The sequence below is a fragment of the Actinomycetospora sp. CA-053990 genome, assembly GCF_050948445.1.
In the GTDB taxonomy this organism is placed as follows: domain Bacteria; phylum Actinomycetota; class Actinomycetes; order Mycobacteriales; family Pseudonocardiaceae; genus Actinomycetospora; species Actinomycetospora callitridis.
Genome location: NZ_CP192043.1, coordinates 2,183,567 through 2,238,596 on the forward strand (window position 1 = coordinate 2,183,567; position 55,030 = coordinate 2,238,596).

Genomic DNA, 55,030 nt, shown 5'->3' on the forward strand with positions numbered 1-55,030 from the left:
CCCGGTGCCGCTGCAGGTCGGCAACGACGCGACGTTCGCCGGGGTGGCCGAGGCCCGTACCGGCGCGGCCGCCGGGGCGGGTACGGCGCTCTACCTCACCGTCGAGGTCGGGCTCGGCGGGGCGCTGCTGCTCGACGGCCGCCCGCACCTGGGGGCGCACGGCGCGGCGGGGGAGTACGGCCACCTCCCCTTCGGCGACCCGGCGCGCCCCTGCCCGTGCGGGGCGACGGGGTGCTGGGGCCCGGAGGTCGACGGCCGGGCGCTCGCCCGCCACCTGGGCGCGCCGGCGCCGGCGGACCCCGCTCCTACGCCGAGGCGGTGCTCACGCGGGCCGCGCGCGGCGAGGAGGACGCCGTGGACGCCGTCGGTGCCGTGGCCACCTGCCTCGCCCGGGGTGTGGCCGGCCTCGTGCACGTCCACGATCCCGACGTCGTCGTGCTCGGCGGGCTGGCGCGCGGCCTGCGCGCGTCCCCGGCGTTCGACGAGGCCTACGAGCGAGCGCTCATGGCCTTCCGGCGCGCCGACCCGGTGCCCGTGCTCGACGCGGTGCACGGCGACGACGGGGCCCTGCGCGGGGCCGCGGCGCTGGCGCTCGACCATGCCACGAGCCCCGAGGGGCTCGCCGAGATCTGCGGGGACTAACCCGCCAGCAGGCTCAGGCGGACCTTCCGCGTGGGGTTGTCGGTGTTGGTGTCGACGAGGCACACCGACTGCCAGGTGCCCAGGGCCAGCGCGCCGCCGAGCACCGGCACGGACATCGAGGGCGCGACCAGGGCGGGCAGCACGTGGTCGCGGCCGTGGCCGGGCGAGCCGTGGCGGTGCGACCAGCGGTCGTCGGCGGGCAGCAGCTCCCGGAGCTGGGTCAGGAGGTCGCCGTCGCTGCCCGCGCCGGTCTCGATGATCGCCACCCCGGCCGTCGCGTGGGGGACGAACACGTGCAGCAGACCGTCGGGCGAGCCCGCTCCCTCGACGAACCTGCGGCACTCGCCGGTGATGTCGCGGACGGTCTCCCGCTCGCCGGTCCGGACCTCGATCTCCTCGCTGTACACCCGGGCGAGGGTAGGGGCCTCCGGTCGCGGGTGCGGAGGGGCCAGAATGCCCGCCGTGCACCCCGATTCCGGACAAGGACGAGTGGCCGTCGCGGTCGTGACCGGCGCGGGCCGCGGGATCGGGGCGGGGATCGCCGCGGCGCTCTCGGCGCGCGGTCACCACCTCGTCGTCACCGACGTGGACGCGGCCGCGGCGCAGGCGACCGCCGAGGCCCTCGACGGCCCGGCGACGGCGATGCCCCTCGACGTCCGCGACGCCTCGGCCCACCGCGCGGTGGCCCTCGCGGCGGCGGGGCTGGGCGACGTCACGGTCTGGGTGAACAACGCCGGCGTGCTCTCGACCGCCCCGGCCTGGGAGGCGACCGACGACGAGGTCACCTCGACCTTCGAGGTCAACACCCTCGGCACGGTGCACGGCTCGCGCGCGGCGGTGGACGTCATGCGCCGCGGCGACATCCTCAACATCGTCTCGCTCTCCGGGCTCGGCCCGACGCCGGGCTTCGCCACCTACGGCGCGAGCAAGGCGGCGGCGCTGAGCTACACGCAGGCCCTCGACATCGAGCTGGCCTCGGTGCGCCGACCGGTCCGGGTGCGGGCGCTGTGCCCCGACGTCGTGGACACCTCGCTGGTGAGCAGGGTCGCGCACCGGCCGAGCTCGGCGCTGCTGTTCACCGGCACCCGCCTGCTGTCGGTCGACGAGGTCGTCGACGCGGCGATGGGGATGCTCGGGGGCCGCCGGGCGTTGCGTACCGTTCCCGCCTGGCGCGCTGCCCTGCAGCGTTCCTCGGCGGCGTTGCCGGGGATGGCGCGCGTCGCTGTCCCGTTCGTGGCTCGGCTGGGAGAGCGGCGCCGTCTGTCGCGTTGACGGCCGTTCGTCTCAGTGAGCGACGCGCCGACCTAGGGGTCGTGATCGGAACGTGACCCTCTCGGCTACGTTGAGCGCGGTCCATGTCCCCCGAACGTGGAGGATCGGATGCTGGTGCTGGCCCCCGATCCGCGCCTCGGTATCGCTCCGGAGCGGGTCTCGCGTGTGCGCGCCCTGCTCGAGGAGGGCTCACCGGGCGCGCGGGTGCCCGGTCTCGTCGTGGCGCTGCCCGGCGGGGCCGACGGCGTGCTCGACGCCGTGGTGCTGCGTCCCGACGGGGTGCTGGGCCTCGCCCCGCTGACCGCGGGCGAGCGCGAGAACGTCCGCGAGGCCGTCGCCGCCGGCGGCGGACGCGGACCGCGCGGCGCCGACCCCACCGCCTCGGCCCCCTCGATCGACGCCGGCTCGGGGCCCTCGGCCCGTCAGGCCGCCGACGAGCTCGACCGCCTCCTGGGCCTGTCCGACCCGCCGTGCGCCGCGCCGCGCCGCGTCCTGGGCACGCTCGGCGAGGACGACGTGGACGCCGGCGCCGGCGCCGCCCGCGCCGCGCTCAAGGCGCCGGTCGGCTCGTTCCGGGTGATCGACGTCGAGGACCTGCGCCGGCTGCTCCTCGCGTTCCGGCTGGGCGACCACGTGCCCGACACCGCGCGCCTCGCCGAGGCGGGCTTCCTCGCCCCGAGACGCCGGCCCTGCAGGCGGGCGCCTCGCCCGAGACCACGCCCGTGCCCGTCCCCTCCGACGCGCCCTCGCCGGTGCCCGCGGCGCGGACGCCGCTGCCGGCCACCGGGCGGCTCCGGTCGTCGCCGGCGACGTCCGTCGGCCCCTACGACTCGTCGGAATCCGCGTCGTCGGGCCCCGCGTCCTCCGGCCCCCGCCCGGGCGGGGCGATCGGCGGGCTGCTCGCCGGGCCACGTCGCGCAGGCCGCGCGGCCCGCGGGCGCTACGGCGGCGCGCTGCCCGACTGGGTCTGGGGCTGGCGCGGCCTCACCCTCGCCGCCGTCGCCGCCTTCCTCGTCGCGCTCGGCCTCGCGTTCCTCGTGGGCCGCGCGGCCACCGGGGGCGCCGAGCCCGACCCCGCGGCCACGCGCACCGTGGACGGCATCACCTTCACCCGCGAGGTCGCGACCACCGACACGTCCTGCGAGGGCCACGCCTACGGCCAGGCGGCGGCGTTCCTGCGCGAGCGCGGGTGCCTGCACCTCGACCGTTCCCTGTGGTCGGCGAACGCCGAGGGCCGCGACGTCGTCGTCGCGGTGGCGACCGTCCAGATGCCCGACACGACCACGGCGGGCGCGTTCCGCTCGCTGGTCGACAGCAACGGGACGGGCAACATCAGCGACCTCCTGCGCGAGCAGCGCGGCTACCCCGGCGCGCCCGAGCAGCTCACCGGCCAGGGCTACGCGTCGGCCCAGCTGGGCGACCGCGTGGCGGTGGCCGAGGCCGACGGGATCGACCCCGACTTCACCGACGGCGACGCCCTCGACCGCATCTCCCGCGCGGGGCTCGCCCTGCGCTGAGCGGGTGCCGCCAGGCGGGGCTCAGGTCTCCGAACCGTCCCCGGGGAACGGGGCGACGAGGGGTGTCCGCCCGGCCAGGCCTCGCCACGTGACCGACACCGTCGCGGCCGCGGTCACCGCCCCGAGCGCGAGCCGGCGCAGCTCACCGCCCATCGCGGCCTCCGTGCGCTCGGCGACGGCCCGCCAGGCCGCCGCGACGTCGTCCTCGGCCACGGCCGCGAGCCCGGCCGCCGACGCGGCGTCGGTGACCGGCGACGGCGGGCGGTAGGCCGCGGCCGCGGGGGCGCGGCGATCCCGTCGCGGGCGAGCAGGGCGACCACCGCATCGCGGCGTTCCCGGTGGGCCAGGGAGGCGGCGGCCAGGCCCGTCGCCGTCGAGGCGGGCAGGAACGCCGACACCAGCCCGTACACCCAGATCGCGGCGTGCTCGGTGCCCAGCGCGGTGAGCAGCATCTCCCGGAGGTCGCCGTCGTCGAGTGGTTGCGTCATCCCAGCACCGTCACGTAGCCCGCGCAGCTCGCCGCGACGGAGGTCAGCAGGCCGCAGCGCGACGGCTCCACGGTCAGGGCGAGGGTGCCGGCGCCGTCGCGGGCGGTCCCGAGCGAGCGTCGCAGCGCGGTCACCGCGGCGGCCGCGCTCGCGGCCGGTCGGGCCGGCGCGGGGGTGGCTCCGGCGGCGGCGTCGACGGTCGCCGTCCGGTCGGGGCGCGCGCGGCGGATCTCGGCGGCGAGGGCGTCGGCGTGGGCCCGGCGGGCCCGGGACAGCGGGGTGAGCCGGCCGGCGAGCTCGGGGTACGCGGCGGCGGCCGCGGCGGCCGTGACGGCGTCGTCGCGGGCCGCGGCGAGCGGCTCCTCGAGGGGTCGGGGCCCTCCGGCCGGGCGCACCCGCCGGCGAGGGTCCCGGCCGCGGCGAGCCCGACGAGCGCACCCGCACCCCGGAGCACCGCACGGCGGGGTGTCCCGGTGGGGGCTCGGGCGGGGTGACGACGGGGACGACCACGGCGGGCCAGTCTGCCAGCCGCCCCGCGGCGCGGGTCCCGCCGCGCCGCCGCGGCCGGGGAGGCCCGGAGGGTGAGCGCTACGCTGGACCACTGCGCGCCCGCCTCCCGGGCGCCGTCCCGTTCCCGCCCGCCCACGCCGCGCACGAGTGTCACCGGCGCCCGCGGCGGGCCCCGCCCGTGAGGAGCCCCGTTGTCCCCTGGGACGTCCCCTGCGCAGGCCGCCGAGCGCCTGCGCCCGGCCGTCGTCGACGTGGTCGAGGCCGCCGGCTTCGTGCTCGACGACCTGGAGGTGCGCCCGGCCGGGCGACGCCAGGTCGTGCGCGTCGTGGTGGACACCGCGGAGGTGCCCGGTCCGCACGACCCCCCGGCGCCCGGCCCGGACCTCGACGCCGTCGCCGGCGTCAGCCGCGAGCTGTCCCGGGTGCTGGACGAGTCGGAGGGCAACGACACGATCGCGGCCCCGGACGGCGAGTACACGCTCGAGGTGACGACGCCCGGCACCGACCGACCGCTCACCCGCCCGCACCACTGGCGGCGGGCCTGGCTGCGCCGGGTGGCGGTGACCCGCACCGACGGCGGCACGCTCACCGCGCGCGTGGGTCCGGTCGACGGGACCGACGGCGGGGACGAGGGCGACGGAGCCGCTGCGACGGTGACCCTGGCGGAGGGCACGCCGCGCGGTCCGGTGCTGCACCGGCTCCCGCTGGCCGAGGTCCGGCAGGCCGTCGTGGAGGTCGAGTTCAAGCCGGCGCCGTCGTCCGAGGTGGACGCCCTGGTGGCGGCCGCGCTGGAGCAGGGTTCGGGACAGGGTGCGGAGACGCACGGACAGGGAGGACGGCCGTGAAGGTCGACATCGCCGCGCTGCGCGCCATCGAGCGGGACAAGGAGATCCCGTTCGAGACCGTGCTCTCCGCGATCGAGACCGCGCTGCTGACCGCCTACAAGCAGAACGGCGGCGAGCACCCGAAGGCCCGGGTCGAGGTGGACCGCAAGAGCGGCGAGGTCAGCGTGCTCGTCCCGGAGACCGGCGAGGACGGCGAGACGCTCGGCGAGTACGACGACACCCCCGAGGGCTTCGGCCGGATCGCCGCGGCGACCGCGCGCCAGGTCGTCGTCCAGCGGCTGCGCGACGCGGAGCACGAGCGGACGTTCGGCGAGTTCTCCGCCAAGGAGGGCGAGGTCGTCGCCGGCGTCGTCCAGCGGGACGCGCGGGCCAACGCCCGCGGCGTCGTCGTCGTCGAGATCGGCTCGATCGAGGGTGTGCTGCCCGCCGCTGAGCAGGTGCCCGGCGAGCGCTACGAGCACGGCGCGCGCCTGCGGTGCTACGTCGTCGGCGTCGTCCGCGGGGCCCGGGGCGTGCAGGTGACCCTCTCGCGCACCCACCCGAACCTCGTGCGCCGGCTCTTCGCCTTCGAGGTGCCCGAGATCGCCGCCGGCCACGTCGAGATCGTCTCGGTGGCCCGGGAGGCCGGGCACCGCTCCAAGATCGCCGTGCGGTCCACCGTGCCGGGTCTCGGCGCCAAGGGCGCGTGCATCGGCCCGATGGGCGCCCGGGTGCGCGGCGTGATGAGCGAGCTCAACGGCGAGAAGATCGACATCATCGACTGGGCGGAGGACCCGGCCGAGTACGTGGGCAACGCCCTCTCCCCGTCGAAGGTCGTGTCGGTGACGGTGGTCGACCTCAAGGCGCGCACCGCCCGGGTCGTCGTCCCGGACTTCCAGCTCTCCCTCGCCATCGGCAAGGAGGGGCAGAACGCCCGCCTGGCCGCGCGACTCACCGGATGGCGGATCGACATCCGGTCCGACGCGGAGCCGCCCCCGGAGGACACCATCCCGGAGGAGACGGCGGAGGAGACGCCCCGATCGGCGGACAGCCCCGACGCTGCTCCGACCGGTGATCCGCGGGACGCCCTCGGTGTCCCCGGTGGCGGGGTCGAGTCCTCCTCGAGTGGCGCGGTAGAGTGACCGGTGGCCCGAACCCGCGAGCCCAGCCGTGGGGTGGCGCCGGATCGTGATCGTCGGGGTGATGATCTCGGTCCGGTGCGTACCTGTCTCGGATGTCGTCAGCGGGTCTCGGCGTCGGAACTCCTACGAGTGGTGGCCGCGGACGGGATCGTCGATCCCGACCCGCGGCGTCGGAAGCCCGGTCGAGGTGCGTGGGTGCACCCCGAGACGAGCTGCCTGCACCGCGCGGAGCGCCGGTCGGCGTTCCCCAGGGCGCTGCGCGTCCCGGGGCCGCTCGACACGGGGGCCCTGCACGCACTGCTCGACCCGGACCCCGGCGCCACTCCCACCGGGTTGCACGACCACCGCGACGACCGTCGCGTGCGGATGAGGAAGCAGGTCGACCCCCATGAGCCAGCCGTGAAGCCCTTCCGATGAAGGCACAGGCGTAGACACGAGGTCGCGGGCCCCCGCTGACCTCGAGGATGAGGAGATCAGTGGCAGGCAAGGCCCGGGTGCACGAGCTCGCTAAGGAGCTCGGCGTCACCAGCAAGCAGGTACTCACACAGCTCGAGTCTCTCGGCGAGTTCGTCAAGTCGGCGTCCTCGACGGTCGAGGCCCCGGTCGCGCGCAAGCTGCGCGACTCCATGTCCGGTGGTGGCAACGGCGGCGGTAGCCGTCGGCCCCGACCGGGCGCCGCGCCCGGCCCCCGCCCCGGCGGCGGACCGCGTCCCGGCCCCTCCGGCGACTCCTCGGGGTCGGCCGGCGGCGCACCGCGCCCCGGTGCCGGTTCCGGTGCCACGCCCGGCCCGCGCCCCGGCGCCGGGTCCTCGGGCGGCGGCAACGGCGGCGGCCCGCGTCCCGGGCCCCCGCTCCGCGCCCCGGCGCGACCCCCGGCCCCCGGCCCGACGCCGCTCCGGCAGCCGCCGAGACGCCGGCGCCCGCCGCTCCCGAGGCTCCGGCCGCGGCGGCGAGCACGGGTACGGCCGGTACGTCCGGCACCTCGGAGCAGAGCGCGCCCCGTCCCACGGGCGGCGACCGCCCGCGTCCGGGCGGCATCCCGCGTCCCGGTGGGGACCGTCAGGGTGGCGGCGGCGACCAGCGTCAGGGCGGCAACCGCCCCGGCCCGCAGCAGCAGCGCCCCGCCGCGGCGGCGGCCGACGACACGTCGACCGTGCCGCCCCGCCCGGCGGCGCCGAAGCCCGGCCCGAAGTCGCCGCGCGTCGGCAACAACCCCTTCGGCGTGGGCTCCGGTGCCCCGCCGCGCCCGCAGCGTCAGCAGCAGCCCGGGCAGGCCCCGGGTCAGGCACCCGGCCAGGCGCCGGGTCAGGGTCCGCGTCCGCCGCGTGACGGCGACGCCCTCGCGCCGCGCCCGCCGCGTGACGGCGAGCGTCCGGCCGCGGCCGACCGGCCGCCCCGTCCCGGTGGCGGCAGCGCGACGCCCGGCAACATGCCCCCGCGTCCGAACCCCGGCATGATGCCGGCCCGTCCGGCCGGTCCTCCCGGTCGTGGCGGCCCCGGTGGCGCCCGCCCGGGTGGTCCCGGCGCCGGTCGCGGTGGCCCTCCCGGCCGCGGCGGTCCCGGTGGCGGCGGCGGAGGCTTCCGTCCCGGTGGCGGTGGCGGCGGTGCCCCGGCCGGTGGCGGTTTCCGCCCCGGTGGCGGCGGTGGCCGTCCCGGTGGTCCCGGTGGCCGTGGTCGCGGCGGCGGTGCCGCGGGTGCCTTCGGGCGCGCCGGTGGCCCGGTCCGTCGCGGACGCAAGTCGAAGCGTCAGAAGCGTCAGGAATTCGACAACATGCAGGCCCCCTCGGTCGGCGGTGTCCGCCTGCCGAAGGGCAAGGGCGAGACGGTCCGGCTCCCGCGCGGTGCCTCGCTGACCGACTTCGCGGAGAAGATCGACGCGAACCCGGCGTCGCTCGTGCAGGTGCTGTTCCACCTCGGTGAGATGGTCACGGCCACCCAGTCGGTGTCCGACGACGTCCTCGAGCTGCTCGGCGGCGAGATGAACTACGACGTCCAGGTCGTCTCCCCCGAGGAGGAGGACCGCGAGCTGCTCGAGTCGTTCTCGCTGACCTACGGGTCGGACGACGGCGGCGACGAGGACCTCGAGGCCCGGCCGCCGGTCGTCACGGTCATGGGTCACGTCGACCACGGCAAGACGCGCCTCCTCGACACCATCCGCAAGACGAAGGTGGCCGAGGGCGAGGCAGGTGGCATCACCCAGCACATCGGCGCGTACCAGGTCGACACCGAGCTCGAGGGTGTCGAGCGGAAGATCACCTTCATCGACACCCCGGGTCACGAGGCGTTCACCGCCATGCGTGCCCGAGGCGCGAAGTCCACGGACATCGCGGTGATCGTGGTCGCGGCCGACGACGGCGTCATGCCCCAGACGATCGAGGCGATCAACCACGCGCAGGCGGCCGACGTGCCGATCGTGGTGGCGGTCAACAAGATCGACAAGGAGGGCGCGAACCCGGCCAAGATCCGGCAGCAGCTCACCGAGTACAACCTCGTCGCCGAGGAGTTCGGTGGCGACACGATGTTCGTCGACATCTCCGCGCGGCAGAACATCAACATCGACGGCCTCCTCGAGGCCGTGCTGCTCACCGCGGACGCCTCGCTGGACCTCCGGGCCAACCCGGACATGGAGGCCCAGGGCGTCGCGATCGAGGCGCACCTCGACCGCGGCCGCGGCCCGGTGGCCACGGTGCTGGTCCAGCGCGGCACGCTGCACGTCGGCGACTCGGTCGTCGCCGGCGACGCCTCGGGCCGCGTGCGACGGATGCTCGACGAGTTCGGCGCGGACGTGAAGGAGGCGCTGCCCTCCCGCCCGGTGCAGGTCATCGGCTTCACGTCGGTGCCGGGCGCGGGCGACACGTTCCTCGTCGTCGACGAGGACCGCGTGGCACGCCAGATCGCCGACCGCCGTCGCGCCCGCGAGCGCAACGCCCAGCTGGCGAGCCGTCGCAAGCGCGTCAGCCTCGAGGACCTCGATGCGGCGCTGAAGGAGACCAACGAGCTCAACCTGATCATCAAGGGTGACAACTCGGGAACCGTCGAGGCTCTCGAGGACGCGCTCATGAAGATCGACGTGGGCGAGGAGGTCCAGCTGCGGGTGCTGCACCGCGGCGTCGGTGCGATCACCGAGGGCGACATCAACCTCGCGATCGCCTCCGACGTCATCGTCCTGGGCTTCAACGTCCGGGCCGAGGGCAAGGCCACGGAGCTGGCGACCCGCGAGGGCGTCGACATCCGCTACTACTCGGTGATCTACCAGGCCATCGACGAGATCGAGCAGGCCCTCAAGGGCATGCTCAAGCCGATCTACGAGGAGGTCGAGCTCGGCACCGCGGAGATCCGCGATGTCTTCCGCTCCTCGAAGGTGGGCACGATCGCCGGTTGCCTCGTGACCGACGGGATCATCCGCCGCAACGCCAAGGCCCGCCTGGTGCGCGACGGTGCCGTGATCGCCGAGAACCTCACCATCAGCTCGCTGAAGAGGTTCAAGGACGACGCGACCGAGGTCCGCGACGGCTACGAGTGTGGTCTCACGCTCGGGTCGTTCAACGACATCAAGGTCGACGACAAGATCATGACCTACGAGATGCGGGAGAAGCCCCGCGAGTAGGTGCGCTGAGCGCTCGTGAGTGGTTGTCCGTGCCCCGAGGGCACGGACAACCACTCACCAAGGCCGGAGGCCAGAGGTGTACGTGGGTGCCCTCGAGCTCGACCTGCTCCTCGGGGAGGTCGGCTCGATCAAGCAGAAGCGCTCGGTGGTCCGGCCCGTCGTGGCCGAGCTCAAGCGCCGGTACGCCGTCTCGGTCGCCGAGGCCGGCCATCTCGACCTGCACCGCCGCGCCCTCATCGGGGTCGCGGCGGTGGCGGCCGACCCCGGGCACGTCACCGACGTGCTCGACCACTGCGAGCGCCTGGTGGCCGCCCACCCCGAGTTCCAGGTGCTCTCCGCGCGGACCCGCTGGCTGGGCCCGCACGACGACTGACCCTCTCCACGAGAAGGAGCCCCCGCCATGGCCGACGCGCCACGGGCCCGCAGGCTCGCCAAGCGGATCTCCCAGATCGTCGCCTCCACGCTGGAGCACGAGGTCAAGGACCCGCGCCTGGCGATGGTGACGATCACCGACACCCGCATCACCCCGGACCTCCGCGACGCCACGGTGTACTACACCGTCTACGGCGGCGAGCAGGAGCGCACCGGGTCGGCCGCCGCCCTGGCCAGCGCCAAGGGCGTCGTGCGCAGCGCCGTCGGGCGCCAGACCGGGGTGCGGTTCACGCCGACCCTGGAGTTCGTCCCCGACGTCATCCCCGAGGGCGCCGCCCGCCTCGACGAGGTGCTCGAGGGCGTCCGCCAGGCCGACGCCGAGGTCGCCACGCTCGCCGTCGGCGCCTCCTACGCCGGCGAGGCCGACCCGTACCGCAAGCCGCGCGAGGACGGCGACGACGAGGACGACCTCGACGACGTCCCGGTGGGCGACGAGGAGCCGTCCCGCCCGACGGGCTGAGCGGGGACGCGAAGGGACAGGCCGGCGATGGCGGTCGTCGAGGACGCGCGCGGGGGCGGCGCGAGCCGGCCCGTCCGCCTCGAGGAGGCGGTGGGAGTGCTCACCGCCGCCCGCCAGGTGGTGCTGCTCGCGCACGTCAACCCGGACGCCGACGCGCTCGGCAGCGCGCTGGCCCTCGGGCTCGCGCTGCACCGCCGTGGGGCCGAGGTCCAGGTGTCCTTCGGCGCGCCCGAGCGACCCGCCGAGTCGCTGCGCGACCTCGACGTGGACGGGCTCGTGGTCACCGCCGACGAGGTCGTGGCGGCCCCCGAGCTGCTCGTCGTCCTCGACACCGGCAGCGTCGACCGTCTCGGCCCGCTCGCCGGCCGCGCCACCACGGCGGGCACGACCCTGGTGATCGACCACCACGTGTCCAACGAGGGCTTCGGCACCCACTACTATGTCGACCCGCGGGCCGAGGCCACCGCGGTCATGGTGCTGCACCTGCTCGACGCCATGGGCGCGCCCGTCGACCTGCCGACCGCCCGCTGCCTCTACGCGGGCCTGGTCACCGACACCCGCAACTTCCGTGCCGCCTCGCCGGACACCCACGCGATGGCGGCCCGCCTGCTCGTCGCGGGCGTCGATGCCGAGGCCGTGACGCGCCCGCTGCTCGACACCCACCCGTTCTCCTGGCTCGCGATGCTGTCGGCGGTCCTGGCCACCGCCCGCCTCGAGGCCGGGGAGGCCCGCGGGCTCGGGCTCGTGCACGCCCTGGTCGAGCGCGAGCACGTCCACAGCGGCCGGCAGGAGGAGGTCGAGAGCGTCATCGACGTCCTGCGCACCACCGCCGAGGCCGAGGTCGCCGTCGTGCTCAAGCAGGTCGGTGAGCGGCGGTGGACCGCCAGCATGCGCTCCAAGGGCGGCATCGACGTCGCCGCCGCGGCCTCCGCGCTGGGGGGCGGCGGGCACCGCGTGGCGTCGGGCTTCACCCTCGACGGCGACGCCCCCGCGATCCTCGAGCGTGTCCGGCGCGCGCTCGCCGACGCCCCCCTGCTGGGATGACCACAGCTCCTCCCGACACCGATCCCGGGGCCCGGCGGGTCCTCGCGCTGGCGTCGTCGGCGCTGGTGGTCCTGGTCGCCGAGCCGCTCTACCTGCTGGTCGACACCGCCGTCGTCGGCCACCTTGACGGGGCGAGCGCAGCGACGGGATACCAGGCAGGCGTCCCGCTGGCCGGTCTCGCCGTCGGCGGGGTCGTGCTGGCCCAGGTGGCGAGTCTGGGCACGTTCCTCGCCTACGGCACCACCGCGCGCGCCGCGCGCCACCACGGCGCCGGGAACCGGGCCGCCGCCGTCGCCGAAGGGGTGGCGGCGACCTGGATCGCGGTGCTCGTCGGGCTGCTCGTGGTGGCGGTCGTCTGGCTCGCGGCGCCCTGGGTGGCCGACCTGCTCGGCGGCGGGGGAGCGGTGAGCGACGCCGCCACCGGCTGGCTGCGGATCGCGGTGTGGGGCGCGCCGGGCATCCTCGTCGCGCTCGCCGGCCACGGATGGATGCGCGGGGTGCAGTACACGCGCCGGCCGATCGTCGTGGTGCTCGCCGGCAACGGGCTCTCGGCGGTGCTGTGCCCGCTGCTGGTGTACGGGATCGGCCCGTTCCCGGCCCTGGGGCTCGAGGGCTCGGCGTGGGCGAACGTCGGGGCGCAGGCGACGGTGGGCCTGCTGTTCGTCGGCGCGCTGGTCCTCGAACGCGTCTCGCTGCGCCCGCGCGTCGCCGATATGCGCGCGCAGTTCGGGCTCGGCCGCGACCTACTGCTGCGCAGCGCCGCGTTCCAGGCGTGCTTCCTGTCGGCGACGGCCGTGGCGGCGCGCTTCGGGGCCCCGTCGGTGGCGGCCCACCAGATCGTGCTGCAGCTCTGGACGTTCATGGTCACCGTCCTCGACGCGCTGGCCATCGCGGCGCAGTCGCTCGTGGGGGCGGCGCTGGGGGCGGCGTCGGTGGGGGTCGCGCGGCGCGTGAGCGGGCGCGTCACCCGCTACGGCCTCGTGCTGGGCGTCGTCGCCGGCCTGGTGTTCGCGGCGACGGCGGGGGTGCTGCCGGGCGTGTTCACCCCCGACCCCGCGGTGCGGGACGTCGTGCCGCAGGCCTGGTGGTTCTTCGTCGCGCTGCAGCCGATCGCCGCCTACGTCTTCGCGCTCGACGGAGTGCTGCTCGGCGCCGGCGACGCGGCCTACCTGCGCCGGATCACCGTCGGCTCCGCGCTCGGCGCCTTCCTGCCGACCATCTGGCTCTCGCTGGTCCTCGACTGGGGGCTCGCCGGCATCTGGGCGGGCCTGTCGCTGTTCATCATCGCCCGCGCGGTGGCCGTCGGGCTGCGGGTCCGGGGCGAGGCGTGGGCGGTGACGGGGACGTGAGGCCCGGGTCATCGGTGCTCGGGCTCATCGGTGCTCGAGTCGGGGACGCACGGCCGCGCCCAGGACGAGGAGGGCCGTCGCGGCGAGGAACGCGCCCGCGAGGGTGAGGTGGTCGGCCAGCAGGCCGAGCAGCGGGGCGCCGAGGGCCTGGCCGAGGGCGAGGAGCAGGAAGGCGGCGCCCACCCCGAGCACCGGGCGGTCCGGGAACACGCGCGTGCCCCACAGCAGCAGCATGCCGCTCAGGGCGATGTAGACGCCGCCGAAGACCGCGGCGCCGGCGACGACCGCCACGGTCGTGGAGGCCGCCAGTCCGAGCGCGAGGGTCGCCGCCGCGACCAGCAGCATCGCCGCGCTCCAGGCCCGCGCGAGCCCGAGGCGGGCGACCACGTCGCCGGCGAGGGCGCCGAGCAGACCGGCCGCGCCGAGCACGATCCAGGAGCCGGTGGAGACGAGCTCGCTCGCGCCGGCGCTGCTCACGACGTCGCGGCCGAAGGTCCAGACCGCCGAGCTGCCGGCACCGAACACTACGGCTGCCGCGAGCATCCGGGCGGTGCCGAGCCGCCGTCGCCACGCCCGCGGGCGTGCGGGCGGGGTCGCACCGCCGGCGGGTCGTGACGCGATCGCCCGCGGCACCGTGACCGCGACCGCGACGGTGGCGCCGAGGGCGGCGAGGCCGAACGCCGCCCAGGCCCATCGCCAGGTGTCGGCCAGCAGCAGCGCGACCGGTCCGGACACGAGGACCCCGAGCCCCGTCCCGGCGTTCACCACCGTCTGCACCCGGTCCGCCCGCCCGGACGGGACCCGGTCGGCGATCGCCTGGGCCAGCGGCGGCGACGCCAGACCGGTGCTCGACCCGGCGATCACCACGCCGACGGTGAGCACGGCGGTGGTCGGGGCGAGCGCGATGAGCCCGGTGCCGGTGGCGGCGCACAGACCCGCGGCGACCGCCACCGCCCGCGCGCCCCACCGGGCGGCCGCGGCGGTCGAGACGACGATCGCGACGCAGTAGCCCACGTAGCTGCTCGAGGCGATGGCGCCGACGGTCGCGGCGTCGAGCGCGAACTCCGTCCGGAACACCGGCACGAACAGGCCGTACGCGAACCGCGCCAGCCCGTAGCAGACCGCGATCAGGAGCAGGCCGCTCAGCGCCAGCGGCACCGTCCCGGCCCGTCCTGCTGACGGTGGCCTCGTCGTCGCCTCCACGCACGTCATGTCCGCACCCCTTCTAGTAACCCGACCGGTATAGCTACCGTGTGCCCACCGGACTGGAGTGTCAACCCACCGGTCGGTATAGTCGGCCTGGTGCGGGACGAGAAGGCGCTGACACCGGCGGGCACCCGGGTGCTGGACGTGGCGAGCGAGCTCTTCTACCGCGACGGCATCAACACCGTCGGCGTCGCGCTGATCGCCGACACGGCCGGCGTCACCAAGAAGACCCTCTACGACTGCTTCGGTTCCAAGGCGAACCTGATCGTCAGCTACCTGCGGCGCCGCCACGATCGGTGGTGGTCACATCTCGAGCAGCGCCTCGCGCAGGCCTCCGGGCCCGGACCTCTGGTCCTCTTCGACGCCTACCTCGACCACCCGGATCTCGACGTCAGCCGCGGCTGCGCGTTCCTCAACGCCGCCGCCGAACTGCCCGCCGACCATCCCGGGATGACCGTGGTGCGGGAGCACAAGGACGCCGTCCTCGCGCGCCTCGCCGAGCTGGTGGCCGACGCCGTGCCGGACGCCGACCCCACCGTGACCGAGGAGCTGTTCCTCGTCCTCGAGGGCGCCACCGCGCATCTCCGTCTCGGCGGACGTGACCGCACCGTCGCGGCGCGCGCCGTCACGGTCGAGAGGCTCGCGGCCGCGGCTTCTTGATCGACTTCGTTGTCGGGGGTCGGGTCTAGCGTCGCTGGTGTGAGCATCGACCTCGATCCGGTGCCCGGTGGTGTCGCCGGGTGGGAGGGTCGTGCGCCGGGATCGGTGCTGGTGGATGCGGTGGAGGGGGCCGATCCGACCTGCTTGGAGGGCGCGGAGTCGATCGCGTATCTGCGTGGGTGTGCGCGGGCGCGGAACCGGGCGGCGGCGCGGTTCCTGACCGCGGTGCACGAGGCCGGGCGCGCGGAGGACGGCACAACGACCCGTCGGGGGGTGGTGGACGAGTTCTCCGGCGATGAGGTGTCGACGGCGTTGGGGTGGTCGTTGTCGATGGCGGGGCGGTGTCTGGAGTTCGCCGACGATCTGCACCGGCGCCTGGTGGAGGTGCACGCGGCGATGGCGTCGGGGAGCTCGACGAGGGAAAGGCGCGCGTGTTCTCGGAGTGGACCCGTGATCTGGCTGACGACCACGCCCATCAGGTGTGTCGGGTGTTGTTGCCGGAGGCGCCGGGGTTGCCGGTGGGGGCGTTGATCGCGCGGTTGCAGGAGGTGGCGGGGGCGCTGGATCCGGAGTGGGCGGCGCGCCGGGAGCGGGCGGCGGAGAAACGGCTGCGGGTGGTGGCCTCGCGGAACCCGTCGGGCACGGCGAACGTGTCGGGGTGTGATCTGCCGATGACCAGTGGTGTGGCGATCATGGCGCGGGTGGATGCGCTGGCGGTGGCGGTGCGCCGTGGTGGTGTGACGCGGCGGATGGCGTGGCTGCGGGGGCGGGTGTTCGCGCGGCTGCTCGACGGCTTCGCCGCGGGCTTGACCGACGCCCAGTTGGTGCCGCTGCTGATCGCCGAGCTCGGCGCCGAACCCGCCGACGACACCCCCGCCGAAGGGACCGGTAGTCCCGATAGCGATGGCGGCCCCGACGACGGCGACGGCGGCCCCGATGGCGGTGGTGGCCCTGACGACGGCGGGCCCGATGACGGTGGCCCTGACGACGGCGGCCCCGATGGCGGTGGGCCTGAAGACGGTCGCCCCGACGACGAAGCTCCCGGCCCGCATGGCGCGCCCGAGCCCGACGACCCCAGCCCTGACGGCGACGGCAGCGGCGACGCCAGCGGTCGCGACGACGGCGGCGCCGGGAAGCGTGAGCCCCTCGGCGATGCGCCCGACAGCGGGGCTGAGGGTGACGACGGCGCCGATGCCGATGCCGAGCTGATCGCGGGCCGAGACCCGCGGGCGGGTGTGGTGCGGGAAGGGATCGTGGAGGTCCGGCTGCGGCTCTCGACCGCGCTCGGTCTCGACGACATGCCGGCCCAAGTCCCGGGATGGGGCACGGTCCTCGCCGGCACCGCCCGCTACCTGCTCGAACGCCACCGCCACAGCGAGTGGCGGATAGTGATCACCAACGACGACGGCCGCCTGCGGCAGGTCCTGCTCCCACGCCGCCGCCCACGAACGGTCGATCGACCAGCCGGCCCCCACCGGCCCGAAGACCGGCGGGGGACAAGCCGCCACGCCATTGTCGAGCTCCAAGCTCCGGCAACGCTGCTGGCCGCCCTCACCCCCGACGACCACGGCGCGTGGGCCCCGATGCTGCACGAACTGCAACGCCGACTCGCCGCCGACCACCCACCCGACCAGCCGCCCGGTAGCCCGCCCGACCACGCCGCGACCCCGGCGCAGGCGCGGCGGCGGCGCCCCGGCGCCGAGGTCGACCGGTGGGTCCGGGTCCGGGATCGCCACTGCGTGGCCCCGGGCTGCCGACGCCCCGCCTACGCCAGCGACCTCGACCACACCCTCGACCACGCCCTCGGCGGCCCGAGCCTGTCCTGGAACTGCGGGGTGTGGTGCCGCCACCACCACCGCACCAAACACGAAGGCGGCTGGCGGGTCACCCAACCCTCCCCGGGCCGCTTCCACATCACCACCCGCGCCGGCGCCCACCACATCGTCGAACCACCCCGCATCACCGAACCGCTCCCCGCACCCCACCCCGGCGACGAGCCCCGGCCGCTGCCCGCCCACGAAGCCCTCGACCCCGCCGACGACGAGAACGAGGACGACGACCACCCCGACGACCTCGAGCCGTCGCTCCCGCAACACGCGACCGGGTCGACGACAGACACCGCACACCGCCGCGGCCAGGCCCTCATCGACCCGCCCCCACCCTTCTGAGGCGGGCCGCACGACAACGGCCCCGACGAGCGAGCACCCACGGATCAGGACGTGGAAGCGATCAGGCTCTCGAGCTCCCCGATGGCCTGGGCGTTGTCCCGGTAGTGCACCGCGTGCATCCCGACCGCGCGGGCGCCGTCCACCGCGCCCTCCACGTCGTCGAGGAACGCGGCCTCGCCGGGGCCGACCCCCAGCCGCTCGCAGACGGTCTCGTAGGCCCGGGGGTCGGGCTTCGCCACCCCGATCTCGTGGGAGTAGACGAGGACGTCGACCAGGTCGCCGAACCCGTACGCGGCGTGCTCGCGTTCACGCGCCCCCACGAAGCTGTTGCTCAGGATGCCGGTCCGGTGACCGGGGCGTAGGCGCCGTGCCCAGGCGATGAGCTCGGTGTTGGCGGTCCCGAGGTACTGCTCCCACACGATCGCCATCATCTCGTCGGCCTTCTCGGTGCCGACCTCCAGTCGGTCGCGCACCGCTTCGAGCACCTCGACCTCGGTCACCTCACCGAGGCTGCCGGCGGCGAAGACGTCGCCGAGGCGCTGGAAGACCGTCCCGGTCGGCAGACCGAGGTCGCTCTCCCACCGCGCGTCGAAATCCATCGCGGAGGTGATCTCGAGGACCCCGCCGATGTCGAACACGACCGCTCGGATGGCCATGCGCCCGCACGCTAGGACACCGCTCGGCGGGCGCGGCCCGCACCCGGTCGCCGCACGTCACGGCCGCAGCAGCTGCCGCACCCGCGCGGTCTCGCGGGTGAGGTGGTCGCGCTCGGGCACGCTCGTGGCGGTCCCGGAGGCCTCGGCGTAGAGCCCCGCGGCGCGCTCGAGGTCGCCGGCCCGCTCGTGGAGGTGCGCGGCCACCGCCGCGCGTCGGGGCAGGTCGGGATCGACGTCCGCCAGCGCCGCGAGGCCGGCCTGCGCGCCGTCGGCCTCGCCGACCGCCACCGCGCGGTTGAGCCGCACCACCGGGCTGTCGGTGAGCGCCAGCAGCTCGTCGTACCACTCCACGATCTGCACCCAGTCCGTCTCCGCGGTGCTCGGGGCGTCCGCGTGCAGCGCCGCGATCGCGGCCTGGGCCTGGTAGTCGCCGAGGCGGTCGCGGGCCAGCGCGGCCTGCAGGATCGCCACCCCCTCGGCGATCATGCCGGTGTCCCAGCGCGACCGGTCCTGCTCGGCGAGGGGGATCAGGCGTCCGCCCGCTCCGGTCCGCGTGGCGCGGCGCGCGTGGTGCAGCAGCATGAGCGCGAGCAGCCCCGCGACCTCCGGGTCGTCGGTGAGCGCGGCCAGCTGGCGGGCGATGCGGATCGCCTCGCCCGCCAGGTCGGTGTGCTCGGTGCTGTCGGCGCCGTACCCCTCGTTGAACACGAGGTAGAGCACCCGCAGGACGGTGCCGAGGTCGCCGGGCTGGTCGAGCGGCAGCCCCTCGATCCGCTTCTTCGCCCGGCTGATCCGCTGCGCCATGGTCGCCTCGGGGACCAGGTAGGCGGTCGCGATCTGCCGCGTCGTCAGCCCGCCGACCGCGCGCAGCGTCAGCGCGACGGCCGACGCCGGAGGCAGCGTCGGGTGGGCGCACAGGAAGTACAGGCGCAGCGTGTCGTCGGCGCCGGCCACCGGACCGGCGGGCGGCTCCAGGTCGACCGCGAGCTCCCGGCCCTGGCGCGACGACTCCGACCGGACCGCGTCGAGGAACTTGCGCCACCCCGCGGCGACGAGCCACGCCTTGGGGTCGCGCGGCGGGTCGTCGGGCCAGGTCTCGAGCGCCCGGATCAGGGCCTCCTGCACGGCGTCCTCGGCCGACGCGAAGTCCGCTCCGCGCCGGACGAGGACGCCGATCACCGCGGGGACGAGCTCCCGGAGCCCGTCCGTGATCACTCGCTGTTCCCCGGCACGTCGGTGAGGAAGGGCCGGACCTCGAGCCACTCGTGGATCGGCTCGCCCCCGGCCCCGGGCGCGGCGGACAGCTCGCCGGCGAGCTCGAGCGCGCGGTCCCAGGACTCCACGTCGATGATCATCCATCCGGCGATGAGGTCCTTGGTCTCCGCGAACGGGCCGTCGGTGACCGGCGGGCGCCCGGCGCCGTCGTGACGGACGAACGCGCCCTCGGCCGAGAGGGCCTGGCTGTCGACGAACTCGCCCGTCTCGACCAGGCGCTTCGCGAAGTCGCTCATGTACGTCATGTGGGCGTCGACCTCCTCCGGCGTCCACTGGTCCATGGGCGGGGAGTCCACGGCCGGGGTCGGACCGCCGCGGTAGTGCTTCAGCATCAGGTACTTCACGGTCGCTCTCCTTCGTCATCGCGGCCCCGCTGGCCGCTCGTACCCCTGGGACGGAGCCGCCGCCCGGTTCTCGACACAGGATCGCCGAATTCTCGCCGGGCACTGTCGGGGGTCGGTGGTGCCATGTCCCCATGAGGTGGGACGCGCAGGTGAGCGGGTGGCTGGACGACGTGCTCGCGGCGATCCGCGACACCGGGCTGGCCGATCTCGTCGAGGCCACCGTGGCCGACGTGTGGGAGCGCAACGTCGACCGGTACGACCCCGTCGTCGCGGGCGACACCGCCACCTCGCTCGGGATCACGGCGTCGGAGAACATCCGCACGCTGCTCCTGCGGGTCGACCGCGAGCGGTGGGCCGCGCGCGGGGTGGTGGTCACCTCGGTGCAACAGGCCCTCGTCCTGCGGATCGGCGTGCGCCGCATGCTGCTGATGAAGGTCGCCGACCGTCGCCTGCACCCCGAGGAGGACGACGACGAGCACGACTGGCGGTCGGGCCTCCGCTGGGACGCCGCCAGCGACGTCCGCAGGCTGGCCGCGGAGGACAACGCGCGGCGGTACGAGCCGTGCGTGGAGGACCAGAGGGGCCAGACGTGGTGGCCCGGCCTGGTCCCGGGCGCCGCCGACGACCCCGACGGCCTGCGCCACCTCGTGCTGGTCTGGGCGGGCGACCCCGTGGGCGGGACGACGGCAGGCTGGCTCGGCGTGCCCTACGCGGGTCCGCCCGGCACGCTGCCGTGGCTCGCGATCACGCCGGTCTGGCACCACGGGCCGGGGGACGTCCCGCGTCCGCGCGAGCCGATCGTCGCGGTCCCGCGGGCGGGGGCCGGCCGTGCCTGAATCAGCTCGCGGCGAGCGGGGTGCGCAGGTCGGCGGCGGGGAAGGGCGGGAGCTCGTCGGCGCGCAGGGACGCCCGGCCCGCGCCGCGCCAGGCACGGGCGACGAGGTCTGCGTCCTCCTCGGTGACGAGGTTGCCCATGACGCGCAGGGCGACGGTCATCAGCATCCGCGAGCGCATGCCCACCGGGCCCGCGAGCGGGAGCAGGCGCGGCACGGTCAGCAGCCCGGCGAGGCGCCGGGCGATGGAGAACGCCGAGCCGTACTGGCGGCGCAGCGTCGCCGGCCAGGCGAGGGAGAGGTCGTCGTCGTCGCCGAGCAGGCCCGCGATGGTCCGCCCGCTCTCCAGGCCGTAGTCGATGCCCTCGCCGTTGAGCGGGTTCACCAGCCCGGCGGCGTCGCCCACCAGCGCCCAGTTGGGGCCGGAGACACCGGAGACGGCGCCCCCCATCGGCAGCAGGGCCGAGGCGACGTCGCGCACCTCGCCCTCGAGCTGCCAGTCCTCGCGGCGCTGCTCGGCGTAGTGCGCGATCAGCGAGCGCAGTCGCACGTTGGCGGGGCGGGCCTCGGTGGCGAGAGTCCCGACACCGATGTTCACGTGCCCGTCGTGCAGCGGGAACACCCAGCCGTAGCCGGAGAGCACCTCGTCGTCGGTGCCGCGCAGCTCCAGGTGCGACGAGATCCACTCGTCGTCGTGGCGGCCGGAGCGGACGTAGGCGCGGGCGGCGACGCCGTAGGCGGTGTCGCGGTGCCACACCCGCCCGAGCACCCGCCCGAGCGTCGACCGCGCGCCGTCGGCGACGACGAGGCGGCGGCACGCGATGGTCCGCGGGCCGTCGTCGGTGTCGAACACCACGCCGGACACCCGGTCGCCGTCGCGCTCGACGTCCACCGCGCGGGCGCCCTCCACCGGCTGGGCGCCCCGCTCCAGGGCCACGGTCCGGATGCGGGCGTCGAGCTCGGTGCGCGCCACCGCGCCGCCGTGCGCCGGCAGCGAGCCGCCCGGCCACGGCAGGGTCAGCAGCTGCCCGAACCCGGCGGCGCGCAGGCCGCGGTTCTGTCCCCGCCCGCGCACCCAGTCGCCCAGGCCCAGGTGCTCCAGCTCGGCGATGGCCCGCGGGGTCAGGCCGTCGCCGCACGCCTTGTCGCGCGGGAAGACCGCGGCGTCGGCGAGGACGACGTCGTGGCCGGCGTCGGCCGCCCAGGCCGCGGCGGCCGAGCCGGCGGGGCCGGCGCCCACGACGAGGACGTCGGTACGCGTCGGGGTGCTCACGGCTCCAGGATGCCTGCTGATCCCGCGGTCGGCCGGATCGGTGAGGACGGGCATAGTGGCCCGCCGTGTCGGGACGTGGTGGGGGACGTGGCGGGGGAGCACCCCGGGAGCGCCGTGAGCCCCCGCCGCCGGGGCTGCTCGTGGTGGACAAGCCGGCGGGCTGGACGTCCCACGACGTCGTGGGGCGGGCGCGGCGGCTGGTGGGCACGCGCAAGGTCGGTCACGCGGGCACCCTCGACCCCATGGCCACCGGCGTCCTGGTGCTGGGCGTCGAGAGGGCCACCAAGCTCCTCGGGCACCTGGCGCTGGACACCAAGACCTACCTCGCGACCATCCGGCTCGGCCTGGCCACCGACACCGACGACGCCGAGGGCGAGCCGATCGGCGACCCGATCGACGCCACCGGGGTCGGCGACGACGCGGTGGCCGAGGGCGTGGCGGCGCTGACGGGCGAGATCCAGCAGGTGCCGAGCAGCGTGTCGGCGATCAAGGTCGACGGCCGCCGGGCCTACGAGCGCGCCCGCGCCGGCGAGGAGGTCCGGCTCGACGCCCGGCCGGTGACGGTCGGACGCTTCGACGTGCTCGGGGCGCGCACCGAGGGCCCGTTCCGCGACCTCGACGTCCTCGTCGACTGCTCGTCGGGCACCTACGTCCGCGCCCTGGCCCGCGATCTCGGCGCCGGGCTCGGCGTCGGCGGGCACCTCACGGCGCTGCGACGCACGCGCGTCGGCCCTTTCACCCTCGCCCACGCCCGCACCCTCGAGACCCTGGCCGGCGAGGAGGAGCAGCAGGGGCGCGCGGCCCTCTCGCTGGACCTCGACGCCGCCGTCACCACGGCCTTCCCGCGCCGCGACGCCGACGCCGAGGAGGCCGCGGGCCTGGCGCACGGTCGCCCGCTCGCGGCCGCGGGCCGGCCCGGGACGGTGGGCGTCTTCGGGCCCGACGGGCACGTCGTCGGGCTCGTCGCCGACGACCGCGGCGCCGCCCGCCCCGTCCTGGTGCTCGCGCCGGCCGGGACGTGATCACCGACGCGCGCCCGACACGGCGCCGGTGCGGGCCCCGCCCGTAGGCTCGCCGCCGTGCAACGCTGGCGGGGACTCGACGGTGTGCCGTCGGGCTGGGGTCGATGCGTGGTGACGATCGGCGTCTTCGACGGCGTGCACCGCGGCCACCAGCAGTTGATCGCCCGCGCGGTCGCCCACGGCCGCGAGCTGGGCCTGCCGACCGTGCTGATCACGTTCGACCCGCACCCCGCCTCGGTGCTGCGCCCCGGCACCCACCCGGCCCGGCTGACGTCGCTGGCCCGGCGCGCGGAGCTGGTCGCCGAGCTCGGGATCGACGCGTTCTGGGTGCTGCCGTTCACGCCGGACCTCGCCCGCGTGGCGCCGGACGAGTTCGTGCACGAGCTGCTCGTCGACCGGCTGCACGCGGCGATGGTGGTGGTCGGCCGCAACTTCACCTACGGCTACCGCGCCGCCGGGGACGTCACCGAGCTCGAGCGCCTGGGCCAGCGGTTCGGCTTCGCCGCCGAGGGCGTCGACCTCGTCGCCGATCCCTCGGTCGCGCTGACCGGGTCGCCGGTGACCTTCTCGTCGACCTACGTGCGCGCCTGCATCAGCGCCGGCGACGTCCGGGCCGCCGCCGAGGCGCTCGGCCGGCCGCACCGCCTCGAGGGCGTCGTCGTGCGCGGCGACCAGCGGGGCCGCGAGCTGGGCTACCCGACCGCGAACGTCGACTGCGGCGAGCACGCCGCGATCCCCGCGGACGGGGTGTACGCGTGCTGGTTCCACCACCGCGGGCGGAAGCGCGCGGCGGCGACGTCGGTGGGCACCAACCCGACGTTCTCGGGACGCGAGCGCACCGTCGAGGCGTTCGTGCTCGACACCGACGAGGACCTCTACGGCGCGCGCGTCGCCGTCGACTTCGTCGAGCGCATCCGGGGGATGGACCGCTTCGACTCGATCGACGAGCTCATCGCCACGATGGACAGCGACGTGGTGCGCACCCGCGAGGTCCTGGGCGTCTGAGCCGGTTTCCCCGAACGGCACCCACCGCCGGAGCCCGGCTGTCACGATCGCCGCGCGGGGGAGAGCCGGAGGGTGGCGGGTTGGGCGGGCAGGTGAGCGGGGCCGACGCCGTGCGGCGCAACCGGGAGCTCCAGCGTCGCCTCTACGGCGAGCCGCTCGGCGACCGCCTGCGTCGTCTCCTGGGCGCCCTCGACGTCTCCCAGGCGGTGCTGGCCGTGGCGCTCGGGGTGAGCTCCCCGATGCTCTCCCAGCTCATGAGCGGCCGGCGGGTCAAGATCGGGTCGCCCGTGGTGCTGGGCCGGCTCCTCCTGCTGGAGCAGCGGATCGCCGCCGGCGACGCGGGGAGCGGGCCGGAGGCGGTCGCCCGCCTGCTCACCGAGGTCCGGGAAGCGGAGCTCCGCAACGACTACGACCTGCTGCGCACCGTCGCCGGGCCGGAGGAGCTCGCCGCGGCCGCGGCGGCGCTCGATCCCGGCTTCCCGTCGCTGGCCGGGCTGCTCCGCCGGGCCGCCGCCGGGGGATGAGCCGGGGGATGAGTCGGGGGACGAGCCGGGTGATGAACCGGGCCCGGACGACGGGTGCGGCAGGCCCGCAGCAGCCGGTGTCCGGGGTCGTCGGTACACTCGTCCTTGATTCGCCTGGCTGCGGTCCGTGGTGGCCGGGCGGCGGGTGGACCGGGCGTGCCCGTCCCCCGAGAGCGTGCGACATCCCCCGACGAGCTCGTCGTGGCGGGTGCCGCCGATCGTCACGGCACCGATGGCACAGAAGGAGCACCACCCCCGTGGCACTGACCACCGAGCAGAAGAAGTCGACGCTCGCCGAGTACGGCGTGCACGAGACCGACACCGGGTCGCCCGAAGCGCAGGTCGCGCTGCTGACGCAGCGCATCGTGCGGCTCACCGAGCACCTCAAGATGCACAAGCACGACCATCACTCGCGTCGCGGGCTGCTGCTGCTGGTCGGCCGCCGCCGGCGCCTGCTCAAGTACGTCGCCTCCGTCGACGTCGCCCGCTACCGCTCGCTGATCGAGCGGCTGGGGCTGCGTCGCTGACGAGGCTGCCCTGAATCCCGCGCCCGCTCCGCGCCGACCGGCCACGATGCCGGTCGGCGCGGAGGCGTGCGCACCACACATCGGCCCGACCACCACCGCCCGCGAATCCGGGACGCCCGCGCGTCGGCCGGTCCTCGGTAGTGGCCCCCGGAATCGTCCGCAGTCCTCAGGACCGGGACGGAGCCCGGGGGCTTCGATCGATGACCGCTCGCTCGTCGGCCGCGTCACGGAGAGAGCCGGGGGCGGGACGTGGTGGGGCCACGAGGAGGAACCCTCATGACCCAGTCCACAACATCCCCGACTGCTACATCCACCGACGGTGTCCACGAGGTCACCGCGGTGCTGGACAACGGTGCCTACGGCACCCGCACCGTCCGCTTCGAGACGGGCCGCCTGGCCCGCCAGGCGGCCGGCGCCGTCGTCGCCTATCTCGACGACGACACGATGCTGCTCTCCGCGACGACCGCCTCCAAGCGGCCGAAGGACAACTTCGACTTCTTCCCGCTGACGGTCGACGTCGAGGAGCGCATGTACGCCGCGGGCCGGATCCCCGGCTCGTTCTTCCGCCGCGAGGGCCGCCCGTCCACGGACGCGATCCTCACCTGCCGGCTCATCGACCGCCCCTTGCGCCCGACCTTCGTCGGCAACCTGCGCAACGAGGTCCAGGTCGTCATCACGGTCCAGAGCCTGGACCCGAAGGACCCCTACGACGTCCTGGCGATCAACGCCGCGTCGGCGTCCACCCAGATCTCGGGCCTGCCCTTCGACGGGCCGATCGGGGCGACGCGCGTCGCGCTGATCAACGGTCAGTGGGTCGCCTTCCCGACGTGGGAGCAGCTCAAGAGCGCCGTGTTCGACATGGTCATCGCCGGGTCGATCACGGCCGACGGCGGCGACGTCGCCATCGCGATGGTCGAGGCCGAGGCCACCGACCACGCCATCGGCCTCATCGGCGAGGGCGCCCCGGCGCCCACCGAGGAGATCGTCGCCCAGGGCATGGAGGCGGCCAAGCCGTTCATCCGCACCCTGTGCGAGGCGCAGAAGGAGCTCTACCGCGCCACCGGGACGACGACGAAGGACTACCCGACCTTCCCGGCGTACCAGGACGACGTCCTCTCCGCGGTCACGTCCGCGGTCGGCGACGAGCTGGACAAGACGATGTCCATCGCCGGCAAGCACGAGCGCGACGACGCCCAGGACGCCATCAAGGACCGCCTGGTCAGCGAGCTCGGGCCGAAGTTCGAGGGCCGCGAGAAGGAGATCGGCGAGGCGTTCCGCTCGCTGAACAAGTCGACGGTCCGCAAGCGGATCCTCACCGACGGCTTCCGCATCGACGGCCGCGGCACCACGGACATCCGTCCGCTGGCCGCCGAGGTCGAGGTGATCCCGCGGGCCCACGGCTCGGCGCTGTTCGAGCGCGGCGAGACCCAGATCCTGGGCGTCACCACGCTGAACATGCTCCGGCTCGAGCAGAACATCGACTCGCTCGGCCCGGAGACCACCAAGCGGTACATGCACCACTACAACTTCCCGCCGTTCTCCACCGGCGAGACCGGCCGCGTGGGCTCGCCCAAGCGCCGCGAGATCGGCCACGGCGCGCTCGCCGAGCGGGCGCTCGTGCCGGTGCTGCCCACCCGCGAGGAGTTCCCCTACGCGATCCGGCAGGTCTCCGAGGCCCTGGGCTCCAACGGGTCCACCTCGATGGGCTCGGTCTGCGCCTCGACGATGTCGCTGCTCAACGCCGGTGTGCCGCTGAAGGCCCCGGTCGCGGGCATCGCCATGGGCCTCGTCTCGGGCGAGGTCGACGGCGAGCAGAAGTTCGTCGCGCTGACCGACATCCTCGGTGCCGAGGACGCGTTCGGTGACATGGACTTCAAGGTCGCCGGCACGAAGGACTTCGTGACCGCGCTCCAGCTCGACACCAAGCTCGACGGCATCCCCTCCGAGGTGCTGGGCAAGGCGCTCACGCAGGCCCGCGGCGCCCGCCTCGCGATCCTCGACGTCATGGCCGAGGCCATCGACGCGCCCGACGAGATGAGCGAGTTCGCCCCGCGCATCACCACGGTGAAGGTGCCCGTCGACAAGATCGGCGAGGTCATCGGCCCGAAGGGCAAGATGATCAACTCGATCACCGAGGAGACCGGCGCCGACATCTCCATCGAGGACGACGGCACGATCTACGTCGGTGCGGCGGACGGGCCCAGCGCCCAGGCCGCGATCGACCGGATCAACGCCATCGCCAACCCGCAGTTGCCGAAGATCGGCGAGCGCTTCCTCGGCACGGTGGTCAAGACCGCCGCGTTCGGCGCGTTCGTCTCGCTGCTGCCCGGCCGCGACGGCCTGGTGCACATCTCGAAGCTCGGCGGCGGCAAGCGGATCGGCAAGGTCGAGGACGTCGCCAACGTCGGCGACAAGATGCGGGTCGAGATCACCGACATCGACAACCGCGGCAAGATCAGCCTGATCCCGGTCAAGGAGGACGACGCGGCCGCCGCCGCGAACGGCGACGGCGGGTCCGACGCCGCGGGCTCCGACGCCCCGGCCGAGGCCGAGTCGGCCCCGGCCGCCGCGACCTCCGGCGCCGTCACCGGCGCCATCGGGGGTTCGTCGCCGGAGTGACGGCTCTCGGTACCTCCCAGACGGGAACCGGTGCGACCGAACACCCGGCCCCCGGAGTAGCACGCACCGTGCTGCCCGGGGGCCTGCGGGTGGTCACCGAGCACGTGACCGGGGCCCGCTCGGCGTCGGTCGGGCTCTGGGTCGACGTGGGCTCGCGCGACGAGCCCGCCGTCGGCACCGGCGCGCACGGCGCCGCGCACTTCCTCGAGCACCTGCTGTTCAAGGGGACGCGGCGCCGCTCGGCGCGGGCGATCGCGGAGGAGATCGACGCCGTCGGCGGCGACCTCAACGCCTTCACCGGCAAGGAGAGCACCTGCTTCTACGCGCACGTCCTCGACCGCGACATGCCGCTCGCGGTCGACGTGCTCGGCGACGTGGTGCTCGACGCCGTCATGGCGGCGCCGGACGTCGAGCTCGAGCGGGACGTCGTCCTGTCCGAGATCGCCGGCCGCGACGAGGACCCCGAGGACCTGCTGGCCGACGACTTCGACGCGCTGCTCTTCGGCGCGCACCCGCTCGGCCTGCCGGTGATCGGCACCGAGGAGACGGTCACGGGCATGACGCGCGACCGCCTCGCGGACTTCCACGCGCGCCACTACGTCCCGGCGCGCTCCGTGCTCGCGGTCGCCGGCAACGTGGCGCACGCCGACGTGCTCGCCGCCGTCGAGGCGGCCTACGGGTCGCGCCTCGACGGCCCGGTGAAGCCCTGGCACCGGACCGCCGGCGAGACGCCCGCGACCTCGGGTGAACGCCTCGCCGTGCGCGACGAGGACACCGAGCAGGCCCACCTCATGCTCGGCGTGCCCTCGCTGCGCCGCGCCGACCCCCGCTGGCCTGCCCTGCAGGTGCTGTCCACCGTGCTCGGCGGCGGCATGAGCTCGCGGCTGTTCCAGCAGGTCCGCGAGCAGCGGGGCCTCGCGTACTCCGTCTACTCGTCGACGACGGGCTACACCGACGCCGGCACGCTCGCGGTCTACGTGGGTTGCGCGCCCGAGCGCCTCGGCGCCGCGGCGTCCGTCGTCCGCGACGAGCTCGGCGACCTCGCGGCCCACGGCATCACCGACTCGGAGCTGACGCGGGCGCGCGGGCAGCTGCGCGGCGAGCTGGTGCTCGGGCTCGAGGAGACTTCGTCGCGCATGACGCGCCTCGGTCGCCGCGAGCTCGACCACGGCGGTCTCGACCGCGCCACCGACCTCGCGTCGACCCTCGAGCGGATCGACGGGGTCGGCGCCGCCGACGTCGCCGCGCTCGCGTCCGAGCTGCTCACCGGGCCCCGCGCGGCCGCCGTCGTCGGCCCCTACGGTGACGCCGACGAGCTGCCGGACGAAGTGCGGGAGATGGTGGAGTGACGATCCCGGAGACGGAGCGGAGCGGAAGCTCGACCATCGTGAAGGTCGGGGTGCTGGGTGCCGCGGGGCGCATGGGTTCCGAGGCCTGCGCCGCCGTCGACGGGGCCGACGACCTCGAGCTCGTCGCCCGCGTCGACGTGGGCGACCCGCGCGATGCGCTGGAGGCCGCCGACGTCGTCGTCGACTTCACGCACCCCTCGGCCGTCGCCGACAACCTGCGCTGGTGCGTCGATGCCGGCCTGCACGTCGTGGTCGGCACGAGCGGTGTGGGCGAAGAGCTCCTCGACGACGTCCGCGGACGCCTGCAGCCCGGCCAGGGCGTGCTCGTCGTCCCGAACTTCGGCATCGGCGCGGTGCTCATGATGCGCTTCGCCGCCCAGGCGGCCCGGTTCTACGACTCCGTCGAGGTCGTCGAGCTGCACCACCCGCGCAAGGCCGACGCCCCCTCGGGCACCGCCACCCGGACCGCGCAGATGATCGCCGCCGCGCGGGCGGAGGCCGGCGTCGGACCGGGTCCGGACGCCACCACGCACGACCCCGACGGCGCCCGCGGCGCGACGGTGGACGGCATCCCCGTGCACGCCGTGCGGATGGCGGGGCTCGTCGCGCACCAGGAGGTCCTGCTGGGGTCGGAGGGCGAGACCCTCACGATCCGCCATGACTCCCTGCACCGCAGCTCGTTCATGCCGGGCGTCCTGCTCGCCGTCCGCGGCGTCGCCGACCACCCCGGCCTCACCGTCGGCCTCGACGCCCTCCTGGACCTCGACTAGCCAGCTCGACTAGCGCTGCTCGAGCCAGGGCCGCAGGTACTCCTCGTCCTCGGACGTGAGCTCGGGGATCAGCGCGACCATGCGCCGGACCCGCTCCGCGGCGTCGCGGGTGAGGCGGAAGTCCTCGTCGCGCGACATCCGGTCCTCCGGGCCGAAGGTCCGGGCCGTCGCCACGATCTGCGGGACCGCCGCGCGGACGTCGTCGGCGTCGTCGGCCGCCAGGGCCGGGTCGAGCCCGGCGCCCTCGAGCAGGGCGCCGACGTCGGAGAGCTGGTCGGCGAGCCAGCCCCACGGGTCGGCTCTGAGCTCGGTGGACCACACGCGGTCGGACGGCTCGTCGCCCTCGAAGAACGGGTGGAGGTGCGCGGCCGAGAACTCGCCGGCGGGCCGGTCGAGGCGGTCGAAGAGGTCGGCGCGCCAGAAGGCCTGGTCCACCACCGTCGGCTGCGCGGCCGACTCGCTGCCGCGGTGCTCCTGCGGCGCGAGCAGGCGAAGCTCCACGCGCGCGCCGTGCTCCATGACCGCCTCGGGGGAGATCTCGAACCAGCGCCGCACCACCACGGCGAGGCGGGTGAAGCCGTACACCACCAGCACGGGCGCTCCTCGAGGTGAGAGGTGAGAGGTGAGAGGTGAGAGCTCAGGGCAGCAGGGGCAGGTCCAGGTCGTCGAGGGACGGCTCGGGCCGGAACTCCAGGTCCAGGGTGCCGCCGACGCGGATCTCGCGCAGCGGGCGCCCGCCGGCGTCGAGGGTGCGCACGGTGCCGTCGGGGTCCCAGCCGGCGCGCTCGTAGAAGCGGCGCGAGGCGACGTCCCGTTCGGGCACCCAGGCGATGGCCCGTGTCGCGCCCGCGGCGCGCAGGGCGGCGGCGGTCTCGACGAGCAGGCGCCCGGCGTGCCCGCGGCGTCCCCAGCGCGGTTCGACGAGCAGTGCGGCGACCAGGCCCACCGAGGACGCGTCCTCGGGCACGGCGCCGGCGGCGTCCGCCAGGTCCTCGGCCGACGCCGGCGCCGCCGCGCAGAAGCCGACCACCGCGTCGCCCTCGACGGCGATCCGCACCGCCCCCGCGGCGATCGGGTCCGCCCAGGCGCGCGCGACGGCGTCGGTGTCGAACCCGTCCACCGCCCCCGGCGGGAGCAGCTCGGCGTACGCCGAGGTCCACACCGTGCGCTGGACCTGCGCCACCGCGGCCGCGTCGGCGGCGGTGGCGGGGCGGACGGAGGCGAGCGCCATGCCCTCGACCCTAGAGACCCGCTGTCGTCCCGATCACCACGCGGTGCACCGTCGGCGCGTGACCGCCAGGATGCGGGCGGGCATCCGGACACGACGGACGGGCAGCGTGGCCTCGCCGCGACCCCAGGAGGACGCATGAGCACGACCGACGAGCTGCTGGCCGCGAACACGTCCTTCGCGGAGGGGTTCTCGACGCCCGGTCTGCCGGGCCCGCCCTCGCGCGGCGTGGCCGTGGTGGCCTGCATGGACGCCCGGCTGGACGTCTACCGGGTTCTCGGTCTCGGCGACGGCGAGGCCCACGTCATCCGCAACGCGGGCGGCGTGGTCACCGACGACGTCCTGCGCTCGCTCGCGGTCAGCCAGCGCAAGCTCTCCACCCGCGAGGTCGTGCTGATCCACCACACGAAGTGCGGGATGGCGACGTTCACCGACGACGACTTCGTCGCCGAGCTCGAGGCCGACACCGGGCAGAGGCCCACCTGGGTCCCCGGCACGTTCCCCGACACCGAGCAGGACGTCCGCGACTCCCTGGCCGCCGTGCGCGGCTGCCCGTTCCTCGTGCACACCGACGGCGTCCGCGGGTTCGTCTACGACGTCGACACCGGGTCGCTGACCGAGGTGTCATGACGCCGGACGTGACGGCTCTCGATGTCACGGCCGAGCTCGACGTCCCGCACCGCCCGGACCTCGCGCCGGTCGGCCGCCAGCTCGACGCGCTCGCCCCGGTCGCCGCGCGCTTCCTCGTCCCCGACAACGCCACGGCGCGGGCGGCGGTGGCGGGGCTGGTGGTCGCGGCGGAGGTGCGGCGCCACGGCCACGAGACCGTCGCGGTGCTGAACGCCCGCGACCGCAACACCCTCGGCCTGCGCCGGGACCTGCTCGGGCTGCTCGCCCTCGGGGTGCACGAGGTGCTGCTGCTCCGGGGCGACACGCCCGACGACCCCGCGGAGGACGGCCCGCTGACGGTCGGCGCGATGCTCCGCGAGGCCCGGACGCTGGCCGAGGAGCAGGACGCCGCGCTGACGATCGGCGTCGTCGCCGCCCCGGGCCGCGACCTGCCGGGCTGGAAGCGCGACGCCGACGTCGTGTGGCTCGCGCCGACGTTCTCGCTGCCGGCGGTCACCGAGTGGCGCGAGCGCCACGCCGACCTCGCCGTTCCCGTCCGCGCCGGCGTGCTCGTGCCCACGGGGCCGGACATGGCCCGGGGGGTCGCCGAGGGGATGGACCTCGAGCTGCCCGACGGGCTCGTCGGCGCGCTCGAGGAGGACGACACGGTCGGCGTGGACGCCGCCTGCGAGCACGCCCTGGCCCTGCGCGACGCGGGCGTCGACGGCATCCACCTCGTCGCCGTGAGCCGCTACCGCGAGGTGGCTCAGCGGCTCTCCGGCCTGGTCTGACACGCCGTCACCAGCAGGTCGGCCTCCGCGCGCAGGCCGGCGGCGAGCACGTCGACGTCCGGGACGAGGCCCGGGTCCACGCACACCCCGAAGGACAGCACGTCGACCATCGACGCCGCGGTGACCCGCAGTGCGTGGTGGAGCCCGATCTCGGCCAGCGGCCAGGTCGCGTGGACGCGACGACCCAGGACCGCCACGGGCGAGCGGGGCCCGGGGACGTCGGAGACGCTGACCGTGAACGCGCGGGCGGTCGCGCGCAGCCGGTCGACGACGCGGCGCAGCGGCGGGGAGACCTCGGCCAGGCGGTGCAGGAGGTCGTCGAGCCGGGCGGCGTCGGCGGCGTCCTTGCGGCAGGTCGTCAGCTCGTGCACGTCGCGCAGGCGCTCGAGAGGGTCGGTGACGTGCACCGGCAGCGGCAGGTCGAAGGCCGAGTCGCGGTTGCCGGCGGACGGGTCCACGCGGGGCAGGCTCACCGGGACGCGCACGCGCAGGTCGGTGACCGCGCCCGCGTGGTGGTCGAGCCAGCGCCGCAGCCCGCCCGCCAGCACGGCGAGGAAGGCGTCGTTGATCGTCGCCCCGGCCGACTTCGCGGCCGCGTGCAGGGCCGCCAGGTCGGTGTCGAGGAACGCGACGTCGCGTCGCGCCGAGATCGCGCCGTCGAACGGCGACCGCGCCGGCCCGACCGTGAACTCGCGGCGCAGGACGCCCGTGAGGTGGGCGCGCCGGCGGGCGTGGTCGGCGCGCACGGTGGCGGGCGGGGACACCGCCGTCCCGGTGGCCGGGTGGCCCGCGTCGTCGACGGGACCCTCGTCGTAGAGCACCGTGTGCGAGAGCCGCGTCATCGTCGCGCCGTCGGCGAGGGCGTGGTGGACGCGCCAGAGCAGTGCCGTGCCCCCGCCCGCCCGCGGCGCCACGTCGATCGCCCACAGCGGACGGGTCCGGTCGAGGTGCTGGGCGAAGCGGTCGGCCACCAGCGCGCGCAGGGCCTCGTCGTCGTAGGGCCCGTCGGGGGCGTCGACGACGTGACGCTCGAGGTCGAGCTCGCCGTCGGGCACCCACACGGGCGCGCCGCCGCGCTCGTCGAGGCGGTAGCGCAGCTCGGGGGCGGCGGGCAGGCGGGCGGCGATCTGCGCGCGCAGCGCGGCGGCGTCCACCACCGGCCCGTCGAGGATCGTGCCGTGCAGGACGTGCCCGACGACCGTCGTGCACTCGAGGTCGAGGATGGCGCGGTCCTCGTCGCTCAGCGGCACGCACTCCGGCTCCGCCGGGGCGCTCACAGGTACCCCAGTGCGCGGGCCTTCGCGGTGAGCTCGTCGCGGAAGTTCGGGTGGGCGATCGCGATGAGGCGCTGCGTGCGCTCGGCGATCGTCGCGCCGCGCAGTTCGGCGACGCCGTACTCGGTGACGACGTGGTCGACGATGTTCTTGAACGTGGTGACCGCGGCGCCCGGGTGCAGCTGCGGCACGATCCGCGACACCGTGTCGTCGTGGGTGGCCGAGTGCAGGCAGATGAACGCCGCGCCGTGCTCGGACATGATCGCGCCGCGCGCGAAGTCGGGCTGCCCGCCGGACGACGAGAAGTACTGACTGCCCAGCGACTCCGAGGCGCACTGCCCGAGGAAGTCGACCTCGAGGGCCGCGTTCACCGCGCGGAACAGCGGTTCGCGGGCGATGTTCCACGGGTCGTTGGTGTAGTCCACGGGGTGGAACTCGACCCCGGGGTTGTCGGCGACGAAGTCGTGGAGGGACGCGTCGCCCATCGCCGAGGTGGTGATGATCTTCCCGCGGTGCGTGGCCTTCCGGGTGCCGGTGACGACGCCCCGGTCCACGAGGTCGACGAAGCCGGTGCCGAACACCTCGCTGTGCACGCCCAGCTCGCGGTGGTCGCCGAGGGCGGCGAGCACCATGTCCGGGACCGCGCCGATGCCGGCCTGCAGCGTGGCGCCGTCCGGGATGCGGTCGGCGACGAGCCCGGCGATCGTGCGGTCGCGCGGGGTGGGCTCGGGAGGCGGGGCCATGACGAGGGGCCGATCGGCCTCGCACCAGCCGACGATGTCGCTGACGTGGAGCTGGTTGCCGCCGTACGTGCGCGGCATCTGCGCGTTGACCTCGACGAAGAACGGGAGCTCACCGATGAACGCCGCGGTGTGGGTGGCCACGGTGCCCAACGAGAAGTAGCCGTGCCGGTCGGGCGGCGACACGGACGCGACGACCAGGTCCGGGCGCACCGAGCGGCGCAGCAGGCGCGGCACGTCGCTGAAGTTGTTGGGCACCAGATCGCAGTGCCCGGCGTGGAACGCCTCGCGCGTCGCGGGGGACAGGAACCACGAGACGTGGCGCAGTCCCGGGATCCTGCCCTCGATCGACGGCCGTGTCCGGGGCGCGAGCATCTCGTGCAGGCGGACGTCGGTCAGCCGGTCGCCAGCTGCCTCGAGGGCGTCGATCACCGTCTGCGGCTCGCCGTTGTACCCGTTGACGACGATCTGCGACCCCGGTCCGACGTGCTCGAGGACGGCGTCGGCGGGGCGCCGCGCGGCGGCGATCATCTCGGTCACGGAGGCCACGGGCGAGATCCTGCGCCACGGCGACCACCCTGACCAGCATGATCGCCGTCCGCGCCCGGCCGCGTACGGGGCGTGCGCTACGCGGGTCTCGGCAGCGGCAGCGCCGGCGGCTCGTCGTCGACCAGCCGGACCTGCCGGGCCGGGTGCTCGACGAGCGCGAGCACCCGCGAGGACATGAAGCGGGCGGTGCGCACCGGCGTCCCGCCGCGGGTCACCTCGCTGACCTCCACCACGCCGCGACCGTGCGCGATCTCCACGCGCCGCCCGGCCCTCGTCGCCTCCACGTCCCACGTCCTCGTCGTGCCACCGGCATCGACGACGATCTCCACACGGTCCCCGACCATGGGTCCTCCTCAGAACTCTTTTCCCAGGTCAACGCCTGTGCGGGCCGGTTGATTCCGGGGTTGTCGGGGGGCTGGGGCAGGATCGCGGACGTGGAGCAGATGTCGGCCGCGCAGGCGCGGCGCGCGGCCGTCGCCGCCCAGGGCTTCGGCGGCGCCGCCCGCAAGGGCCGGCCGAGCCGCGCGACGCTCGCGGCGACCGCGCGCCACCTCGGGCTGCTGCAGCTCGACTCGGTCAACGTCGCCGTGCGCGCCCACTACGCGCCGCTGTTCGCCCGGCTCGGCCCGTACGACCGCGACGCCCTCGACGCGCTGGCCTGGCCGCAGACGGCCGCGCAGCGGCGGCGCCGCACGATGGTCGAGTACTGGGTCCACGAGGCGAGCCTGCTGCCGGTGGAGGACTGGCCGCTGTTCCGCTGGCGGATGCGCGACAACGAGAAGCGGCAGAGCCGCTGGCTCGGCAACGCGCTAGACCACCGGCCCGACATCCTCGACGCCGTCCACGAGGCGATCGAGGCCCACGGCCCGCTCGAGGCGAGCGAGGTCGCGCAGGTCCTCGGCGACGCCGGCGACCGCGTGGCCCGCGCCCACGGCGGCTGGTGGGAGCGCTCGGACGTCAAGGTGGCCTGCGAGCACCTCTTCGCCACCGGGGTGCTCACCACGGGCACGCGCCGCGGCTTCCGCCGGGCCTACGAGCTCTCCGAGCGCGTGCTCCCGCCGGAGATCCACGCCCTGCGGCCGGAGCGCGACGAGGCGATGCGCGCCCTGATCCGCCGCGCCGCCACGACGCTGGGCGTCGCCACGGAGCCCGACCTGCGCGACCACCACCGCCTGCCGCCCGCCGAGAGCCAGGCCGCGGTCGCGGAGCTGGTCGACGCCGGCGAGCTGGTGCCGGTCGACGTCGAGGGCTGGCCGGCGCCGGCGTACCGCCCGCCCGGGGCCCGGCTGCCGCGCCGCGTCACCGGCCGGGCCCTGCTGGCGCCGTTCGACCCGCTCATCTGGTTCCGGGCGCGCACGCTGCGCCTCTTCGACTTCCACTACCGCATCGGCATCTACACCCCGGCCGCGCAGCGCACCCACGGCTACTACGTCTTCCCGTTCCTGCTCGACGGGCGCCTCGTCGCGCGGGTCGACCTCAAGGCCGACCGCACCGGCGGCGTGCTGCACGTGCCGGGCGCGTTCGCGGAGGACGGGGTCGAGGTCGGCCGGGTGGCGTCCGAGCTCGCCGCGGAGGTCGCGACGATGGCCGGGTGGCTCGGGCTCGACGGGGTCGCCGTCGACGGGGGCGGCGATCTCGCGCCCGCCCTGGCTCAGGCGATCAGCGCGGGAGGGTGGACGTAGCGCACGCCGGGGGGCAGGTGCCCGGTGCGCGAGGTGCGCGCCAGCACGGCCAGCAGGTCCTCGCGGAACGCCTGCGCCGCGCGGGTGGGGGCCACGTCGGTGCGGTGCGCGAGCGAGATCGTCCGGTGGCTCCACGCACCGCCGTCGAGACGCGTCGCGTGCAGCGTCGGGTGCCCGGCCAGCACGAGGCTCGGCACGATCGCGACGCCGAGGCCGCGCTCCACCATGCGCAGCACGGCGTCCATCTCGCCGCCCTCCACCGCGATCCGGGGCGTGACGCCGGCGGCCGCGCACGCCGCGAGCGTCACCTCGCGCAGCTCGTAGCCCGGGCGGTTGACCACCAGCGGGTGCGCGGCCAGCTCGGCGATGCCGATGTGGTCGCCGAGGTCGGGCCACCCCGGTGCCGAGACGACGACCAGCTCCTCGCGCAGCACGGGGGTCAGCGCGAGGTCCGCGACGGTGACACCGCGGTCGATCACCAGCGCGACGTCGAGCTGGCCGCGCTGCAGGTCGGCCACGAGGTCCTGGGAGCCGCCCTCCGAGACCTGAAGGGCGATGCCGGGGTAGCGACCGTGGAAGACCTCGAGGACGTCGGCGACAACGCTGACGCACAGGCTCGGGGTGGCCCCGAGGCGCAGCCGCCCCTTGCGCAGCCCGGCGAGCTCGGCGATCTCCATCCGGGCCGTCTCGGAGTCCGCCACGATTCGCCGGGCGAGGGGCAGGAGGGCCTCGCCCGCCGCCGTGGGTGTGACGTTGTCGTGACCCCGCGTGACGAGGGTCTCGCCCAGGTCCTCCTCGAGACTCCGGATCTGTTTGCTCAGCGTGGGCTGCGCGACGCGGCACAGGGCCGCTGCCTGCGTGAATCGGCCGGTGTCCACCACAGCGAGGAAGTAGCTGAGCTGTTTGATGGTCATTGCCATAGCCCCAAGCTATGCGAAGTCACTCGTCCATGCATTGGCTCTCCGGCACAGCGCGACTTACCGTCATCGCGTGGTCATTTCACCGCAGCGCAACATCGTGTCGAGGACGTGGGGCACCTCGGTCGGGAAGAAGTCGGTCATGGCGGTGACCGGCGGCATCTTCCTGCTCTACGTGATCGCCCACATGATCGGGAACCTGAAGATCTTCTTCGGCATCGAGACCTTCGACGCCTACTCGCAGCACCTGCGCGAGATCGGCGAGGCGATCTTCGGTTACGAAGGCGTCCTCTGGCTCATCCGGCTGGTGCTGGTGACGAGCGTCGTCCTGCACATGTGGGCGGCGTTCGCGCTCTGGTACCGGGCGAAGAAGGCCCGGCCGATCGGCTACCAGCACCGGCAGAGCTGGCAGGGCAGCTACGCGGCCCGCACGATGCGCTGGGGCGGGGTGATCATCGCGTTGTTCGTGATCTGGCACATCCTCGACCTGACCACGGGGACGGTGAACCCCCGCGGGGGCGACGAGAGCGCCTACCTGAAGCTCGTCGCGAGCTTCGACCGGCCCGTCGTCGCGATCTTCTACATCCTCGCCGTCGTCGCGCTCGGCCTCCACATCCGGCACGGCCTCTGGTCGGCCATCCAGACGTTCGGCGCCAACAGCGCGCTGAAACAGAACGCGCTCAAGACCTTCAGCTTCGTCGTGGCGGCGGTGATCACGGTCGGCTTCGCGATCGTGCCGCTGTCCGTGATGACCGGTCTGGTGAGGTGACAATGTCCGAACTCCAGCAGGAACCCACGGCCACCCAGGGCGAGGGCCGCTACATCGTCGGCGACCCGATCGCCGACACCCGCGCCCCGGACAGCCCGATCGGCGACCGGTGGGCCGACCGCAAGTTCTCCGCGCGCCTCGTGAACCCGGCGAACCGCCGCAAGATGAGCGTCATCATCGTCGGCACCGGCCTGGCCGGCGGCGCCGCGGCGGCGACGCTGGGCGAGGCCGGCTACCACGTGAAGTCGTTCTGCTACCAGGACAGCCCGCGGCGCGCGCACTCCATCGCGGCCCAGGGCGGCATCAACGCCGCGAAGAACTACCGCTACGACGGCGACTCGGTGCACCGGCTGTTCTACGACACGGTCAAGGGCGGCGACTTCCGCTCGCGCGAGTCGAACGTGCACCGCCTGGCCGAGGTCAGCCTCAACATCATCGACCAGTGCGTCGCGCAGGGCGTGCCCTTCGCCCGCGAGTACTCGGGCCTGCTCGACACCCGGTCGTTCGGCGGCACGCAGGTGTCACGCACCTTCTACGCCCGCGGGCAGACGGGCCAGCAGCTGCTGCTCGGCGCGTACCAGGCCCTCGAGCGTCAGATCGGTGCGGGCACGGTCGAGATGCACCCGCGCACGGAGATGCTCGACCTGATCGTCGTCGACGGGAAGGCCCGCGGGATCGTCACCCGCAACCTGTTCAACGGGCAGATCGAGACGCACCTGGCCGACGCCGTGATCCTCGCGTCGGGCGGCTACGGCAATGTCTACTACCTCTCGACGAACGCCAAGGGCTCCAACGTCACGGCGGCGTGGCGGGCGCACAAGCGCGGCGCGCTGTTCGCCAACCCCTGCTACACGCAGATCCACCCGACCTGCATCCCGGTCTCCGGCGAGTACCAGTCGAAGCTGACGCTGATGTCGGAGTCGCTGCGCAACGACGGCCGCGTGTGGGTGCCCAAGGAGCGCGGCGACGACCGCCCGCCCAACGACATCCCCGAGGACGAGCGGGACTACTACCTCGAGCGCCAGTACCCGGCGTTCGGCAACCTGGTCCCGCGCGACATCGCCTCGCGCGCCGCGAAGAACATGTGCGACGCCGAGCACGGCGTCGGGCCCGGCGGGCTCGGCGTGTACCTCGACTTCAAGGACGCCATCGAGCGTCTCGGGCGCCCGGCCGTCGAGGCCAAGTACGGGAACCTGTTCGAGATGTACCAGCGCATCACCGGGGACGACCCGTACGAGGTCCCGATGCGCATCTACCCCGCGATCCACTACACGATGGGCGGGCTGTGGGTCGACTACGACCTGCGCTCGACGATCCCGGGGCTGTTCGTGGGCGGCGAGGCCAACTTCTCCGACCACGGCGCCAACCGTCTCGGCGCGTCCGCGCTGATGCAGGGCCTGTCGGACGGGTACTTCGTGCTGCCGACGACGGTGGCCGACTACCTCGCCGACGCCCCGTTCGAGGCCGTCCCCGACGACCACCCGGACGTCCAGGAGGCGGTCGAGGCGACCCGCGAGCGCATCGACAAGCTGCTCTCGGCCAACGGCCACCGCACCGTCGACTCGTTCCACCGCGAGCTGGGCCAGCTGGTCTGGGACCAGTGCGGCATGGCCCGGAGCAAGGAGGGCCTGGAGAAGGCCCTCGACCGGATCCCCTCGCTGCGCGAGGAGTTCTGGCGCGACGTCAAGATCGTCGGCACCGGCGACGGGTTCAACCAGTCGCTGGAGAAGGCCGGCCGCGTCGCCGACTTCATGGAGCTCGCCGAGCTCATGTGCATGGACGCGCTGCACCGCGAGGAGTCCTGCGGCGGCCACTTCCGCGTCGAGCACCAGACCGAGGACGGCGAGGCCCAGCGCGACGACGAGAACTTCTCGTACGTGGCGGCCTGGGAGTACGGCGGCGACAACCAGCGGCCGGTGCTGCACAAGGAGGATCTCGACTTCTCCTACGTGCACCCGAGCCAGCGCAGCTACAAGTAGCGGAGTACCGACGTGAAGCTCACCCTGCGTATCTGGCGTCAGGCCTCGCCCGACGCCAAGGGCAAGATGAAGAAGTACGTGCTGGACGACGTCGAGCCCGACATGTCGTTCCTCGAGATGCTCGACGTGCTCAACGAGAAGCTCGTGATCGACGACCAGGACCCGGTCTCGTTCGACCACGACTGCCGCGAGGGCATCTGCGGCTCGTGCGCCATGGTCATCAACGGCACGGCGCACGGCCCGCAGAAGAACACCACCACCTGCCAGCTGCACATGCGGCACTTCGCCGACGGCGACACGATCGACATCGAACCGTGGCGGGCCAAGGCGTTCCCGGTGATCAAGGACCTCGTCACCGACCGCAGCGCGTTCGACGAGATCATCAAGGCCGGCGGCTACATCTCGGTCAACACCGGCTCGGCGCCCGAGGCGCATGCGATCCCGGTGGACAAGGTGTCGGCCGACGACGCGTTCGACGCCGCCACCTGCATCGGCTGCGGTGCCTGCGTCGCGGCCTGCCCCAACGGCAGCTCCATGCTGTTCACCTCGGCCAAGGTCACCCACCTCGGCCTGCTCCCGCAGGGGCAGCCGGAGCGGGCGACCCGGGCGATCAACATGCTCGCCAAGCAGGACGAGCTGGACTTCGGCGGCTGCACCAACGTCGGCGCCTGCCACGAGGTGTGCCCCAAGGGCATCCCGCTGGCCTCGATCGCCCAGCTCAACCACGACGTCCTCGGCGCGACCCTGAGCGGGGCGCGCTCGGACTAGCGGGGTCATTCCGCGCGAAGGGCACCATCAGCCGCTCTATCCGGCTGATGGTGCCCTTCGCGCGTCTCCAGCGGCCGTCACGAGGCCGTGAGCGCCGGGCGGGGACGGGCCGTGGCGACGGTGACGTCGCCCGCGCCGGTCCTCGCCCGTACGCGCAGGGGCCCGCCGTCGGGCTGGTCGGGACGGTCGGCGCGCACCGGGAGCTCGCTGCGCACGCGGCCCGCGGCGGCGTTGAGCACGACCTTCGCGTCGACGCCGGCGTGCACGCCCACCCACAGCGAGCCCACGCCGGTGCCGATCTCGACGTCGCCGGCGACCGCGTCGGCCACCTCGATGTCGCCGGCCGCGGCGCGCACCGCGACGTCGGCGTGCACGTCGCCCAGACGCACCCGCCCGGCGCCGGTGGTGATCTCGACCGGCGCGTGCACGTGGTCGACGCGGATCTCGCCGGCGCCCCCGGTGAGGTGCAGCGGGGCGTCCAGGCGCCCGATGCGCACCTCGCCGGCGCCGCAGCGCAGGTCGGTGCGCCCGGCCACCTCGTCGAGGCGGACCTCGCCCGTGCCGTGCACCGAGACCTCGCCCGCGCGGCCCTCGACCGCGACGCGGGCGGCGCCGGCGCGCACCCGGAGCTCCGAGTCCTGCGGCGCCCGCACGGTGACCGCGAGCGGGACGCCGCGCAGGCCGAGGTCGCGCGGGCCACGGACGGTGACCCGGCGGGTCTCCGCGTCCCACTCCAGCGTCGCGCCCGCGACGGCCGCCTCCGCCCGTTCCTCCGGCGAGGACGGGCCGTCGCGGTCGACGCCCAGGAACCCGAGCACCGTGCCCAGCCCGCGCAGCCAGCCGGCGGGGGCGTCCGGGTCGGCCTCGAGCCGGACGCGCAGGGAGGCGCCGTCCTCGGCGGGCGGCGCCAGGCGCACCCGCACCCGGCCGGCGTCGAGCCCGACGTCCAGGGTCACCGGCTCCGGGCCGGTGCCGGTGACCTCGCGCGCGGGAGTCATCCCTTCACCCACCCGTCGACGCCCCCGTCGTCGGGACCGTCCTTGGCGGTGTCAGTGGAGTCGGCAGGCTTGTCCGCGGGCTTGTCCGCGGGCTTGTCCGGCGCCGGCTCGTCGTTCGGGCGACCGTCGGTCCAGCCGCTGCCGCTACCGCTGTCACGGCCGCCGCCCCAGCCGCCGTCCCGGCCGCCCCAGCCGCCGCCCCAGCCCCCGCCGCGCTGCTTGTCGTGCAGCGCGCCCTGGACGGCCTGGGCGATCCAGGAGTTCAGGCTCATGCCCTGCGACGCCGCGGCGCGCTCGGCCTGGCCCTTGATCTGGTCGACGAGGCGCAGGGTCATCCGCGAGATGTCGCCGACGTCGGGACCGCCCCGGCCGCCGAACCCCTGGCCGCCCCCGAAGGCGGCGTTGAAGGCGTCGGCGCCCGAGAAGCCCGGCCCGGGCGGCGGGGGAGGAGTGGGCGCTGCGGCCCGCCCGGCGCGCCGCCGGGGGTGCCGGCGAACGGCGAGGACGTCGGGCCGGCGAAGAAGCCGTCGGCGCCGTCGCCGCCGGAGGAGTCCCGGTCGACGACCACGCTGACGTCCCGCCCGGACAGGCGCAGCGAGACGGCGCGGTCGCCGAGGGCCTCGGTGACCTCGCCCGCGAGGTCGGACAGGGCGTTCGCGAGCGCCAGCCGGACGGCGGGCTCGAGGGCGGCGGCGAGCGAGCTGCCCGCCCGGGTGGTGGCCTCGTCGCCGACCGCGGCGGCCGCGGCGAGGTCGTCGCGCAGGGAGGCGACGTACGGTGTCAGGTCCATGACACCACTGTGACACCACGCCGACCGGAGCGCCACCATCGTGGTGTCAGGTCCGCCGTGGGCGAACGCGCTGGATCCGGGTGTCGTACCGTGCGGGGGTGGCCGACACCGTGACTCCCCAGGTGACGCTGATCGCGAAGACCGAGTTCCAGGCACCGCCCGGGGTCCCGTGGGAGACCGACGCGGACGGCGGGCAGGCGCTCGCCGAGTTCGCGGGCCGCGCCTGCTACCAGTCGTGGAGCAAGCCGAACCCCGCGACGGCGAGCAACGCGGGGTACCTGCGCCACATCCTCGAGGTCGGTCACCTCTCCGTGCTCGAGCACGGGTCGGTGAGCTTCTACCTGACCGGGATGTCGCGCAGCCTCACCCACGAGCTGATCCGGCACCGCCACTTCTCGTACTCGCAGCTCTCGCAGCGCTACGTGCCCGAGCGGGACGCCGCGATGGTGGAGCCCGACGTCATCGCCGACGACCCCGAGCTCCACCAGCTCTTCGCCGAGGCGAGCGCCGCCGCGCTGGCCTCCTACGAGAAGCTCCTGGCGGGCCTCGAGGAGCGCTTCGCCGACGAGCCCAACCGCACGCTGCGTCGCAAGCAGGCCCGCCAGGCCGCCCGCGCCGTGCTCCCCAACGCCACCGAGACGCGGATCGTCGTCACCGGCAACTACCGCGCCTGGCGGCACTTCATCGCCATGCGGGCCAGCGAGCACGCCGACGTCGAGATCCGCGACCTCGCCATCATGTGCCTGAAGATCCTGCAGGCCGAGGTCCCCAACGTCTTCGCCGACTTCGAGATCACCCGGCTGCCCAGCGGGTCCGAGGTCGCCACCAGCCCCTTCGTCGCCGAGGGGTGAACCCCGGGTCCCCCCGGGTAGGAGTAGTCCATGAGTGCCGCACAGATCGCCGACGCCGAGCGTCGCGATCTCGCCGACCTGTTGCTGAAGCTCGGCCCCGACGAGGGCACGCTCTGCGGCGACTGGACGACGCGCGACCTGCTCGCCCACCTGATCACCCGTGAGCGCCGCCTGGACGCCGCGCCCGGCATCCTGATCCCGCCGCTGGCGTGGTGGACCGAGCGCGTGCAGGACTCGATCGCCCACGGCGAGTTCGGCGAGCTGGTCGGCACCCTGCGCTCGGGTCCGCCGATCTGGAGCCCGCTGGCGCTGCCCCCGCTGCGGGCGGTCGACGTCCAGGAGTTCTTCATCCACCACGAGGACGTCCGCCGCGCCCAGGCCGGCTGGTCGCCCCGCCCGCCGGACGAGGCGCGCGACCACCAGCTCTGGCGCATGGCCGGCCTCCTCGGCCGCCTGACCTACCGCTCCAGCCCCGTGGCCGTGACGCTGCGCCGCCCGGACGGTGCCGAGCACGCCGTGAAGTCGGGCCCGCGCACGGTCATCCTCACCGGCGAGCCCGGGGAGCTGCTGCTGCACGCGGCCGGCCGCGAGGAGTGCGTCGTGCACCCCGAGGGGGAGCCGGCCGACGTCGCCACGGTCATGGCCCTCGAGCGCGGCCTGTAGAGGCACCGCCCCGACATCACCCCCACCCAGACATCAGCGACGGGTCCCGCCAGGACCCACCCACGACGGCCGGACGGACCCCCGCCCCGGCCCCCCGCACCAGGAGGACCTGATCACCACCCGTTCGCCGCGCCGCGCCCACGGAGGCGCCCGATGAGCCGATCCACCGCCCGCCGCCCCGAGCCGCCCCGCGGAGGCCCTCCGCAGGGACGCGGCTCGACGCCGCCCACCCACGACTGCGCGCGCGGCTCCGGCGTGCCCACGTCGTCCGCCCCGGGCGCCGAGGGTGCCCCGCCCCCGACGCCCGAGGGTGCGCTGCGCGTCGTCGCCCTCGGCGGCATCGGGGAGATCGGGCGGAACATGACCGTCCTCGAGTACGGCGGACGGCTGCTCATCGTCGACTGCGGGGTGCTCTTCCCGTCGGAGGAGGCCCCCGGCGTCGACCTGATCCTCCCCGACTTCCGCGCGGTCGAGGACCGGCTGTCCGACGTCGACGCGCTCGTGCTCACCCACGGGCACGAGGACCACATCGGCGCCGTGCCGTTCCTCCTGCGCCAGCGTCCCGACCTGCTGGTCGTGGGGTCGCGCTTCACGCTCGCGCTGGTCGCGGCGAAGTGCAAGGAGCACCAGCTCACCCCGCGCCTGCTCGAGGTGCGCGAGGGCGAGCGTCAGCACCACGGCTCGTTCGACTGCGAGTTCTTCGCGGTCAACCACTCGATCCCCGACGCCCTCGCCGTCGCCGTCCGCACCCCGGGCGGCACCGTGCTGCACACCGGCGACATCAAGCTCGACCAGCTGCCCCTCGACGGGCGCCTCACCGACCTGGCCGGCTTCTCGCGCCTGGGCGACGAGGGTGTCGACCTGCTGCTCGTCGACTCCACCAACGCCGAGGTGCCCGGCTTCGTGACCCCGGAGCGCGACATCTCGCCGGTGATCGACGGGGTGTTCCGCGACGCGCCGTCCCGCCTGATCGTCGCCTGCTTCGCGAGCCACGTGCACCGCGTCCAGCAGGTGCTCGACGCGGCGGCGAAGCACGAGCGCAAGGTGTGCTTCACCGGGCGCTCGATGGTGCGCAACATGGGCATCGCGACCGACCTCGGCCTGCTCCACGTGCCCGACGGCCTGCTCGTCGATCTCGACGACGCCCTCGCCATGCCGGAGAAGGACGTCGTCCTCGTGTCGACGGGCTCGCAGGGCGAGCCGCTGAGTGCCCTCGGGCGCATGGCGCGCGGCGACCACCGCCAGATCACGATCACCCCGGGCGACACCGTCGTCCTGCTCTCGAGCCTGATCCCCGGCAACGAGACCGCGGTGTTCGCGGTGATCAACGGCCTGACGCGCCTCGGCGCCGAGGTCGTGCACTCCGGCGTGGCCAAGGTGCACGTGTCCGGCCACGCGAGCGCCGGCGAGCTGATGTTCCTCTACAACGCGCTGCGCCCGCGCAACGTCATGCCGGTGCACGGCGAGTGGCGCCACCTGCGCGCCAACGCCGAGATCGCTCGCCGGACCGGCGTCGAGAACGTGGTCATCGCGGAGGACGGCGTGGTCGTCGACCTCGTCGACGGGCGGGCCGCGATCTCCGGGCGGGTCGAGGTCGGGCACGTCTACGTCGACGGCAACCAGGTCGGCGACGTCGGCGAGTCGACGCTCTCGGACCGCCTCGTGCTCGGCGAGGGCGGCTTCATCGCGATCACCGTGGCCGTCGAGGCGGCCACGGGACGCGCGGTGGCACCCCCGCGCATCTCCGGGCGCGGGTTCTCCGACGACCCCAAGGCGCTCGAGGACGTCGCCTCGCTCGTGGAGATGGAGCTCTCGCGCACGGAGGCCGAGGGCATCACGGACACCCACCGCATCGCGCAGTCGGTGCGCCGGGTCGTCGGCAAGTGGGTGGGGGAGACCTACCGCCGCCGCCCGATGATCGTCCCGACCGTGCTGCCGGTCTGAGATCCTGGCTGGTCCGGGGGATCACCGGCGGATCGTCTTCGACAGGTGGTGGCGCACCGGGGCCCACAGGTCGGGAAGCACGAGATCGACCTGGTCGAGCGTGTACCAGCCGGCGCGCACGCTGATCGGGATCTCCTCGGGGTCGACCTCGTGCTGCGGGCGCGCGGCGACGTAGATCGTCGCGATCCCGTCGTTGAGGAGCCGCCCGAGCTGGCGCCCCGCGCGGATCTCGACGCCCGCCTCCTCGAGGCACCCGCGCTCGGCGGTCGCGCCGGGGGACTCGCGGGCCTGCGGTCGCCCGCCGGGGAGGATGGCGGGCGGCCACTCACCGGGCCGGTGCACGAGCAGCACCCGGCCCGGGGGTGCCGTCACCACGGCCAGCACGAGCTGTGCCTCCCGGCCCACGCGTCTCTCCTTCGCTCGGCGGTGGTCGTCCTCGGCCTAGGCTCCCGCGGGTGAGCGCCACCGTCTCCGCCCGGCGCGTCGCCTCGCGTGTCACCACGCTGACGTCGCCGACCCTGCTGCTCGCCGTGCTCTACCCCGTGGTCGGTGCCCTGGCCGTGGGGGTGGTGGGCGTGGCGTGGTCGCTGGTCGGGATGCTGTTCACCGTGGCGATCCCGGCGTTCATCGTCGACCGCGGTGTGCGGAGCGGACGGTACACCGACCACCACCTGCGCGAGCGCGAGCAGCGGGCCGTGCCGCTGGGCCTGGCCGCGGCCTCGGTCGCGACCGGCGTCGTGGTGCTGCTGGTCGCGGGCGCGCCGCGGGCGATCACCGCGCTGCAGATCGCCGTGCTGGTCACGGTCGCCGTGGCCACGGCGATCACGCTCGTCTGGAAGATCAGCTTCCACACCGCCGTCGTGGCCGCGGCGGCGGCGGTGCTGACCCTGCTCGGCGGGCCGTGGTGGGCGCTGTCCTGGCTCGCCGTGCCCCTCGTCGGGTGGGCGCGTCTCGTGCTGCGCGCCCACACCGCGACGCAGGTCGTCGCCGGTGTCGTCGTCGGTGCCGGGGTGACCACCGCGGTCCTGCTGCTCGCCGGGGTGGGGTGAGCCCGGGGTGGGGACGCGGGCGGTGACGGTCGTGTGCGTCATCCTCGCCGCCGGATTCGTGGCGGCCGGCGTGGTGGTCGCCCTGCGCGGGGGGACCGGCGCCCGGGTGGGGCTGCTCCTGGGCGCGGGCCTCGTCGCCGCCGCCGTCGGCCTCGCCACCCGGCCCGCCCCGCGGGGAGTCGGGCCCCGGCTGGTCGAGCGCGGCGACCGTACGCCCCGGTGGGCGCTCGTCGCGGGGTACGGGCGGCTGCGCTCCTGCGCCGGCGGCCTGGCCGCGCTCGGCGTCGCGCTGGTGCCCGTCGGCCTCCTGCTCGACGGCCTGCGGTCGGGCGCCGCGTCCGCGATGGCCGAAGGGGCTGCCGGCACGGTGGTCGTCGGGGCCGTCGCGGGTGCGCTGCTCGCGCGCGGTCTCGCCCACCGGGAGGTCGCGCTCACCGAGGAGGCGGTCGAGATCGGCGCCGGCCGCTTGCGTGTCGTGCTCCCGTGGGGTCAGGTGCGGGGGGTGCGATCCCGCGGGCCCGAGCACGCCGACGGGCGGCCCCGCCGCATCGCCCTCGACGTCACGGCCCCGGGCCCGTCGAGCCGGCTGCTCGACCGCCTCGCCGCCGCGCCGTCGGGAGGACCCGGTGGTGCGCGCACCCTCGTGCTGCCCACGGCGGGTCTCGACGTCGACCCCGCCCTGCTCCTGGCCGCCCTCGACCACCACCTGGAGCTGCCCGGGGAGCGCGTCCACCTCGCCGATCACGAACGGGAGTCGGGCGACTGCGGAGAGCGGTGACCGCTGGAACGTCCAGGGGTCCGTCCTGGTGCGGCCGCGCGAGTGACACACGCCACCACGCGGCGGAGGATCAAGGAGTCAGCCCGCCGCGGCGGCCCCGGCCGGGGCCGGTCCGAGCCGGCGAGACGACCCCCTGAGGAGCGCCCATGAAGGCCGTCGCCTACATCGAGCCCATGAAGGTCGAAGTCCAGGACATCGAGTACCCGAGCCTGGAGCTCAAGGACGGGCCGGGGGTGAACCCCGCCAACGTCGGGCGGAAGTGCCCGCACGGGGTGATCCTCAAGCTCGTCGCCACCAACATCTGCGGCTCGGACCAGCACATGGTCCGGGGCCGCACCACCGCGCCGCCCGGCCTGATCCTCGGCCACGAGATCACCGGCGAGGTCGTCGAGGTCGGCCGCGACGTGGAGTTCATCAAGCAGGGCGACCTGTGCTCCGCGCCGTTCAACATCGCCTGCGGGCGTTGCCGGATGTGCAAGGAGGGGCACACCGGGGTCTGCCTCAACGTCAACCCCGACCGCCCGGGCTCCGCCTACGGCTACGTCGACATGGGTGGCTGGCAGGGCGGCCAGGCCGAGTACGTGATGGTCCCCTACGCCGACTGGAACCTGCTGCGGTTCCCCGACCGCGAGCAGGCGCTGGAGAAGATCCTCGACCTCACGATGCTGTCGGACATCTTCCCGACCGGGTACCACGGCTGCGTGACGGCCGGGGTCACGACTGGGTCGACGGTCTACATCGCCGGTGCGGGACCGGTCGGGCTCGCGGCCGCCGCGTCGGCACACCTTCTCGGGGCGTCCGTCGTGATCGTCGGGGACCTGAACGCCGAACGGCTCGCCCACGCCCGGTCCTTCGGCTGCGAGACCGTCGACCTCACCGAGGACGGCACGCTGCCCGAGAAGATCGAGCAGATCGTCGGCGAGCCCGTGGTCGACGGTTCGGTCGACGCCGTCGGCTTCGAGGCCCGCGGTTACGGCAAGGACGCCGGCGAGGCCCCGGCCACGGTGCTGAACTCGATCATGGAGGTCACCCGGGCGGCCGGGAAGCTGGGCATCCCGGGCCTGTACGTCACCGGCGACCCGGGCGCCCCGGACGAGGCGGCCAAGGAGGGCAGCCTCTCGATCCGCATCGGCCTGGGCTGGGCGAAGTCGCACTCGTTCACCACCGGGCAGTGCCCGGTGATGCGCTACCACCGGCAGCTGATGAACGCGATCCTGCGCGACAAGGTGCAGATCGCGAAGGCGGTGAACGCGGACGTCATCTCCCTCGACGAGGCTCCGCAGGGCTACGCCCAGTTCGACTCGGGCGTCGCGAAGAAGTTCGTCATCGACCCGTACGGGATGATCGCCCACTGACCCGACCACTGACCCGACCGCGATGACGTGCGGCCGCGCTCCCGTCGTGGAGCGCGGCCGCACGGTCATGTCGGGACGGTCAGGGCGTCCTGCCCCTCGTCCTAACCGTCGTCGTCATCGTCATCGCCGTCGGTGTCCGGCTGCGCAGGGGCCTGCGGCTGCTGCACCTGGCCGCCCGGGGCGGGCTGCGGGAGCTGGCCGGGCGGCAGCACGCCGCCGGGCGCCGGGGCGATCTCGCTGGTGCCGGGGACGGAAGCGTCGTCGCCGTCGTCGTCGTCACCCGGGGACTGGGGGAACTGGAACACCAGCCACAGCCCGATGATGGCGGCCAGGACGGCGAAGCCGGCCCCGACTCGATCCTTCGTCACGTCACGTCGTCCTCTCCGGTGGGCGTGTCCTCGGTGGGCCCGTCTCAGTCGTCGACGGGGACCTCGCCGAAGAACACCAGGCTGATCACGAAGTAGGCGATGTAGAGGCCGAGCAGCACCATGCCGTGCCAGCGCCGCAGACGGCCGGTCGCCAGGAAGACCGCGGCGATGACCGTCATGACCAGCAGGACCGGCATGTGCCAGGCGAGGGTGGCGGCGTCGATGGTGATGGCCCCGCCGACGAGCAGGATGATCCCGAGCTTGCCGGTCACGGAGAACACGACGCTGCCGATGACGTTGGCGATGCCGATCTCCGGCGCGCCCCGGCGGGCGGGCTCCACGGTGAGGAAGATGTCCTCGAGCGAGAGCGCGAGCGTCGCGATCGTGACGCCGAAGACGGTGCCCTCGATGGCGAACTCGTCGAGGATCCCCTCGGTGCCCGCGCCGGCGACCACGGCGCCGACGACGAGGCCGACCAGGGCGAGGACCGCGAGCACGACGGTGCCGACCGGCGAGGTCTGGCGCGCCTTGAGGAAGCCCTGGTCGATGCGCAGGTCGGCCGGCAGTTCGAAGCCGCCGTGACCGCCGGGGCCGGAGTCGCCGCCCGTGCCGCCGCCGGTGCCGCCGCCGGTGGCGTCGCCGCCCGTGCCGACGCTCGGACCGTCACCGCCCCCGCCCTCGCGGGTCAGGGTGGCCGTGCCGCCGCCGGGGGTCACCCCGGCCTTCTCGAGCTGCTCGTACACCTCGGCGTTGCGCCACACCGGGCGTCGCGCGGAGTACTCGCGGTAGGCGACCCAGCCGACGAACGCCACGAACAGCACGAGCAGCACCACGCCGGTGAGGACCGTCAGGGCGCCGGTGAGCGCGAGCGCGAACATGATGATCGGCGCGAGGACGAAGAGGGCGAGGTAGTCCTTCGGGACGTCCACCGGGGTCGGCGCGATGATCGCCGCGAGGGCGAGCACGATGCCGGTCATCGCGGTGGTCGTCCCGACGACGGTGCCGAGGGCGACCTCGCTGAGGTCCTCGAGGTTGAGGACGATGCCGAAGGCGAGGTCGTCGAACTCGATACCGGTGAAGACGACCGCGATGAGGAAGAGCGAGATCGCCCATCGACTGGAGACTCCGACCAGATATCCGATGAGCTTCTCGGCGCTGTACACGAGCACCGCGATGCCCAGGACGAACTGGAGGATGGGGATCACGAACGGCTCCTTGCTCAACCGGTCTGGTGAGGTGGCCGCCATATGGTGATCGTCACGGGCCCGCGTTTCAACGGGTTGACACGCTCACTCGGCTGTGTAGCGCAGGCCACTCGCGCGGATGCGAGCAGTGATCGGTTCGACCAGATCAGTCGCGCCCAGTTCAGTCAGCACGGTGCGGCCGGACCGCGAGCTCCGGCATCCCCAGCCCGACGGGCCCCGACCCGACCGGGACGGCGCCGACGGGCTCGGCGGCGGGGTCGTTCGCCGCTGCGACGGCCTCGTCGATGATGTGGCGATCGGGCGAGAGCACGCAGACCGGGTCGGTGCGGGTCATGTCCCCGGTGAGCTGGAAGGCCTGACAGCGGCACCCGCCGAGATCGACCTCGCGGCGCTCGCAGCTGCGGCACGGGTCGGACATCCAGTCGGTGCCCCGGAACGCGGTGAACATCGGCGACGAGCGCCAGATCCACTCCAGGTCGTGCTCGCGGACGTTCGCCTTCGGCAGCGGAAGCTCGTGGGCGGACAGGCAGGGCCAGGCGTTCCCCTCGGGCCCGATGACGAGCTGACGATCGCCCCAGCCGCCCATGCAGGGCTTGGGGTACTGGCTGTAGTAGTCGGGGATGACGTAGATGACGTCGGTGCGGTCGCGCAGTCGCTCGCGGAACGCGCGGGTGACCTTCTCCGCGTTCTCGAGCTGCTCACGGCTCGGCAGCAGCGCGGACCGGTTGGCCAGCGCCCAGCCGTAGTACTGGGTGTTGGCGAGCTCGACGCGGTCGGCCCCGAGCTCCTCGACCCAGCCGAGGATGGCCTCGACGCGGTCGATGTTCTGGCGGTGCAGCACGACGTTGAGGGTCAGCGGCCAGCCCAGCTCCTTGACCAGCCGCGCGGCCTCGATCTTCTTGTCGAACGACGAGATGCCGGCGAGACGGTCGGAGAGCACGGGCTCGTCGGCCTGGATGCTGACCTGCACGTGGTCGAGGCCGGCCTCGCGCAGCGCCTGCGCGCGTGGGCGCGACAGGCCGATCGCGCTGGTCACGAGGTTCGTGTACATCCCGAGCGAGCTCGCGTGCGCCACCAGCTCGACGAGGTCGCGGCGCAGCAGCGGCTCGCCGCCCGAGAAGTGGCTCTGCAGCACGCCGAGGTCCGCGGCCTCGTCGAGCACGCGGTGCCAGTCGGCGGTGGCGAGCTCCGCGGAGCGCTTGGTGAGCTCCAGCGGGTTCGAGCAGTACGAGCAGGACAGCGGGCAGGCGTGCGTCAGCTCCGCGAGCAGTCCGAGCGGGCCGTCGACCGTCGTCTCAGCCACGGGTGTCCTCCTCGATGGCGATCCAGCGCCGGGCGACGAGCTGGGCGAGGAACTGCGTCACCTCGTCGTCGACGACGCGGTCGTAGCGCCGGCCGAGCTCGTCGACGATGTCGGCGACGCTACGCGTCCCGTCGCAGAGACCGAGGATGTCGGCGCCGGTGGGGTTGAGGGTCACGACCGTCTCCGGGCCGAGCAGCACCTGACGGTCCCGCGCCTTGTCGAAGCGCATCTTGACGAACCGGGCGAGCGCGGGCCGGCCCGTGAGCGGGACGGTGCCGGTCATGCCGGGTAGGCCCGGTCAGCCGGATATGCCCGATCAATGGCGTCCATCATGGCCCAGAGCACGTCGTTCTTGAACGCGAGCGCGGCGACGGCGGCGTCCTGCTGCTCGGCCGTGCGGCAGCGCGCGGTGACGATCTCCAGGGCGTGCTCGGAGTCGCGCGGGGCCTGGTGCAGCCGGTTGCGGAAGTAGTCGAGGCCGTCACGGTCGATCCAGGTGTAGTGCTTCTCGAACGCCGCGAGGCGCTCGGCCATGAGGCCCGGCGCGAAGAGCTCGGTCAGCGACGACGCCACGGCCTCGAGCCAGGGCCGGGTGCGGGCGAACACCACGTAGGCGTCGACCGAGAACCGGACGCCCGGCACGATGTGCCGACCGTCGAGCAGCTCGGCGCGGTCGAGCCCGACGGCCTCGCCGAGGCGCAGCCAGGCCTCGATGCCGCCTTCGGTGGTCCCTGACTCACCGACCGTGCCGTCGTGGTCGGTGATGCGGCGGATCCAACGCTGCCGGATCTCGCGGTCGGGGCAGTTGCCCAGGATCGCGGCGTCCTTGCGGGGGATCGCCTCCTGGTAGCAGAACCGGTTGGCCACCCAGCCCCGGATCTGGGCCGGGGAGAGCTCGCCCGCGTTCATGCGCACGTGGAAGTCGTGCTCGCTGTGGTAGCGGGTGGCCTGGGACCGCAGGCGTTCGACGAGCGCATCCGGGCCCACGGCGTCGCCGTGTCCGGCGCCGTTCGTCCCCGCCACCTCGTGGGTCACCTCGTGCGTCGCGGTCATCCGCTCTAGACCTCCACCTCGAGCCCGTCGGTCGCGATCTCCGCGCCGCGGGCGACCACCGTGGCGTACTCGGGGGAGTCCTCGAGCAGCATGGGGTTCGTGTTGTTGATGTGTACGTAGATCTTGCGCTCGGCCGGCAGGCCGGCCAGGACCGCGAGGCTCCCGTCCGGACCGTCGACGGCCATGTGCCCCATGTCGCGGGCGGTCTTGGACGCCAGGTCCAGGCGGATCATCTCGTCGTCGGTCCACGTCGTGCCGTCGACCAGCACGACGTCCGCGGCCGCGAGCTCGTCGTGCACCGCGGGGGTGATCTCCTGGACGCCCGGCAGGTACACCGCGACGCGACCGCTCGCGGTGTCGGTGAGCCGGTAGCCCACGACTCGCCCGACGTCCGAGGCGGGTGCATCCGTGGACGAGCCCTGCGCGGCGTCCTCCGCGAACCGCTTCTTCTTCACCGTGGGCACATCGAACGCGCGGTAGCTCAGGCCCTCGCCGAGCGCGACGGTCTCGCCGGGGACGACGCGCCGCCGGTCGACCTTCGTGTAGCGCTCCAGGGTCGGCAGGAAGCCGGTGCCCCCGGTGAGGGTCTCGACGCTGGCGTCGGAGGCGTGCAGCTCGATGCCCGGACCCTCGCGCAGGAGCAGCAGACCCATGGTGTGGTCGAGCTCGGCGTCGGTGAGCAGCACCGCGGCGATCGGGCTCTCGCGTCCCGAGCGGGGCTGCAGCGCGGGCGTGGCCTCGATCTGGCTGCGGAGGTCGGGGGAGGCGTTGAGCAGGAACCAGGTGGTCCGGTCGGCGCTGACGGCGATCGACGACTGCGTGCGCGGCCGGGTGGGGCGGGAACCGTCCCGGACGGCCCGGCAACCCGGGCACCCGCAGTTCCACTGGGGGAAGCCGCCACCGGCGCCGGCTCCCAGCACCCGCACCCACATCGTGAGACGCCCTCCTCCTGAACACTTTCCGGCGATCTGCGGTACAACGCACGCGAGGGGCGCCGAGAACAATTCTGGCGCCCCTCGCGGTGACGTTGGTCAGTCGTCGAGCTGAGCGATGTACATCGTCACCTCGGGGGCGACGCCGAACTCCTCGAACTGCGGGGTCTCCCACACGGCGAGCGTCTCCATGTCTGATGCCACCTCCTTTCTCAACGGTCGGTCCAACCTACCTGCTGTGGCGGACCACAGCAGTGTTCTCGGGGATCACCAGAACTTGATCCCGACGGACTTGAGTCGGCGCTTGTGGAGCTGGTCGACCTTCTCGATGTCCTTGGAGGAGATGAGGTCTCCCCAGGCCCACGCCGCCTTCGAGCCCTCGTTGAGGATTTTCTCGAGGTCGTTGTCGACGAGGTCGGCGCTCTGGATGACCCGGGAGCCGAAACCGATGTGCCAGCGCTCGTCGCGCAGCACGAGTTCCATGCCCTTGCGCATGCCGGGCATCGGTACCGACAGCTTCTCGAGGGCGTCGAGCAGCGCGTGCTGCCCGGCCGTGAGGACCACGCCCTCGAGGATCATGTGGTAGAGCCCGACCGCGGTGGTGAGCTCCTCGTCGGAGTCGGCAAGGCCGCGGGCGATGGCCGGCAGGCGCTCCTCGAACAGCTCGAGGAGGTCCGGGCTCACCCGCTCGCGCAGGACCTCGAGCCGCTCGTTGAGGTTCTTGCCCGGGATGCCGACGACCTCGCCGACGACGCGGTCGAAGAAGCGGGCGTGCCGGGCCTCGTCGCGGGCCTGCGACTCGAAGCAGCCAGCCATCGCGTCGTCGACGGTGGCCTTCGACTGGAACGATCCGAGGTGCAGGGCCACCGACGTCTCACCGACGCAGAAGCCGGCGAGCAGCCCGAGGATCTGGTCGT

The 55,030-nt window shown here is 74.4% G+C and carries 59 protein-coding genes and 3 pseudogenes (2 of these 62 cut by a window edge); 34 read left to right on the forward strand and 28 right to left on the reverse strand.

The features are described 5' to 3' along the window. Together ACQPYN_RS11115 and ACQPYN_RS11120 are read left to right on the forward strand one after the other, a co-directional pair. Window positions 1-223, forward strand: a pseudogene (locus tag ACQPYN_RS11115) (ROK family protein); its annotated part reaches 545 nt to the left of the window's first position; the annotation flags it as partial. A 95-nt stretch (window positions 224-318) separates the two neighbouring features. Then, window positions 319-642, forward strand: a complete 324-nt coding sequence (locus ACQPYN_RS11120) for an ROK family protein (RefSeq protein ID WP_433036781.1) — start codon at window positions 319-321, stop codon at window positions 640-642. Here ACQPYN_RS11120 and ACQPYN_RS11125 read toward each other — a convergent pair. Continuing rightward, complete coding sequence (locus tag ACQPYN_RS11125) at window positions 639-1,049, reverse strand: secondary thiamine-phosphate synthase enzyme YjbQ (protein ID WP_274189120.1); 411 nt, start codon at window positions 1,047-1,049, stop codon at window positions 639-641. The genes ACQPYN_RS11120 and ACQPYN_RS11125 overlap by 4 nt on opposite strands. Window positions 1,050-1,131: 82 nt before the next feature. On the opposite strand from ACQPYN_RS11125, the gene ACQPYN_RS11130 reads away from it, so the two are divergent. Further along, complete coding sequence (locus ACQPYN_RS11130; protein WP_433036783.1) at window positions 1,132-1,914, forward strand: SDR family NAD(P)-dependent oxidoreductase; 783 nt, start codon at window positions 1,132-1,134, stop codon at window positions 1,912-1,914. A gap of 189 nt (window positions 1,915-2,103) precedes the next feature. On the opposite strand, the gene ACQPYN_RS11135 is transcribed toward ACQPYN_RS11130, so the two are convergent. Beyond that, window positions 2,104-2,547 carry a hypothetical protein gene (locus tag ACQPYN_RS11135; RefSeq protein ID WP_433036785.1) on the reverse strand — a complete coding sequence of 148 codons (444 nt, stop codon included), beginning with the start codon at window positions 2,545-2,547 and terminating at the stop codon, window positions 2,104-2,106. An 89-nt stretch (window positions 2,548-2,636) separates the two neighbouring features. Between ACQPYN_RS11135 and ACQPYN_RS11140 the strand changes: the two genes are divergently transcribed. After that, a complete protein-coding gene (locus tag ACQPYN_RS11140) occupies window positions 2,637-3,431 on the forward strand; it encodes a hypothetical protein (RefSeq protein ID WP_433036787.1) in 795 nt (264 codons plus the stop codon). 21 nt (window positions 3,432-3,452) lie between these two features. Here the strand turns inward: ACQPYN_RS11140 and ACQPYN_RS11145 are convergent. Next, window positions 3,453-3,919 (reverse strand): annotated as a pseudogene (locus tag ACQPYN_RS11145) (DUF4439 domain-containing protein). Then, a complete protein-coding gene (locus ACQPYN_RS11150) occupies window positions 3,916-4,314 on the reverse strand; it encodes a hypothetical protein (protein WP_433036789.1) in 399 nt (132 codons plus the stop codon). Before ACQPYN_RS11150 ends, ACQPYN_RS11145 begins: the two are co-directional and overlap by 4 nt. A gap of 306 nt (window positions 4,315-4,620) precedes the next feature. Between ACQPYN_RS11150 and rimP the strand changes: the two genes are divergently transcribed. From rimP to ACQPYN_RS11190, 8 genes and pseudogenes are all read left to right on the forward strand, one after another. Next, window positions 4,621-5,274 (forward strand): ribosome maturation factor RimP, encoded by a 654-nt coding sequence (gene rimP, locus ACQPYN_RS11155; RefSeq protein WP_433036791.1) that lies wholly within the window; start codon window positions 4,621-4,623, stop codon window positions 5,272-5,274. Beyond that, window positions 5,271-6,395: a transcription termination factor NusA gene (nusA, locus tag ACQPYN_RS11160; RefSeq protein ID WP_433036793.1), complete on the forward strand. Its 1,125-nt coding sequence runs from the start codon at window positions 5,271-5,273 to the stop codon at window positions 6,393-6,395. The genes rimP and nusA overlap by 4 nt, the downstream gene beginning before the upstream one ends. 132 nt (window positions 6,396-6,527) lie before the next feature. Further along, window positions 6,528-6,812, forward strand: coding sequence for a YlxR family protein (locus ACQPYN_RS11165; RefSeq protein WP_420791747.1), 285 nt, complete (start codon window positions 6,528-6,530; stop codon window positions 6,810-6,812). Window positions 6,813-6,859: 47 nt separating this feature from the next. Further along, window positions 6,860-10,002, forward strand: a pseudogene (gene infB, locus ACQPYN_RS11170) (translation initiation factor IF-2). Window positions 10,003-10,078: 76 nt separating this feature from the next. Next, a complete protein-coding gene (locus tag ACQPYN_RS11175; protein ID WP_274189128.1) occupies window positions 10,079-10,375 on the forward strand; it encodes a DUF503 domain-containing protein in 297 nt (98 codons plus the stop codon). 27 nt (window positions 10,376-10,402) lie between these two features. Next, window positions 10,403-10,894 carry a 30S ribosome-binding factor RbfA gene (gene rbfA / locus ACQPYN_RS11180; RefSeq protein WP_274189129.1) on the forward strand — a complete coding sequence of 164 codons (492 nt, stop codon included), beginning with the start codon at window positions 10,403-10,405 and terminating at the stop codon, window positions 10,892-10,894. 27 nt (window positions 10,895-10,921) lie between these two features. Continuing rightward, entirely contained in the window at window positions 10,922-11,938 is a 1,017-nt protein-coding gene (locus tag ACQPYN_RS11185) for a DHH family phosphoesterase (RefSeq protein WP_433036796.1), read from the forward strand. Then, entirely contained in the window at window positions 11,935-13,287 is a 1,353-nt protein-coding gene (locus tag ACQPYN_RS11190; protein WP_433036798.1) for an MATE family efflux transporter, read from the forward strand. Before ACQPYN_RS11185 ends, ACQPYN_RS11190 begins: the two co-directional genes overlap by 4 nt. A gap of 24 nt (window positions 13,288-13,311) precedes the next feature. On the opposite strand, the gene ACQPYN_RS11195 is transcribed toward ACQPYN_RS11190, so the two are convergent. Then, window positions 13,312-14,499 (reverse strand): YbfB/YjiJ family MFS transporter, encoded by a 1,188-nt coding sequence (locus tag ACQPYN_RS11195; protein WP_433036800.1) that lies wholly within the window; start codon window positions 14,497-14,499, stop codon window positions 13,312-13,314. A 90-nt stretch (window positions 14,500-14,589) separates the two neighbouring features. Here ACQPYN_RS11195 and ACQPYN_RS11200 point away from each other — a divergent pair, with 90 nt between their 5' ends. Further along, a complete protein-coding gene (locus ACQPYN_RS11200) occupies window positions 14,590-15,153 on the forward strand; it encodes a TetR/AcrR family transcriptional regulator (protein WP_433036802.1) in 564 nt (187 codons plus the stop codon). Between the two features lie 475 nt (window positions 15,154-15,628). Here ACQPYN_RS11200 and ACQPYN_RS11205 read toward each other — a convergent pair whose 3' ends face one another. Further along, entirely contained in the window at window positions 15,629-15,847 is a 219-nt protein-coding gene (locus tag ACQPYN_RS11205; protein ID WP_433036804.1) for a hypothetical protein, read from the reverse strand. Between ACQPYN_RS11205 and ACQPYN_RS11210 the strand changes: the two genes are divergently transcribed. Then, on the forward strand, window positions 15,825-17,321 hold the full coding sequence (locus ACQPYN_RS11210; RefSeq protein WP_433036806.1) for a hypothetical protein: 1,497 nt from the start codon (window positions 15,825-15,827) through the stop codon (window positions 17,319-17,321). The two genes, ACQPYN_RS11205 and ACQPYN_RS11210, sit on opposite strands and share 23 nt — an antisense overlap. A gap of 44 nt (window positions 17,322-17,365) precedes the next feature. On the opposite strand, the gene ACQPYN_RS11215 is transcribed toward ACQPYN_RS11210, so the two are convergent. The 3 genes from ACQPYN_RS11215 to ACQPYN_RS11225 are packed head-to-tail and all read right to left on the reverse strand — an operon-like array spanning window position 17,366 to window position 19,584. Further along, window positions 17,366-17,977 carry an HAD family hydrolase gene (locus ACQPYN_RS11215; RefSeq protein ID WP_433036808.1) on the reverse strand — a complete coding sequence of 204 codons (612 nt, stop codon included), beginning with the start codon at window positions 17,975-17,977 and terminating at the stop codon, window positions 17,366-17,368. 57 nt (window positions 17,978-18,034) lie between these two features. Beyond that, window positions 18,035-19,192: an RNA polymerase sigma factor gene (locus ACQPYN_RS11220; protein ID WP_433036810.1), complete on the reverse strand. Its 1,158-nt coding sequence runs from the start codon at window positions 19,190-19,192 to the stop codon at window positions 18,035-18,037. Next, window positions 19,189-19,584 carry a YciI family protein gene (locus ACQPYN_RS11225; RefSeq protein ID WP_433038839.1) on the reverse strand — a complete coding sequence of 132 codons (396 nt, stop codon included), beginning with the start codon at window positions 19,582-19,584 and terminating at the stop codon, window positions 19,189-19,191. The genes ACQPYN_RS11220 and ACQPYN_RS11225 overlap by 4 nt, the downstream gene beginning before the upstream one ends. A gap of 161 nt (window positions 19,585-19,745) precedes the next feature. On the opposite strand from ACQPYN_RS11225, the gene ACQPYN_RS11230 reads away from it, so the two are divergent. Then, window positions 19,746-20,432 carry a hypothetical protein gene (locus ACQPYN_RS11230; RefSeq protein ID WP_433036812.1) on the forward strand — a complete coding sequence of 229 codons (687 nt, stop codon included), beginning with the start codon at window positions 19,746-19,748 and terminating at the stop codon, window positions 20,430-20,432. Between the two features lies 1 nt (window position 20,433). Here the strand turns inward: ACQPYN_RS11230 and ACQPYN_RS11235 are convergent, their stop codons facing one another. Beyond that, window positions 20,434-21,702 (reverse strand): geranylgeranyl reductase family protein, encoded by a 1,269-nt coding sequence (locus ACQPYN_RS11235; protein ID WP_433036814.1) that lies wholly within the window; start codon window positions 21,700-21,702, stop codon window positions 20,434-20,436. A 65-nt stretch (window positions 21,703-21,767) separates the two neighbouring features. Here ACQPYN_RS11235 and truB point away from each other — a divergent pair, with 65 nt between their 5' ends. The 7 genes from truB to dapB all read left to right on the forward strand — a co-directional run bounded on the left by truB (window position 21,768) and on the right by dapB (window position 29,518). Beyond that, entirely contained in the window at window positions 21,768-22,724 is a 957-nt protein-coding gene (truB, locus tag ACQPYN_RS11240) for a tRNA pseudouridine(55) synthase TruB (RefSeq protein WP_433036816.1), read from the forward strand. Between the two features lie 57 nt (window positions 22,725-22,781). Then, the gene (locus ACQPYN_RS11245; RefSeq protein WP_433036818.1) at window positions 22,782-23,729 is read left to right on the forward strand and encodes a bifunctional riboflavin kinase/FAD synthetase; all 948 of its coding nucleotides are present in this window, start codon (window positions 22,782-22,784) and stop codon (window positions 23,727-23,729) included. 80 nt (window positions 23,730-23,809) lie between these two features. Continuing rightward, window positions 23,810-24,253, forward strand: a complete 444-nt coding sequence (locus ACQPYN_RS11250; RefSeq protein WP_433036820.1) for a helix-turn-helix domain-containing protein — start codon at window positions 23,810-23,812, stop codon at window positions 24,251-24,253. 257 nt (window positions 24,254-24,510) lie between these two features. Further along, the gene (rpsO, locus tag ACQPYN_RS11255; protein ID WP_274189140.1) at window positions 24,511-24,780 is read left to right on the forward strand and encodes a 30S ribosomal protein S15; all 270 of its coding nucleotides are present in this window, start codon (window positions 24,511-24,513) and stop codon (window positions 24,778-24,780) included. A 276-nt stretch (window positions 24,781-25,056) separates the two neighbouring features. After that, a complete protein-coding gene (locus ACQPYN_RS11260) occupies window positions 25,057-27,399 on the forward strand; it encodes a polyribonucleotide nucleotidyltransferase (RefSeq protein WP_433036822.1) in 2,343 nt (780 codons plus the stop codon). A gap of 68 nt (window positions 27,400-27,467) precedes the next feature. Continuing rightward, a complete protein-coding gene (locus ACQPYN_RS11265) occupies window positions 27,468-28,748 on the forward strand; it encodes a M16 family metallopeptidase (RefSeq protein WP_433036824.1) in 1,281 nt (426 codons plus the stop codon). 38 nt (window positions 28,749-28,786) lie between these two features. Continuing rightward, window positions 28,787-29,518: a 4-hydroxy-tetrahydrodipicolinate reductase gene (dapB, locus tag ACQPYN_RS11270; RefSeq protein WP_433036826.1), complete on the forward strand. Its 732-nt coding sequence runs from the start codon at window positions 28,787-28,789 to the stop codon at window positions 29,516-29,518. 9 nt (window positions 29,519-29,527) lie between these two features. Here dapB and ACQPYN_RS11275 read toward each other — a convergent pair whose 3' ends face one another. Both ACQPYN_RS11275 and ACQPYN_RS11280 read right to left on the reverse strand, forming a co-directional pair. After that, window positions 29,528-30,112 carry a hypothetical protein gene (locus ACQPYN_RS11275; RefSeq protein ID WP_433036828.1) on the reverse strand — a complete coding sequence of 195 codons (585 nt, stop codon included), beginning with the start codon at window positions 30,110-30,112 and terminating at the stop codon, window positions 29,528-29,530. Window positions 30,113-30,155: 43 nt separating this feature from the next. Next, window positions 30,156-30,749, reverse strand: a complete 594-nt coding sequence (locus ACQPYN_RS11280) for an N-acetyltransferase family protein (protein ID WP_433036830.1) — start codon at window positions 30,747-30,749, stop codon at window positions 30,156-30,158. A gap of 135 nt (window positions 30,750-30,884) precedes the next feature. Between ACQPYN_RS11280 and ACQPYN_RS11285 the strand changes: the two genes are divergently transcribed. Beyond that, on the forward strand, window positions 30,885-31,376 hold the full coding sequence (locus ACQPYN_RS11285) for a beta-class carbonic anhydrase (protein WP_433036832.1): 492 nt from the start codon (window positions 30,885-30,887) through the stop codon (window positions 31,374-31,376). An 8-nt stretch (window positions 31,377-31,384) separates the two neighbouring features. Then, a complete protein-coding gene (locus tag ACQPYN_RS11290; protein ID WP_433036834.1) occupies window positions 31,385-32,146 on the forward strand; it encodes a hypothetical protein in 762 nt (253 codons plus the stop codon). On the opposite strand, the gene ACQPYN_RS11295 is transcribed toward ACQPYN_RS11290, so the two are convergent. From ACQPYN_RS11295 to ACQPYN_RS11305, 3 genes are all read right to left on the reverse strand, one after another. Then, complete coding sequence (locus ACQPYN_RS11295; protein WP_433036836.1) at window positions 32,122-33,396, reverse strand: wax ester/triacylglycerol synthase domain-containing protein; 1,275 nt, start codon at window positions 33,394-33,396, stop codon at window positions 32,122-32,124. The two genes, ACQPYN_RS11290 and ACQPYN_RS11295, sit on opposite strands and share 25 nt — an antisense overlap. A gap of 23 nt (window positions 33,397-33,419) precedes the next feature. Next, window positions 33,420-34,709 carry an acetyl-CoA hydrolase/transferase family protein gene (locus ACQPYN_RS11300; protein ID WP_433036837.1) on the reverse strand — a complete coding sequence of 430 codons (1,290 nt, stop codon included), beginning with the start codon at window positions 34,707-34,709 and terminating at the stop codon, window positions 33,420-33,422. Between the two features lie 77 nt (window positions 34,710-34,786). Next, on the reverse strand, window positions 34,787-35,053 hold the full coding sequence (locus tag ACQPYN_RS11305) for a hypothetical protein (protein ID WP_274193485.1): 267 nt from the start codon (window positions 35,051-35,053) through the stop codon (window positions 34,787-34,789). Window positions 35,054-35,152: 99 nt separating this feature from the next. Here ACQPYN_RS11305 and ACQPYN_RS11310 point away from each other — a divergent pair, with 99 nt between their 5' ends. Beyond that, a complete protein-coding gene (locus tag ACQPYN_RS11310; RefSeq protein WP_433038841.1) occupies window positions 35,153-36,391 on the forward strand; it encodes a winged helix-turn-helix domain-containing protein in 1,239 nt (412 codons plus the stop codon). On the opposite strand, the gene ACQPYN_RS11315 is transcribed toward ACQPYN_RS11310, so the two are convergent. Beyond that, window positions 36,361-37,305: a LysR family transcriptional regulator gene (locus ACQPYN_RS11315; RefSeq protein ID WP_433038843.1), complete on the reverse strand. Its 945-nt coding sequence runs from the start codon at window positions 37,303-37,305 to the stop codon at window positions 36,361-36,363. The two genes, ACQPYN_RS11310 and ACQPYN_RS11315, sit on opposite strands and share 31 nt — an antisense overlap. A 76-nt stretch (window positions 37,306-37,381) precedes the next feature. Between ACQPYN_RS11315 and ACQPYN_RS11320 the strand changes: the two genes are divergently transcribed. The 3 genes from ACQPYN_RS11320 to ACQPYN_RS11330 are packed head-to-tail and all read left to right on the forward strand — an operon-like array spanning window position 37,382 to window position 40,824. Continuing rightward, window positions 37,382-38,077 (forward strand): succinate dehydrogenase cytochrome b subunit, encoded by a 696-nt coding sequence (locus tag ACQPYN_RS11320; RefSeq protein ID WP_433036838.1) that lies wholly within the window; start codon window positions 37,382-37,384, stop codon window positions 38,075-38,077. 2 nt (window positions 38,078-38,079) lie between these two features. After that, window positions 38,080-40,056, forward strand: a complete 1,977-nt coding sequence (locus ACQPYN_RS11325) for a fumarate reductase/succinate dehydrogenase flavoprotein subunit (RefSeq protein ID WP_433036839.1) — start codon at window positions 38,080-38,082, stop codon at window positions 40,054-40,056. Between the two features lie 12 nt (window positions 40,057-40,068). Beyond that, window positions 40,069-40,824 (forward strand): succinate dehydrogenase/fumarate reductase iron-sulfur subunit, encoded by a 756-nt coding sequence (locus ACQPYN_RS11330; protein WP_433036840.1) that lies wholly within the window; start codon window positions 40,069-40,071, stop codon window positions 40,822-40,824. A gap of 77 nt (window positions 40,825-40,901) precedes the next feature. Here the strand turns inward: ACQPYN_RS11330 and ACQPYN_RS11335 are convergent, their stop codons facing one another. The 3 genes from ACQPYN_RS11335 to ACQPYN_RS11345 are packed head-to-tail and all read right to left on the reverse strand — an operon-like array spanning window position 40,902 to window position 42,612. Further along, the gene (locus ACQPYN_RS11335) at window positions 40,902-41,822 is read right to left on the reverse strand and encodes a DUF4097 family beta strand repeat-containing protein (RefSeq protein ID WP_433036841.1); all 921 of its coding nucleotides are present in this window, start codon (window positions 41,820-41,822) and stop codon (window positions 40,902-40,904) included. Beyond that, a complete protein-coding gene (locus tag ACQPYN_RS11340; RefSeq protein ID WP_433036843.1) occupies window positions 41,819-42,157 on the reverse strand; it encodes a toxin-antitoxin system HicB family antitoxin in 339 nt (112 codons plus the stop codon). Before ACQPYN_RS11340 ends, ACQPYN_RS11335 begins: the two co-directional genes overlap by 4 nt. Then, on the reverse strand, window positions 42,154-42,612 hold the full coding sequence (locus ACQPYN_RS11345; RefSeq protein WP_433036845.1) for a toxin-antitoxin system HicB family antitoxin: 459 nt from the start codon (window positions 42,610-42,612) through the stop codon (window positions 42,154-42,156). The genes ACQPYN_RS11340 and ACQPYN_RS11345 overlap by 4 nt, the downstream gene beginning before the upstream one ends. 98 nt (window positions 42,613-42,710) lie before the next feature. Between ACQPYN_RS11345 and thyX the strand changes: the two genes are divergently transcribed. The 3 genes from thyX to ACQPYN_RS11360 all read left to right on the forward strand — a co-directional run bounded on the left by thyX (window position 42,711) and on the right by ACQPYN_RS11360 (window position 46,070). Further along, the gene (gene thyX, locus ACQPYN_RS11350; protein WP_433036847.1) at window positions 42,711-43,463 is read left to right on the forward strand and encodes an FAD-dependent thymidylate synthase; all 753 of its coding nucleotides are present in this window, start codon (window positions 42,711-42,713) and stop codon (window positions 43,461-43,463) included. A gap of 30 nt (window positions 43,464-43,493) precedes the next feature. After that, window positions 43,494-44,126 (forward strand): TIGR03085 family metal-binding protein, encoded by a 633-nt coding sequence (locus ACQPYN_RS11355; protein WP_433036849.1) that lies wholly within the window; start codon window positions 43,494-43,496, stop codon window positions 44,124-44,126. A 153-nt stretch (window positions 44,127-44,279) separates the two neighbouring features. Continuing rightward, complete coding sequence (locus ACQPYN_RS11360) at window positions 44,280-46,070, forward strand: ribonuclease J (RefSeq protein WP_433036850.1); 1,791 nt, start codon at window positions 44,280-44,282, stop codon at window positions 46,068-46,070. 21 nt (window positions 46,071-46,091) lie between these two features. On the opposite strand, the gene ACQPYN_RS11365 is transcribed toward ACQPYN_RS11360, so the two are convergent. Beyond that, window positions 46,092-46,475, reverse strand: coding sequence for an NUDIX hydrolase (locus ACQPYN_RS11365; RefSeq protein ID WP_328309073.1), 384 nt, complete (start codon window positions 46,473-46,475; stop codon window positions 46,092-46,094). Between the two features lie 50 nt (window positions 46,476-46,525). Here ACQPYN_RS11365 and ACQPYN_RS11370 point away from each other — a divergent pair, with 50 nt between their 5' ends. From ACQPYN_RS11370 to fdhA, 3 genes are all read left to right on the forward strand, one after another. Further along, window positions 46,526-47,119 carry a phosphatase PAP2 family protein gene (locus tag ACQPYN_RS11370; RefSeq protein ID WP_433036853.1) on the forward strand — a complete coding sequence of 198 codons (594 nt, stop codon included), beginning with the start codon at window positions 46,526-46,528 and terminating at the stop codon, window positions 47,117-47,119. A gap of 22 nt (window positions 47,120-47,141) precedes the next feature. Then, window positions 47,142-47,897, forward strand: coding sequence for a hypothetical protein (locus ACQPYN_RS11375; protein ID WP_433036855.1), 756 nt, complete (start codon window positions 47,142-47,144; stop codon window positions 47,895-47,897). A 146-nt stretch (window positions 47,898-48,043) separates the two neighbouring features. Beyond that, entirely contained in the window at window positions 48,044-49,252 is a 1,209-nt protein-coding gene (gene fdhA, locus ACQPYN_RS11380; RefSeq protein ID WP_433036857.1) for a formaldehyde dehydrogenase, glutathione-independent, read from the forward strand. Window positions 49,253-49,353: 101 nt separating this feature from the next. On the opposite strand, the gene ACQPYN_RS11385 is transcribed toward fdhA, so the two are convergent. From ACQPYN_RS11385 to ACQPYN_RS11420, 8 genes are all read right to left on the reverse strand, one after another. After that, window positions 49,354-49,620, reverse strand: coding sequence for a hypothetical protein (locus ACQPYN_RS11385; protein ID WP_433036859.1), 267 nt, complete (start codon window positions 49,618-49,620; stop codon window positions 49,354-49,356). Window positions 49,621-49,664: 44 nt separating this feature from the next. Beyond that, a complete protein-coding gene (locus ACQPYN_RS11390) occupies window positions 49,665-50,825 on the reverse strand; it encodes a sodium:calcium antiporter (RefSeq protein WP_433036861.1) in 1,161 nt (386 codons plus the stop codon). Between the two features lie 160 nt (window positions 50,826-50,985). After that, on the reverse strand, window positions 50,986-52,128 hold the full coding sequence (gene pqqE, locus ACQPYN_RS11395; protein WP_433036863.1) for a pyrroloquinoline quinone biosynthesis protein PqqE: 1,143 nt from the start codon (window positions 52,126-52,128) through the stop codon (window positions 50,986-50,988). Beyond that, window positions 52,121-52,411: a pyrroloquinoline quinone biosynthesis peptide chaperone PqqD gene (pqqD, locus tag ACQPYN_RS11400; RefSeq protein WP_433036865.1), complete on the reverse strand. Its 291-nt coding sequence runs from the start codon at window positions 52,409-52,411 to the stop codon at window positions 52,121-52,123. The genes pqqE and pqqD overlap by 8 nt, the downstream gene beginning before the upstream one ends. After that, a complete protein-coding gene (gene pqqC / locus ACQPYN_RS11405) occupies window positions 52,408-53,181 on the reverse strand; it encodes a pyrroloquinoline-quinone synthase PqqC (RefSeq protein WP_433036867.1) in 774 nt (257 codons plus the stop codon). Before pqqC ends, pqqD begins: the two co-directional genes overlap by 4 nt. 5 nt (window positions 53,182-53,186) lie before the next feature. After that, window positions 53,187-54,113 (reverse strand): pyrroloquinoline quinone biosynthesis protein PqqB, encoded by a 927-nt coding sequence (pqqB, locus tag ACQPYN_RS11410; protein WP_433036869.1) that lies wholly within the window; start codon window positions 54,111-54,113, stop codon window positions 53,187-53,189. A gap of 99 nt (window positions 54,114-54,212) precedes the next feature. Next, window positions 54,213-54,305 carry a pyrroloquinoline quinone precursor peptide PqqA gene (gene pqqA, locus ACQPYN_RS11415; protein WP_274189167.1) on the reverse strand — a complete coding sequence of 31 codons (93 nt, stop codon included), beginning with the start codon at window positions 54,303-54,305 and terminating at the stop codon, window positions 54,213-54,215. Window positions 54,306-54,380: 75 nt separating this feature from the next. Beyond that, window positions 54,381-55,030: the 3' portion of a ribonucleotide-diphosphate reductase subunit beta gene (locus ACQPYN_RS11420; RefSeq protein ID WP_433036870.1), read on the reverse strand. 115 nt of this gene lie beyond the right edge of the window; only the last 650 of its 765 coding nucleotides appear in the window; its start codon lies beyond the right edge, outside the window; it ends in the stop codon at window positions 54,381-54,383.

Coding starts and splice junctions, on each gene's coding strand:
- ACQPYN_RS11285 (WP_433036832.1), top strand. CDS start 30,885: ATGAGCACGACCGACGAGCTGCTGGCCGCGAACACGTCCTTCGCGGAG.
- ACQPYN_RS11185 (WP_433036796.1), top strand. CDS start 10,922: ATGGCGGTCGTCGAGGACGCGCGCGGGGGCGGCGCGAGCCGGCCCGTC.
- ACQPYN_RS11345 (WP_433036845.1), bottom strand. CDS start 42,612: ATGGACCTGACACCGTACGTCGCCTCCCTGCGCGACGACCTCGCCGCG.
- ACQPYN_RS11355 (WP_433036849.1), top strand. CDS start 43,494: ATGAGTGCCGCACAGATCGCCGACGCCGAGCGTCGCGATCTCGCCGAC.
- ACQPYN_RS11340 (WP_433036843.1), bottom strand. CDS start 42,157: ATGACCCTGCGCCTCGTCGACCAGATCAAGGGCCAGGCCGAGCGCGCC.
- pqqC (WP_433036867.1), bottom strand. CDS start 53,181: ATGACCGCGACGCACGAGGTGACCCACGAGGTGGCGGGGACGAACGGC.
- fdhA (WP_433036857.1), top strand. CDS start 48,044: ATGAAGGCCGTCGCCTACATCGAGCCCATGAAGGTCGAAGTCCAGGAC.
- pqqB (WP_433036869.1), bottom strand. CDS start 54,113: ATGTGGGTGCGGGTGCTGGGAGCCGGCGCCGGTGGCGGCTTCCCCCAG.
- ACQPYN_RS11310 (WP_433038841.1), top strand. CDS start 35,153: ATGTCGGCCGCGCAGGCGCGGCGCGCGGCCGTCGCCGCCCAGGGCTTC.
- ACQPYN_RS11205 (WP_433036804.1), bottom strand. CDS start 15,847: ATGATCGCCACACCACTGGTCATCGGCAGATCACACCCCGACACGTTC.
- ACQPYN_RS11325 (WP_433036839.1), top strand. CDS start 38,080: ATGTCCGAACTCCAGCAGGAACCCACGGCCACCCAGGGCGAGGGCCGC.
- ACQPYN_RS11225 (WP_433038839.1), bottom strand. CDS start 19,584: ATGCTGAAGCACTACCGCGGCGGTCCGACCCCGGCCGTGGACTCCCCG.
- ACQPYN_RS11335 (WP_433036841.1), bottom strand. CDS start 41,822: ATGACTCCCGCGCGCGAGGTCACCGGCACCGGCCCGGAGCCGGTGACC.
- pqqD (WP_433036865.1), bottom strand. CDS start 52,411: ATGACCGGCACCGTCCCGCTCACGGGCCGGCCCGCGCTCGCCCGGTTC.
- ACQPYN_RS11195 (WP_433036800.1), bottom strand. CDS start 14,499: ATGACGTGCGTGGAGGCGACGACGAGGCCACCGTCAGCAGGACGGGCC.
- ACQPYN_RS11315 (WP_433038843.1), bottom strand. CDS start 37,305: ATGACCATCAAACAGCTCAGCTACTTCCTCGCTGTGGTGGACACCGGC.
- rbfA (WP_274189129.1), top strand. CDS start 10,403: ATGGCCGACGCGCCACGGGCCCGCAGGCTCGCCAAGCGGATCTCCCAG.
- ACQPYN_RS11210 (WP_433036806.1), top strand. CDS start 15,825: ATGACCAGTGGTGTGGCGATCATGGCGCGGGTGGATGCGCTGGCGGTG.
- ACQPYN_RS11260 (WP_433036822.1), top strand. CDS start 25,057: ATGACCCAGTCCACAACATCCCCGACTGCTACATCCACCGACGGTGTC.
- ACQPYN_RS11360 (WP_433036850.1), top strand. CDS start 44,280: ATGAGCCGATCCACCGCCCGCCGCCCCGAGCCGCCCCGCGGAGGCCCT.
- ACQPYN_RS11305 (WP_274193485.1), bottom strand. CDS start 35,053: ATGGTCGGGGACCGTGTGGAGATCGTCGTCGATGCCGGTGGCACGACG.
- ACQPYN_RS11190 (WP_433036798.1), top strand. CDS start 11,935: ATGACCACAGCTCCTCCCGACACCGATCCCGGGGCCCGGCGGGTCCTC.
- pqqA (WP_274189167.1), bottom strand. CDS start 54,305: ATGGAGACGCTCGCCGTGTGGGAGACCCCGCAGTTCGAGGAGTTCGGC.
- ACQPYN_RS11280 (WP_433036830.1), bottom strand. CDS start 30,749: ATGGCGCTCGCCTCCGTCCGCCCCGCCACCGCCGCCGACGCGGCCGCG.
- ACQPYN_RS11215 (WP_433036808.1), bottom strand. CDS start 17,977: ATGGCCATCCGAGCGGTCGTGTTCGACATCGGCGGGGTCCTCGAGATC.